The organism is Ruminococcus sp. MCC718 (assembly GCF_018783905.1).
Taxonomy (GTDB): domain Bacteria; phylum Bacillota; class Clostridia; order Lachnospirales; family Lachnospiraceae; genus Hominisplanchenecus; species Hominisplanchenecus faecis.
On record NZ_WQNP01000113.1, the window covers coordinates 1 to 57671 of the forward strand.

General features: G+C 43.0%; 53 protein-coding genes, 2 pseudogenes and 1 other annotated feature (1 of these 56 running past the window's edge). Of the genes and pseudogenes, 47 read left to right on the forward strand and 8 right to left on the reverse strand.

The genetic code is table 11. The features are described from left to right. Positions 1-111 precede the first annotated feature (111 nt). Together GPK60_RS10000 and GPK60_RS10005 are read right to left on the reverse strand one after the other, a co-directional pair. Complete coding sequence (locus tag GPK60_RS10000) at positions 112-1986, reverse strand: transglutaminase domain-containing protein (RefSeq protein ID WP_215659808.1); 1875 nt, start codon at positions 1984-1986, stop codon at positions 112-114. Between the two features lie 114 nt (positions 1987-2100). Continuing rightward, complete coding sequence (locus GPK60_RS10005) at positions 2101-2538, reverse strand: Rrf2 family transcriptional regulator (protein WP_022118502.1); 438 nt, start codon at positions 2536-2538, stop codon at positions 2101-2103. A 274-nt stretch (positions 2539-2812) separates the two neighbouring features. On the opposite strand from GPK60_RS10005, the gene cysK reads away from it, so the two are divergent. From cysK to GPK60_RS10095, 18 genes are all read left to right on the forward strand, one after another. Then, positions 2813-3745 carry a cysteine synthase A gene (gene cysK, locus GPK60_RS10010; RefSeq protein ID WP_215659811.1) on the forward strand — a complete coding sequence of 311 codons (933 nt, stop codon included), beginning with the start codon at positions 2813-2815 and terminating at the stop codon, positions 3743-3745. A gap of 50 nt (positions 3746-3795) precedes the next feature. Next, the gene (locus GPK60_RS10015; RefSeq protein ID WP_022118504.1) at positions 3796-5106 is read left to right on the forward strand and encodes an O-acetylhomoserine aminocarboxypropyltransferase/cysteine synthase family protein; all 1311 of its coding nucleotides are present in this window, start codon (positions 3796-3798) and stop codon (positions 5104-5106) included. A gap of 178 nt (positions 5107-5284) precedes the next feature. Beyond that, entirely contained in the window at positions 5285-8215 is a 2931-nt protein-coding gene (locus tag GPK60_RS10020; RefSeq protein ID WP_215659814.1) for a fibro-slime domain-containing protein, read from the forward strand. Continuing rightward, a complete protein-coding gene (locus GPK60_RS10025) occupies positions 8199-8444 on the forward strand; it encodes a hypothetical protein (protein WP_173865920.1) in 246 nt (81 codons plus the stop codon). The genes GPK60_RS10020 and GPK60_RS10025 overlap by 17 nt, the downstream gene beginning before the upstream one ends. 35 nt (positions 8445-8479) lie before the next feature. Next, positions 8480-9391, forward strand: coding sequence for a hypothetical protein (locus GPK60_RS10030; protein ID WP_173865919.1), 912 nt, complete (start codon positions 8480-8482; stop codon positions 9389-9391). A gap of 113 nt (positions 9392-9504) precedes the next feature. Continuing rightward, complete coding sequence (locus tag GPK60_RS10035) at positions 9505-10689, forward strand: radical SAM protein (protein ID WP_173865918.1); 1185 nt, start codon at positions 9505-9507, stop codon at positions 10687-10689. A 202-nt stretch (positions 10690-10891) separates the two neighbouring features. Then, positions 10892-11041: a 50S ribosomal protein L33 gene (gene rpmG, locus GPK60_RS10040; protein ID WP_147632104.1), complete on the forward strand. Its 150-nt coding sequence runs from the start codon at positions 10892-10894 to the stop codon at positions 11039-11041. 27 nt (positions 11042-11068) lie between these two features. Beyond that, complete coding sequence (secE, locus tag GPK60_RS10045; protein WP_022118509.1) at positions 11069-11275, forward strand: preprotein translocase subunit SecE; 207 nt, start codon at positions 11069-11071, stop codon at positions 11273-11275. Positions 11276-11290: 15 nt separating this feature from the next. Beyond that, a complete protein-coding gene (gene nusG / locus GPK60_RS10050) occupies positions 11291-11806 on the forward strand; it encodes a transcription termination/antitermination protein NusG (protein ID WP_173865917.1) in 516 nt (171 codons plus the stop codon). A 133-nt stretch (positions 11807-11939) separates the two neighbouring features. Next, on the forward strand, positions 11940-12365 hold the full coding sequence (rplK, locus tag GPK60_RS10055; protein ID WP_173898842.1) for a 50S ribosomal protein L11: 426 nt from the start codon (positions 11940-11942) through the stop codon (positions 12363-12365). Between the two features lie 102 nt (positions 12366-12467). Further along, positions 12468-13160, forward strand: coding sequence for a 50S ribosomal protein L1 (gene rplA, locus GPK60_RS10060; protein WP_022118512.1), 693 nt, complete (start codon positions 12468-12470; stop codon positions 13158-13160). A 322-nt stretch (positions 13161-13482) separates the two neighbouring features. Then, positions 13483-16593 (forward strand): LamG-like jellyroll fold domain-containing protein, encoded by a 3111-nt coding sequence (locus GPK60_RS10065; protein WP_215659817.1) that lies wholly within the window; start codon positions 13483-13485, stop codon positions 16591-16593. 47 nt (positions 16594-16640) lie between these two features. Next, positions 16641-16779, forward strand: a sequence feature (ribosomal protein L10 leader region). 72 nt (positions 16780-16851) lie between these two features. Next, positions 16852-17343: a 50S ribosomal protein L10 gene (gene rplJ, locus GPK60_RS10070; RefSeq protein WP_022118514.1), complete on the forward strand. Its 492-nt coding sequence runs from the start codon at positions 16852-16854 to the stop codon at positions 17341-17343. A gap of 80 nt (positions 17344-17423) precedes the next feature. Continuing rightward, positions 17424-17789 carry a 50S ribosomal protein L7/L12 gene (gene rplL, locus GPK60_RS10075; RefSeq protein ID WP_346727763.1) on the forward strand — a complete coding sequence of 122 codons (366 nt, stop codon included), beginning with the start codon at positions 17424-17426 and terminating at the stop codon, positions 17787-17789. Between the two features lie 216 nt (positions 17790-18005). Then, positions 18006-21851 carry a DNA-directed RNA polymerase subunit beta gene (locus tag GPK60_RS10080; protein WP_173865915.1) on the forward strand — a complete coding sequence of 1282 codons (3846 nt, stop codon included), beginning with the start codon at positions 18006-18008 and terminating at the stop codon, positions 21849-21851. Between the two features lie 26 nt (positions 21852-21877). Next, positions 21878-25621, forward strand: a complete 3744-nt coding sequence (gene rpoC / locus GPK60_RS10085; protein WP_215659820.1) for a DNA-directed RNA polymerase subunit beta' — start codon at positions 21878-21880, stop codon at positions 25619-25621. A 194-nt stretch (positions 25622-25815) separates the two neighbouring features. Then, positions 25816-27132, forward strand: a complete 1317-nt coding sequence (locus GPK60_RS10090; protein ID WP_215659822.1) for an MATE family efflux transporter — start codon at positions 25816-25818, stop codon at positions 27130-27132. A gap of 166 nt (positions 27133-27298) precedes the next feature. Beyond that, entirely contained in the window at positions 27299-27730 is a 432-nt protein-coding gene (locus GPK60_RS10095) for a BlaI/MecI/CopY family transcriptional regulator (RefSeq protein ID WP_147632108.1), read from the forward strand. A 174-nt stretch (positions 27731-27904) separates the two neighbouring features. Here the strand turns inward: GPK60_RS10095 and GPK60_RS10100 are convergent, their stop codons facing one another. Next, positions 27905-29362, reverse strand: coding sequence for a VanZ family protein (locus tag GPK60_RS10100; RefSeq protein WP_215659824.1), 1458 nt, complete (start codon positions 29360-29362; stop codon positions 27905-27907). A gap of 512 nt (positions 29363-29874) precedes the next feature. Here GPK60_RS10100 and rpsL point away from each other — a divergent pair. The 4 genes from rpsL to tuf all read left to right on the forward strand — a co-directional run bounded on the left by rpsL (position 29875) and on the right by tuf (position 34492). Next, positions 29875-30297 (forward strand): 30S ribosomal protein S12, encoded by a 423-nt coding sequence (rpsL, locus tag GPK60_RS10105; RefSeq protein WP_147632110.1) that lies wholly within the window; start codon positions 29875-29877, stop codon positions 30295-30297. A 192-nt stretch (positions 30298-30489) separates the two neighbouring features. Further along, positions 30490-30960, forward strand: coding sequence for a 30S ribosomal protein S7 (rpsG, locus tag GPK60_RS10110; protein WP_215659827.1), 471 nt, complete (start codon positions 30490-30492; stop codon positions 30958-30960). A gap of 14 nt (positions 30961-30974) precedes the next feature. Next, positions 30975-33092: an elongation factor G gene (gene fusA / locus GPK60_RS10115; RefSeq protein WP_147632111.1), complete on the forward strand. Its 2118-nt coding sequence runs from the start codon at positions 30975-30977 to the stop codon at positions 33090-33092. A gap of 206 nt (positions 33093-33298) precedes the next feature. Continuing rightward, positions 33299-34492: an elongation factor Tu gene (gene tuf, locus GPK60_RS10120; protein WP_173865911.1), complete on the forward strand. Its 1194-nt coding sequence runs from the start codon at positions 33299-33301 to the stop codon at positions 34490-34492. Between the two features lie 259 nt (positions 34493-34751). On the opposite strand, the gene GPK60_RS10125 is transcribed toward tuf, so the two are convergent. After that, positions 34752-35234: a helix-turn-helix transcriptional regulator gene (locus tag GPK60_RS10125; protein WP_015541737.1), complete on the reverse strand. Its 483-nt coding sequence runs from the start codon at positions 35232-35234 to the stop codon at positions 34752-34754. A 232-nt stretch (positions 35235-35466) separates the two neighbouring features. On the opposite strand from GPK60_RS10125, the gene GPK60_RS10130 reads away from it, so the two are divergent. The 13 genes from GPK60_RS10130 (at position 35467) to GPK60_RS10190 (ending at position 47003) form a co-directional block, all read left to right on the forward strand. Further along, complete coding sequence (locus GPK60_RS10130) at positions 35467-35661, forward strand: hypothetical protein (protein WP_004850599.1); 195 nt, start codon at positions 35467-35469, stop codon at positions 35659-35661. An 11-nt stretch (positions 35662-35672) separates the two neighbouring features. After that, a complete protein-coding gene (locus GPK60_RS10135; RefSeq protein ID WP_004850597.1) occupies positions 35673-36764 on the forward strand; it encodes a site-specific integrase in 1092 nt (363 codons plus the stop codon). Positions 36765-36939: 175 nt separating this feature from the next. Continuing rightward, complete coding sequence (locus GPK60_RS10140) at positions 36940-38016, forward strand: AAA family ATPase (RefSeq protein WP_082428273.1); 1077 nt, start codon at positions 36940-36942, stop codon at positions 38014-38016. A 67-nt stretch (positions 38017-38083) separates the two neighbouring features. After that, the gene (locus GPK60_RS10145) at positions 38084-38323 is read left to right on the forward strand and encodes a hypothetical protein (RefSeq protein WP_004850590.1); all 240 of its coding nucleotides are present in this window, start codon (positions 38084-38086) and stop codon (positions 38321-38323) included. 174 nt (positions 38324-38497) lie between these two features. Then, positions 38498-38725, forward strand: a complete 228-nt coding sequence (locus tag GPK60_RS10150) for a DUF5348 domain-containing protein (RefSeq protein WP_173699593.1) — start codon at positions 38498-38500, stop codon at positions 38723-38725. 201 nt (positions 38726-38926) lie between these two features. Next, on the forward strand, positions 38927-40342 hold the full coding sequence (locus tag GPK60_RS10155) for a plasmid recombination protein (protein ID WP_015541741.1): 1416 nt from the start codon (positions 38927-38929) through the stop codon (positions 40340-40342). Positions 40343-40346: 4 nt separating this feature from the next. Beyond that, positions 40347-40721, forward strand: coding sequence for a TnpV protein (locus GPK60_RS10160; protein ID WP_004850581.1), 375 nt, complete (start codon positions 40347-40349; stop codon positions 40719-40721). Positions 40722-40853: 132 nt separating this feature from the next. Then, on the forward strand, positions 40854-41177 hold the full coding sequence (locus GPK60_RS10165; protein ID WP_004850579.1) for a PadR family transcriptional regulator: 324 nt from the start codon (positions 40854-40856) through the stop codon (positions 41175-41177). After that, a complete protein-coding gene (locus GPK60_RS10170; protein ID WP_004850578.1) occupies positions 41174-41761 on the forward strand; it encodes a DUF2812 domain-containing protein in 588 nt (195 codons plus the stop codon). The genes GPK60_RS10165 and GPK60_RS10170 overlap by 4 nt, the downstream gene beginning before the upstream one ends. A gap of 220 nt (positions 41762-41981) precedes the next feature. Next, positions 41982-43037: a helix-turn-helix transcriptional regulator gene (locus tag GPK60_RS10175; RefSeq protein ID WP_004850576.1), complete on the forward strand. Its 1056-nt coding sequence runs from the start codon at positions 41982-41984 to the stop codon at positions 43035-43037. Positions 43038-44274: 1237 nt separating this feature from the next. Then, entirely contained in the window at positions 44275-45075 is an 801-nt protein-coding gene (locus GPK60_RS10180) for a hypothetical protein (RefSeq protein WP_215659830.1), read from the forward strand. An 85-nt stretch (positions 45076-45160) separates the two neighbouring features. Continuing rightward, positions 45161-45850, forward strand: coding sequence for a response regulator transcription factor (locus GPK60_RS10185; RefSeq protein ID WP_173865909.1), 690 nt, complete (start codon positions 45161-45163; stop codon positions 45848-45850). Further along, positions 45843-47003 carry a HAMP domain-containing sensor histidine kinase gene (locus GPK60_RS10190; RefSeq protein ID WP_173865908.1) on the forward strand — a complete coding sequence of 387 codons (1161 nt, stop codon included), beginning with the start codon at positions 45843-45845 and terminating at the stop codon, positions 47001-47003. Before GPK60_RS10185 ends, GPK60_RS10190 begins: the two co-directional genes overlap by 8 nt. Before the next feature lie 585 nt (positions 47004-47588). Here GPK60_RS10190 and GPK60_RS10200 read toward each other — a convergent pair. After that, positions 47589-47951, reverse strand: coding sequence for a hypothetical protein (locus GPK60_RS10200; RefSeq protein ID WP_346727760.1), 363 nt, complete (start codon positions 47949-47951; stop codon positions 47589-47591). A 181-nt stretch (positions 47952-48132) separates the two neighbouring features. Between GPK60_RS10200 and GPK60_RS10205 the strand changes: the two are divergent. From GPK60_RS10205 to GPK60_RS10220, 4 genes and pseudogenes are all read left to right on the forward strand, one after another. Next, a pseudogene (locus tag GPK60_RS10205) lies at positions 48133-48267 on the forward strand (Arm DNA-binding domain-containing protein); the annotation flags it as partial. Positions 48268-48563: 296 nt separating this feature from the next. Further along, on the forward strand, positions 48564-49253 hold the full coding sequence (locus GPK60_RS10210; RefSeq protein WP_008120506.1) for a response regulator transcription factor: 690 nt from the start codon (positions 48564-48566) through the stop codon (positions 49251-49253). After that, positions 49229-50494, forward strand: coding sequence for a HAMP domain-containing sensor histidine kinase (locus GPK60_RS10215; RefSeq protein ID WP_215659833.1), 1266 nt, complete (start codon positions 49229-49231; stop codon positions 50492-50494). The genes GPK60_RS10210 and GPK60_RS10215 overlap by 25 nt, the downstream gene beginning before the upstream one ends. 136 nt (positions 50495-50630) lie before the next feature. After that, positions 50631-51143, forward strand: a pseudogene (locus GPK60_RS10220) (ABC transporter ATP-binding protein); the annotation flags it as partial. 24 nt (positions 51144-51167) lie between these two features. Here the strand turns inward: GPK60_RS10220 and GPK60_RS10225 are convergent. Next, entirely contained in the window at positions 51168-52559 is a 1392-nt protein-coding gene (locus tag GPK60_RS10225; protein ID WP_215659836.1) for a recombinase family protein, read from the reverse strand. Between the two features lie 243 nt (positions 52560-52802). Between GPK60_RS10225 and GPK60_RS10230 the strand changes: the two genes are divergently transcribed. Next, entirely contained in the window at positions 52803-53000 is a 198-nt protein-coding gene (locus tag GPK60_RS10230) for a helix-turn-helix transcriptional regulator (protein WP_055296883.1), read from the forward strand. Between the two features lie 249 nt (positions 53001-53249). On the opposite strand, the gene GPK60_RS10235 is transcribed toward GPK60_RS10230, so the two are convergent. Further along, positions 53250-53633, reverse strand: coding sequence for a helix-turn-helix transcriptional regulator (locus GPK60_RS10235; RefSeq protein WP_215659839.1), 384 nt, complete (start codon positions 53631-53633; stop codon positions 53250-53252). Positions 53634-53782: 149 nt separating this feature from the next. Between GPK60_RS10235 and GPK60_RS10240 the strand changes: the two genes are divergently transcribed. Continuing rightward, entirely contained in the window at positions 53783-53992 is a 210-nt protein-coding gene (locus GPK60_RS10240; protein ID WP_173746553.1) for a hypothetical protein, read from the forward strand. A gap of 18 nt (positions 53993-54010) precedes the next feature. Here the strand turns inward: GPK60_RS10240 and GPK60_RS10245 are convergent, their stop codons facing one another. Continuing rightward, the gene (locus GPK60_RS10245; protein ID WP_173772109.1) at positions 54011-54190 is read right to left on the reverse strand and encodes a hypothetical protein; all 180 of its coding nucleotides are present in this window, start codon (positions 54188-54190) and stop codon (positions 54011-54013) included. 88 nt (positions 54191-54278) lie between these two features. On the opposite strand from GPK60_RS10245, the gene GPK60_RS15530 reads away from it, so the two are divergent. The 6 genes from GPK60_RS15530 to GPK60_RS10270 form a co-directional block, all read left to right on the forward strand. Further along, positions 54279-54413: a hypothetical protein gene (locus GPK60_RS15530; protein ID WP_256137231.1), complete on the forward strand. Its 135-nt coding sequence runs from the start codon at positions 54279-54281 to the stop codon at positions 54411-54413. A gap of 284 nt (positions 54414-54697) precedes the next feature. After that, positions 54698-54883 carry a hypothetical protein gene (locus tag GPK60_RS10250; protein WP_071144226.1) on the forward strand — a complete coding sequence of 62 codons (186 nt, stop codon included), beginning with the start codon at positions 54698-54700 and terminating at the stop codon, positions 54881-54883. Between the two features lie 382 nt (positions 54884-55265). After that, positions 55266-56222 carry a hypothetical protein gene (locus tag GPK60_RS10255; RefSeq protein ID WP_117800661.1) on the forward strand — a complete coding sequence of 319 codons (957 nt, stop codon included), beginning with the start codon at positions 55266-55268 and terminating at the stop codon, positions 56220-56222. Then, complete coding sequence (locus GPK60_RS10260) at positions 56179-56901, forward strand: lytic transglycosylase domain-containing protein (RefSeq protein WP_306776182.1); 723 nt, start codon at positions 56179-56181, stop codon at positions 56899-56901. Before GPK60_RS10255 ends, GPK60_RS10260 begins: the two co-directional genes overlap by 44 nt. Next, a complete protein-coding gene (locus tag GPK60_RS10265; protein WP_215659842.1) occupies positions 56898-57206 on the forward strand; it encodes a hypothetical protein in 309 nt (102 codons plus the stop codon). Before GPK60_RS10260 ends, GPK60_RS10265 begins: the two co-directional genes overlap by 4 nt. A gap of 111 nt (positions 57207-57317) precedes the next feature. Beyond that, on the forward strand, positions 57318-57671 hold the 5' portion of the coding sequence (locus GPK60_RS10270; RefSeq protein ID WP_173725839.1) for a VRR-NUC domain-containing protein. It continues 99 nt past the right edge of the window; 354 of the gene's 453 nt are visible here — the first part of the coding sequence; it begins with the start codon at positions 57318-57320; its stop codon lies off the right edge, out of view.

Below are 57671 nucleotides of genomic sequence, written 5' to 3' on the forward strand. Positions count from 1 at the left end.
AAACGCAGCGTGTCAGGAGATTGTTTTCGAATCATCATGGCGTTATATATTTTATAAAATCATTTCTATGGCGTTCATTTTCACATTTACACAAACCTCCGCCACAACTTTTTATTTGGCTTTCTGAAGAGCTTTACACTTCACTTTCCTGGAGTATTTTCCATAGCTCACATTTTTCCCTTTTTTTCGGAAAGCCCTCACGCGATAGTACACGGTTTTTCGGGAGCGTTTCTTTATTACAAAGCTTGTTTTTTTACCAACCTTTTTCACTTTTACCCATCTTTTATTCTGGTAACGGTAAATCTCATACCCGGAGGCATTTTTTACTTTTTTCCAGCCAAGGATTGCTTTGCCGGATTTTTTATAAGAAATCTTCACTCCGGTTACTTTTGCAGGTGCGGTCGGTTTCGCAGCCGGTTTTGGCGTTTCCGTATTGCCGGACTGATCTGGTACGTGTGTTTCCGGTGTTTCTGTATCCGGCTGTGGCTTTTCGGTTTCATTGGTATCCGGAACAGTCGGTCGAACTTCCAGTTTTTTGATTGCAGTTTCCAGATTTTTTGCCATTTCGTCAACGAGATTCTGCTGTGCGGCAGTGCAGTCACGGTTGATGGCCTGGATGGCTTCTTTTAAGCGGCTGACGCTGTCCGGTGTGTACCGGTAAAGATCAGAATCATCCGGAACGGTTTTCAGCAGTTCATCGATCTTGCTGTAATCTGCCGGGAAGAGTTCTTTTGGATCTTTGCAGGTCAGTCCTTTCTTTTTGGCATAAGCTTCTCCCGCACTTCCGGCAGATGCATATACGACAAAGTTATTCGGGCATCCGTTGAAAGCTTCGTAAACATTGCCATTGCTTTCTTCATATGCGATCGTTGTCACACTGTCCGGAATATAAACTTTTTCCAGGTGCTCACAGTTTTCAATGGCATCTTCTTCCAGTTCTTTTGTACCTTCTCCGATTTTCAGAATACGCAGGTTCGAAAGATTAGTGAGCGTATTTTTTTCCAGGATCTCCATCGGTTTCAGAGTAACTTCGGAAATACCTGCCGGGACAGAGTAGATTCTTGAGTAATCTTTGGAATAAAGTATTCCGTCATAGGACGCAAATACCGGATTGTTTTCATCTACGGAAATAGATTCCAGAGATTTTGAATAGAAAGAACGGATCTCATAGTCACTTAAGTAGATTCCGTATTTTACCGTTGCCGGAAGCACCAGTTCTTTTGCTGCTGTATTCTGAAAGGAATGTTCATAATAAATCTGGCTTTCTGCGGCGATACTGATCACAGGATAATCATTGCAGCTTTTCGGGATTTCCAGACGCTCCGCATTTCCGGTATAGCCGACAGCACCAATGCCGCCCAGATAGTAAGTAAATTCAAAGCCGTCCTTTTCATAAAGAACAGCTTCCAGGCTGTCTGTTTTATAATGAGAAGAGATGTCGGAAGGATCATCCAGCGAGATCTGCCACATGGATGCATCGACGATGCCCCATTTGCCGTCACACAGAACGAAATCCCATGCATGGCCTTCGGTTTCCCAGTAGCCGTGGGCGATGATACATGGAACATCGATGGCGGCGAGCATGGTCTTACAGAGATTGGCTTTTCCCTGACATACTCCGGTTTTCTCTTTGAATACTTTATAAGGATCATTTTCTTCCAGATCTGCAGGGGCAGATTCGCCGACAGAAGCTTTCAGGCTGGTGTCTCTGGCCCACTGATAGATGGCAGTGATCTTGTCTTTTGTGGAGCTGTATTTTTCTGTTAAATCTAAAGTAAATGTACGGATTGTCTGATACTGTGAATCCGTGATATTCAGATGCTGTGTTCCGATAAATTCTTGTGCGGAATTGCTGTTAAAATCAGAAGTGAGAATCTGAAGACAATCGTCGGTGGTGTTTGCCGCATTTGCGGTTGTATGCAAAGGTATGACCAGGCATACAAACAGAAAAAAATGAAGCAAAACAGAATACATATTTTTTTTCATGAAATAACCCTCTCTTTCTAAAAAGATATCGTGTTTTACGGATGAAGAATATGGTAATCTTTTCGTAACTGTGAAAGTACTGAACAGTTACATCTTTTCCTTGTAATTCGGATGTTATATTACATAATCATTTGCATAAGTTTCACGCTGCTGATCCAGAAGATCCTGCAAAGTGATCCCATCTACATAGTCATCAATGACTTTTTTCAATCCTTTCCATACGGAAAGTGTCGTGCACATGTCGGCTCTCTGACAGAGTACCGGCTCATTGTCCAGACAGGCAACCGGTGACAGACTTCCCTCCGTTGCACGTAAGATATCACCGACGGTGTATTTGTCCGGTGTTTTTGCCAGACGGTATCCGCCCTGAAATCCGCGGCTTGCGAGCAGGAAACCGGATTTGTTCAGGATCGGGATGATCTGTTCCAGATATTTTTTGGAAACATCCTGTCTTGCTGCGATGTCTTTTAAAGCGATGTAACCCTCGCTCTGATGTTCTGCAAGATCCAGAAGCATACGCAGAGCATATCTTCCTTTTGTAGAAATTTTCATTTTTTCTCACCTCGTTTCATATATTAGTAGTGTTGAAAGTGTTGTCCTCCGGCATGACGCCTGTGAATTGCTTCACTGCCGGGTGATTTCAGCAATGGAACGTTCAACCTTAGAATGATAGTATCATATTTCCTATCGTATTTCTAGAGATTTAAAAAGGGAAGTCTGAAAAAAATGAAAAAAGGTGTTGACAAATACTGGATGTTGGCATATAATTCGAGTAAATCATATAAAACATATCGAAAAGGTAGGAATAAATAAGGAGGAAAATAACATGTCCAACATTTATAAAGGAACTTTAGGATTGATCGGAAATACACCACTGGTAGAAGTTGTAAACATAGAAAAAGATCAGGAGCTTTCAGCAACTGTCCTGGCAAAACTTGAGTACTTTAACCCGGCAGGAAGCGTAAAAGACCGTATTGCAAAGAGCATGATCGAAGACGCTGAGAGCAAAGGACTTCTGAAAGAAGGTTCTGTTATCATCGAGCCGACATCCGGAAATACCGGTATCGGACTGGCATCCATTGCAGCAGCAAAAGGATACCGCATCATCCTGACCATGCCGGATACGATGAGTATTGAAAGAAGAAACATCCTGAAAGCATACGGTGCAGAACTGGTGCTGACAGAAGGTGCAAAGGGTATGAAAGGTGCCATCGCAAAAGCAGATGAGCTGGCAAAAGAAATCCAGAACAGCTACATTCCGGGACAGTTTGTAAACCCGGCAAACCCGGCAGCACACAGAGCAACCACAGGTCCGGAAATCTGGAAAGACACAGACGGCAAGGTAGATTTCTTCGTAGCCGGTGTTGGTACAGGCGGAACACTGACAGGTGTCGGTGAATATCTGAAAGAGCAGAATCCGGATATCAAGATCGTGGCAGTAGAGCCGGCAACTTCCCCGGTTCTTTCCGAAGGCAAGGGAGGTCCACATAAAATCCAGGGTATCGGTGCAGGATTTGTACCGGAAGTACTGGATACAAACATTTATGATGAAATCATCAAAGTAGAAAACGAAGATGCATTTGCAACAGGCAAACTGATTGCCAAGAAAGAAGGCGTACTGGTAGGTATTTCCTCAGGTGCAGCTCTTTACGCAGCAATTCAGCTGGCAAAACGTCCGGAAAACAAAGGAAAAACCATTGTAGCACTGCTTCCTGACACAGGAGATCGTTACTACTCCACAGCATTATTTACAGACTAATTCAAAGAAAGGTAAAATGCCACGCCAGATGGCAGTAAAAGGTGAATAACATGAGCGAAAAAATTACAAGAGAAAACAGAAAATTTAAATTTGAAACATTACAGCTTCACGTAGGTCAGGAAACTCCAGACCCGGTCACCGATGCAAGGGCAGTTCCGATTTATCAGACTTCTTCTTATGTATTCCGTAACTGCGATCATGCAGCTGCAAGATTTGGTCTGGCAGATGCCGGTAACATCTACGGAAGACTGACAAACCCGACAGAGGATGTATTCGAAAAGAGAATCGCAGCTCTGGAAGGCGGTGTTGCAGCACTGGCAGTAGCATCCGGAGCAGCAGCTATTTCATATACCATTGAAAACCTGGCACAGAACGGTGACCACATCGTATCTGCAAAAAATATTTACGGCGGTTCCTTCAACCTGTTGGAGCACACACTGCCACAGTACGGTATCACAACAACCTTTGTAGATATCTTTGATCTGGATGCAGTAGAAGCAGCTATCCAGGATAATACAAAAGCTGTTTATATCGAAACTCTGGGCAACCCGAATTCAGACGTAGTAGATATTGAAGCTATCGCAAAGATCGCTCATGCACATAAAATCCCGCTGGTTGTTGACAATACGTTTGCAACACCATACCTGGTAAGACCGATTGAGTACGGTGCCGATATCGTTGTACATTCTGCAACAAAATTCATCGGCGGCCATGGAACAACCATCGGCGGTGTTATCGTAGATGGCGGTAAATTCGACTGGGAGGCATCCGGTAAATTCGCTTCTCTGACAGAACCGAACCCAAGCTACCATGGCATCAGCTTTACAAAAGCAGTAGGACCTGCAGCATTTGTTACAAAAATCCGTGCAATCCTGCTGAGAGATACCGGTGCAACCATCTCTCCATTCCACTCATTCATTTTCCTGCAGGGACTGGAAACACTGTCTTTGAGAGTAGAGCGTCATGTAGAGAACGCACTGAAAGTCGTACAGTACCTGAAGAATCATCCGCAGGTAGAAGAAGTACATCATCCGTCTGTTTCGGATGATCCGAAACAGAAAGAGCTGTATGCAAAATATTTCCCGAACGGCGGCGGCTCTATCTTTACCTTTGAGATCAAAGGTGACGCACAGAAAGCAAAAGATTTCATCGACAATCTGGAGCTGTTCTCCCTGCTGGCAAACGTAGCAGACGTAAAATCTCTGGTTATCCATCCGGCAACCACTACACACAGCCAGTGCACAGAGGAAGAACTTCTGGATCAGGGAATCAAACCAAACACAATCCGTCTGTCCATCGGTACAGAGAACATTGATGACATCATCCAGGATCTGGACGAAGCATTCAAAGCAGTACAGTAAGAATAAAAGCGTGTGAAGTGCGGAACAATCCGTATGGCATCTTTATAAAATACAGGTGAGAAATATAAAAATAAAGCAACGATCGTGAAAACGAGAGCAGAGAAATGTGCGAAAGAGGCACGGATCTCTGCTCTTTTTTATGGGAAATAAAAATGTTTTGAGAAAAAGGAGGAAAATTATGAGAAAAAGAGTATCACGTATTCTGGCGGTAACGCTGGCAACCGTAGTTACGGTCACCGCCATGCCATCTGAGGCGGAGGCAGCATTTCGAAGTTTTGACAGTGTGCCAAAAGCGGTATCCCAGGCAGTTTCGCAGGCGGCATCACAAAAAGAGATCCGTTATTTTCCGGTAACGCTTTATGATTATGATCAGGAGACGATCAATCAGGCAGTTTATCAGGAAGACAAGGCAGAAAATCCGAACAGCAGAGTTCTTCGGGGTATCTATTTTTCGAATGGTGCTCCCGGCAGCAGCTATACCACCTGGAATACCTGGACCGGTCTGCTGACGACAAATAATACGATCTCATCCACGCAGACCAGTCAGAAGGGTTATGTTTACAGCGGCCTGGTGGGTTCTGACATGCAGAATGGAAACATTCATTTTACGGTTCCGGACGGCGGCATTTTTGATTCCGGTGACACAAAAACAAAAGAAGTTTACACGAATGTCGGACTGCCGTTTGTATATGAAAATGGATATTATACATTTGATGCAAGTCAGGATTCAGCGTATTTTTCTGGAACAGCAGCAAGTGAAACGAATCTGACCTGGAATGACACGGCACAGACGAATAAGACAGATAACAGAAAGGGCTTTTATCCGTTCAACAGCGGAACGAGTGTGAGGACGCCGGATTATCATTTTGGCATGATCGCAACGATTCCGTTTTCCATGACGGCAGATGGCAAAATTTCCAGCACTTCAGACGAAGATATCAAGTTTGAGTTTGCCGGTGATGATGATGTGTGGGTATTTATTGACGGAAAACTTGTTCTGGATATCGGCGGCATCCACGATTCAGTCAACGGAACGATTAATTTTGCACAGAACAAAACAGAAATTTCCGCGACCAGTTCCGGTCAGACAAGCGGAATGTTTATTAAAGGAGGAAGATCAACAGCCGGAAAGATTTCAAAAAAAGTGTTCCGGGATTCTGAAGGTGCGGGTATTTTTGATACTACGTTAAAAACATTTGCAGCGACCGATCAGCATACGCTGACCGTCTATTATCTGGAACGTGGAGAAGGAGCTTCCAACTGTAAAATCAAATTCAATCTGCCAATGAAAGATACCGTTTCGGTGCATAAAACAGTCAAAACAACAGACAGTAAAGGAATAAAACTGGATGACAGTATTTTAGCACAGATCAGCCAGCGAGATTTTTATTTTACGCTCTACCGTGACGGCGAAGTAGTGTCAGATGCAACTTACAATCTCTATGACATCAACAATCAGTATGTAGATACGAGAATGACCGGAACGGACGGAAGGTTTGCACTGAAAAATGGTCAGACTGCGAAATTCATCGGAACGATGGATGAAGATGACGGCAAAACCTATTATATTACCGAGGCGGACAACGGAGCGAGCTGGATCGTTCCGAAATGGAGTTATCAGGCGGAAGCAGCCGGTGGTTTCCATGTCGTGGATTCGAACAGTGCCGGAACGAGTATGAGCGTGACTGCAAAAGGTGAAGCAGACAAAGCAGATCAGGTATCGTTCACCTGTGAAAATGAAATGCTGCACAAAGAAACGGCATCTTTTGAGGCAAATGACGACTATATTGTTCTGGATTACGGACTTCCGGTTGAAATTGATCCTCTGGTAAATGATCTGGCAGTCGGAGGCAGCAAAGAACTGGTTGAAATCGACAGCAATTCTCTGAAATATGGAACGGCCGAAGTAAAAGACGGAAAAATCCATTACACGCTGACAAAACAGCTGACCGGCGTAGAAGTTTTAAATTATACTGCAAAAGTAAAGAGTACAAACGGTGTAGATGATCAGGAGGCACAGGCAAAGGTTTATATCATTCCGGCGACCGACATGTATTATGAAGAAGATTTCGGAATGGCAGAATATCCAAACGGAAGCTGGGAACAGGAGGGAACACCTCAGGAGGATTACCAGGAACCGGGCGTAGTCGGGGATGCCGGTGACAGTCCGTATGGTTCAGATGTTGCTTATTTAAGTGACAGCGAAGACAGCAACGGTTCCAGCTGTTATGTAAGCACAGAAAAAGGTGCAGCAAAATTTACTTACACCTTTACCGGAAAGGGAACTTCTTTCTTTGCAAGGACATCCAATAACAGCGGCTATCTGCGGATCGTGATCAGAGATGCAAAAGGCAGAGAAATCTATCATGGATACCGCAACACCATTTATCAGAGTGAAAACAAGATCACTTTATACAATATTCCGGTATTTACCTGGAATACTTCCGAATATGGCACATATAATGTAGAAGTGTCTGTTGCAAAGGCGGGAAATCGTTTTGGCTCAGATTTCTGGCTGGATGGGATCCGTGTGATGCAGCCGCTTGATGAGACGGATGAACATGCGGATATTGCAGCACAGGCCTACAACCAGGATGGTGAAGCAAATATGACGGCAGTTACACTGCGTCAGAAACTTCTCTCCGATTATACGGAGGTTGATGAGAACGGCGAGATCCAGTGGGATGGAAAAACATTTGTGGTATTTACCGATTCAAACGGTGAGATCAAAAAAGCTTCCGAATATAAGAGCAACGGGCCGAAAGAAGAGGTTTATCTTGATGAAGATCAGAGCGTAACCTTCTCTTTAAAAGACTGGGATCCAAATACGAACAAACTTTATCTTGGAGTAAAAGCTCCGTTCGGAAATGCAAAAGTCTCAGTTAACGGACAGATCCTGGAACTTAAAAATGCAGCAGACTGTTATTATGAAATTTCAAAATGTGCGGATATCAGTGAAAAAGACGGAAGCACGATAGCTACATTTGAGATCAAAGCCGAAGAGGGACTGGTTTCCGCAACCAATATCAAAGTAACCGGAAATGCCGAGTTTACGATCATAAAGAAACAGACATACGGGAAGGGGAATGGATATGAAGAAAACGTATGAAACTCCAAAAGCAGAAGTGGAACGCTATCAGCTGGATGCTTCGATCGCAAGCAACTGTGAAACGGTCGTCCACAACGGTCCGCAAATGAACGGATACAGCCAGTGCAGCGATTACATCGATCCGTTTGAGACATACAGTGCTGCAAGAAGTGTGCACAATGTACAGTTTTATTCGGAGGATACGTGCGACTGTTACACGACAGCAGGCGGCGGTTACTGGACATCCTGAACACAAAGAGAAACAGAAAAAGTGAGGTACCGGGGATGCACATCATGTTATGCCTTGGCGGCGTGAAAATCTGTCTGGACTGTGAAAAAGAAATTCAGATCGAAGATGTGTTCCTTCCATTTATAATCCGGGAAAGATCCGGTATATCCGGGCAGGATGAAAAATGGAAAGAGACAGATATTCTGGCGGCGGTTTCCTGGAAGTGGGTAAAGCCGCCGCTTCGTTCTGCGGTAAAGCTTGGAGAAGATCTGATCCAGACTTACTATCGCAGGGAAGAGAAAAATTACTGTATTGTGTGGGAGGGAGAAAAGGGAGCAATTTCCTGCGTGGAATACGACGATACTTTTTCACATGTTTCGTGCAGGATACAGGAACGGCTGCTTCCGGTTGCACCGAAAAGTCTTGGTGAAATCCTGCGTTATTTTCCGATGCGGGCCATCCTTCAACAGTTTCTTGTACTGTTTTTTCACGCGGCACAGATTACATATCAGAAAACCGGGATTTTATTTGCCGGACCATCCGGGGCGGGAAAGACCACGCAGGCAAAACTCTGGGAGAGGTTCAGAAACGCCAGGATCATCTGCAATGACCGGACACTTCTGCGAAAACAGGACGGAAACTGGCACAGCTACGGCTATCCGATGGATGGATCACAGCCGGTGCGAAGCGGGGAAGTGCATGTGGCGGGATGCATCGTTCTGGTAAAACAGTCGCAGAATGGAAAGAGCAGCATCGAAAGACTGCGGGCAGGGAAAGCGATGGCACAGCTGATGCCGCAGCTTGTAATCGACTGGTGGAGTGAAAATGCCAGAAACCAGGCGGCAGAGAATCTGTTTTTGTTGCTGAAAGAAATGCCAGTCTACCAGCTGACTGCAACGATGGATGAGCAGGCAGTTGCGTGCCTGGAAAAAATCCTGAAGATGGACGATATCTGTAGGAAAAGATAAAATGAAATTTATTCAGACATGCAAAATGTGAAGCGAGTACAGAAGTAAGGTATACGGAAGAGTGTCACAAGAAATACATAATGTATGCTTAAACAGGAAGGAGAAGAGAAAATATGCAGGGAACGATCAGCAGGCGTTTATGGGCAAAAGCGGGAGCGGAGAGAATCCCACTGACTGGGGCATTTGAACTGCTCCCGATCTGTAATTTTGCCTGCAAAATGTGTTATGTCCGTAAAAGCAGGGCAGAAGTGGAGAAAGCAGGCGGACTGATGGATGGAAAGAGGTGGCTTGAGATTGCAGAAGATGCCGCAAAATGTGGTTTGCTGTTTCCGCTTCTGACGGGCGGGGAGCCGTTTCTGTACGAAGATTTTCAGGAAGTCTTTGCCGGAATGCAGGATCTTGGAATGCAGGTCAGCATCAATTCCAATGCATCCCGGATCGATCAGAACATGGCCAGGTGGCTTGGCAGGCACACACCGACCAGGATCAACATCACACTTTACGGGGCGAGTGAAGAGACTTATCAGAAGCTCTGCGGAAACGGCGAATCCTTTCTGAAAGTGAAAAATGCCGTCCGATGGCTGAAACAGTATGGGGTACCGATCAAATTGAACGCCAGCATTACACCGCAGAATGTACAGGATCTGGAGAGTATGATTTCTTATGCAAAAGAGTGTCAGATACCGATCCAGGCGGCAACCTATATGTTTCCGCCGATCCGCCGAAACGCAGCAATGGTCGGACAAAATGAACGCCTCTCCCCGGAAGAGGCCGCACTTGCCAGAGTAAAGACCGATTTTCTGACCGGAGAAGGGGATTGGTTTTGGCGGCAGGCTGAGCGGTTTGACAGATTCCAAAAAGGCGAGGAACGGTTTCGGGAAAATGCTGACGAAGAAAAAAGATGTGAAGACAAAAAGATGACGGATGAAAATGTGATGACCATGCACTGCCGGGCCGGACACTGTTCTTTCTGGGTGGACTGGCAGGGCAATCTGGTCAACTGCGGCATGTACGCTTCGGCAAAAACATCTTTAAAAGAGCGTTCTTTTGCAGAAGCCTGGAAAGAACTGGTTGCACAGACAGAAAAAGTATGCTGTTCTCCGGCGTGTATACATTGTGCAAACAGAAAAATCTGTCATCCCTGCATTGCGATGATCGCTGCCGAATGTGGAGAAGAAAAAGGATGTCCGGAATATCTCTGCCGGATGCATGCGGCAGAGGCAGAAGTTTATCAGGCTGTGCTTGAAAAATGGAAGTCAGGCTGTGGGGATGCGGAAGTATTTTCCGTTCTTTTCTGATACTTGCCGTATGTCAGGTATTTGGCAAAAAAAGTGTCAGAAACACAAGAAAAAAAGTGTCAGAAACACAAGAAAGACTTGACTTCTTTTCGATGTCATGATAAACTGATTTGGCGAATGGAAGTAGGTCTTTTTTTTATGCCTAAAATTCATCAGCCCATAAAGGCTGTGAGCAAAAAACAAAGAGAGCGAGGTGGAAGTTTTGCGCACAAGAATTACATTGGCATGTACAGAATGCAAACAGCGTAATTACAACATGACAAAGGATAAGAAAACTCATCCTGAGAGAATGGAAACCAAGAAGTATTGCAGATTCTGCAAGAAACACACGAATCACAAGGAAACCAAATAAGCCGGGTGCGAAAGGATAAGTGATTATATGAGCGAAAAGGAAAAGAAAGAAAAAGCTCCTAAAAAAAGCTGGTTCGACGGTCTGAAAGCTGAGTTCCGCAAAATTATCTGGCCGGATCAGAAATCCATCGGCAAGCAGACGGCAGCAGTCCTTAGCGTTTCGGTAGTACTGGGCGTTCTGATCACCATCATTGATATGATCGTACAGTACGGTGTTGATTTCTTAGTAAAATAAGGACAGGGTGATAATATGTCAGATGCAAACTGGTATGTAGTTCATACTTATTCAGGGTATGAGAACAAGGTAAAGGCCAACATTGAAAAAACAATTGAAAACCGTCACCTGGAGGATCAGATCCTTGAGGTTCGAGTTCCGATGCAGGAAGTTGTGGAAGTGAAGAACGGTGCCAAGAAGCAGGTTCTGAAAAAGCTGTTTCCGGGCTATGTTCTGCTGAACATGATCATGAATGATGATACCTGGTATGTCGTAAGAAATACCAGAGGTGTTACCGGCTTTGTTGGACCTGGATCCAAGCCAGTTCCGCTTACAGAGGAGGAAATGGCACCGCTCGGAATCAAACCTGCAGAGCTTGAGATTGATTTCGCAGAAGGCGATACGGTTACCATCACCGCAGGTGTATGGAAAGATACCGTAGGCGTTATTCAGTCCATTAATCCAAGTAAACAGATCGTGACAATCAATGTCGAACTGTTCGGACGTGAGACTCCGGTAGAGATCGGTTTCACAGAAATCAAAAAAATGTAATATTTTTGGTATGCGTCACCGGCTGTGGCCGATGCCGCAATGTTGTAAGTAACAGAGAACCGCTTCGGAACAATCGGAAACCGAAGCAAGTGGGAGGGAAACCCCCGACAATACCACATAGGAGGTGCCTAAGATGGCAAAAAAAGTAACAGGTTATATTAAATTACAGATTCCTGCTGGAAAGGCAACACCGGCTCCACCAGTTGGTCCGGCACTTGGTCAGCATGGTGTTAACATCGTTCAGTTTACAAAGGAGTTCAACGCAAGAACAGCAGATAAAGGTGATCTGATCATCCCTGTTGTTATCACAGTATACGCAGACAGAAGCTTCAGCTTCGTAACAAAGACTCCGCCGGCAGCAGTACTGCTGAAAAAAGCATGCAACATCAAATCTGGTTCCGGTGTTCCGAACAAGACCAAAGTTGCTACAATCTCTAAAGATAAAGTAAGAGAGATCGCTGAAATGAAAATGCCGGATCTGAACGCAGCATCTGTAGAAGCAGCTATGAGCATGATCGCTGGTACAGCTCGCTCTATGGGTATCGTTGTAGAAGACTAAGACATTTTATCCAGGCTTCACAATGAGCCTGCAGTTCCGTAAACGAAAACGAAAAAACGTGGGAGGGATATTCCCGCAAACACCACCAGGAGGTTATTTAATATGAAACGAGGAAAGAAATACGTAGAGGCTGCGAAAGCAGTTGATCGTGCAACTCTCTATGATATTCCAGAAGCAATTTCTTTAGTAAAGAAAGTTGCTGTTGCAAAATTTGACGAAACAATCGAAGCTCATATCAAAACAGGATGTGACGGACGTCACGCAGATCAGCAGATCCGTGGTGCAGTAGTTCTGCCTCATGGAACTGGTAAAACAGTTCGTGTTCTGGTATTCGCTAAAAACGCAAAAGCAGACGAAGCTCAGGCAGCTGGTGCTGATTTCGTAGGCGGAGAAGAACTGATCCCGAAGATCCAGAATGAAGGATGGCTGGATTTCGACGTAGTAGTAGCAACTCCGGACATGATGGGTGTTGTAGGTCGTCTGGGTCGTGTACTTGGTCCTAAAGGACTGATGCCAAACCCGAAGGCTGGTACCGTTACTATGGACGTAACAAAAGCTATCGCTGATATCAAAGCTGGTAAGATTGAGTACAGATTGGACAAGAATAACATTATCCATGTGCCACTTGGAAAAGCTTCCTTTGAAGAGGATGCACTGCGCGAAAACTTCCAGACGCTTATTGATGCAATTAATAAAGCAAAACCAAGCACACTGAAAGGTCAGTACCTGAGAAGTGTTACAATCGCTCCTACTATGGGACCGGGCGTAAAACTGAATCCGGTAAAACTGGTTTAATTCAAGTTTGTAAGGCGAGCAGAGGCCGCTGTATCGAGAAATCGGTATGGCGGTCTTTTTTTGACATCATTATATAAAATAACTAAAATACACCTGTTTTTTTCTGATTCTTTATGGTAATATGATATTATATGTAAACAGATGCGAAAGAATGAGAGGGATTTTTCATCTGATCTTACAAAAAAGCAGATTTGATTCAGTAAATCTGCATACAGCCTCTGTCAGACTGCGGAAGCATATGGGAAAACAGACCATGCGATGTATGGCGTGCAGCTTGCAGCAGGAAGACGGGGATTCTTAAAATTAAAAACAGGAGGTTACTATGAAAAAGAAAAGAACATGGAGCAGCATGGCGAAACGAACAGCATGCATTCTGACGGCGTTATGTGTTACTGCAGCAGCAGTGCCGGGCACGGGTGGTTATAATTATAGCGAAGTGTTTGCGGCGGAAGAAGCGGATGACCTGAGAGAAGGTCTGTCTGTTTATCTGAATTTTGAGGATGCCCTGACCACGAACAGTGCATCACAGTCTGCCCAGAAAGTGGAAGTGCAGGGCAGCGGAGTTACCAGAAAAGAGAGCGAAGGTATTTCGGGAAGTGCGGCATATTTTGATGGAACATCTGCATCTTCGCTGAAACTGCCAGATGCAGTCAATGCAGCTCAGGATGATGTCACGCTGATGGCATGGATCAAATGCGATGACGATATGTTTGGCGGCAGCACGGACAAAAAATATCTGTTCCAGCAGACAGGGGCGGGACGGAGCATCCTCTATCTGGATTCTAATATGAAACTTGGGACTTATGTGACAGCCAGCGATGTGCTGAGCAAGAGCCCGGTAGCCGGAGGCAAATGGGTGCATGTGGCATTTACAAGTAGCCATACGGCGAAAAAAGCACAGTTTTATATCAATGGAAAACTGGTAAACGAAAACACGTTGGACGGTAGTTATGTAGATGCACTCACGGATCTCCTGATCGGAAATCATAAGAATGCTACTGAAAAAACGGGTTTCAAAGGATATATGGATGAAGTGCGTTATTATAAAAAAGTGATGACACCGGCACAGATCCAGAGTATTTACGAGGTTTATTCTGAAAATGCTGTCACGAACCTAGACATTACGGTGGATACTTCCAAAGAAGTGCGTGAAATCTCAAAAGCAATGTTTGGCATCAATCATCGTTATCATAATAATGCTTACAGCTCATGGAACGCATCAGAAAAGAAAGTGGAAGCTAAATTTAATGAATATGTAAAAGAAGCACATTTTGGTTCTGTACGTTATCCAGGTGGAACGGTATCCAATCTGTTTGACTGGAAACGCAGCATCGGACCTGCAGAGCAGCGAAAGAAAACAGTACATGGACTTCCGGAAACATCTGATCCGATCACACCGAATTTCGGGCTGGATGAGGCAATGAGCTGGATTTACGATGATATCAAAGCAGAGGCGGTCTGGGTTTATGGTATGGGTCAGGGAAGTGCAGCAGATGCGGCAGATTTGATCGAATACTTAAATGCACCGGCAGACGGTGATGTGACGAACCCAAACGGTGGCGTAGACTGGGCAGAAGTGCGTGCAGCCAATGGGCATCCGAAACCTTATGGTGTAACACGTTTTGAAATCGGAAATGAAATCGGTTATTACAGACAGACCTACTGGATGGATGGTAGAGGAAACACTGACTGGATGAATGCTTATATTGACGGCGGCAGAATGACTTTCGGTCAGAATACCAGGACGGTTAAGGAAGAGGACTGGAGAGATCAGGCCACAAACAGTGATGGAACAGCAAATCAGGTTCGCTATGTACGTTATACACCGGCAGTAGAAAATTCTGTGGCTGTCTATGTAGGCGGAACACAGTGGCAGATCGTGGATTCCCTGGAAGGAAAGGGGGCACAGAATGTCTGCACTGTAGACTGCAAAACAGGTAAAATTACATTTGGTGATGGAATAAATGGAAATATTCCACAGTCAGGAAAGGCAATCACCGCATCTTACCAGAGTGACCGTGATGGATTTGTGTCGTATTATCAGGCGATGAACAAGATTGCCGATGAACTGGGGATGGAGATCCAGGTATACTGCGGAAGCGGCAATCAGGTTTCTTTTGTGCAGAAAATGGCACAGAAAGGCTATAATAATTATTACGATGGTGTTGTTATCCATCCGTACAGTGATACAAGCGGTGGAGTCATTGCAGACAATGATCCGGAGTTCTATGAAAAAGTGCTCGGACGGTCATTGCAGTACAATATGCCCCGTGTAAAAGCACTGGTAGATGCGATGAATCAGTATGCACCTGGAATGGGGAAAGTGCCGGTTCTGTCTGAGTTTGGCGTATATAACCATAATACCCAGTTTGTCCGTGGAATCGGACATGCTGTTTACATTGCAAATGAAATGATTGATTACATTGGCTTTGGAACACCTTATATCAACAAACATTGTCTGGTTGATTATCCATATGGAGCAGATAACCTTGGATCGGGCTCTCAGTGTGTGATCCAGGCAATCAAACAAAACGATGGAACGACCGATTTTGTGTCGACCCCTTCTGCAAAAATGTTTTCCATTTTCAATAATATGACAGGAACAACGCAGATTGGCCAGAAAATTGAAGGAAATGTGACCTGTTATACCTATCAGGGGTACAATGTTCCGCTTGTAAAAGCAATTTCCTCAAAAGATGAACAGGGGAATATTTATCTTACGGTTGTGAATAACAGCAGAGATGAAAGAACAGATGTAAATCTGATCATAGACGGAAAAGACCTGACAGGAAAAGATCTTCAGATATGGTATCTGACATCGGATGATGTGCTGGATGAAAACACACAGGCAAATCCAAATAAAGTAGATGTACAGAAAACAAAGATTTCCGTAACAGAGAAAACAGCAAAATACAGCCTGGCTCCGCATTCTGTTACTGCATTCAAAATCCCGGCAGATGCACAGAAAGAAAGCGAAACAGAGAGTGAAACGCAGAAAGAGACAACAACGGAATCGGAAAAAGAATCAGAAAAAGAATCAGAAAAAGAATCGGAAAGTGAAACAGTAAACAAACCGTCGGATGATAAAAAACAGACGGAAACTCAAACGCCGGCAGCACCGGCAAAACCGACTGTGACCAGACCGAAAGCTGTCAGAAATGTAAAAGCAAAAGCAACGAAAAAAGGGATCCGGATCACCTGGAAAAAAGTATCCGGTGCAAATGGATATTATATTTATCGCTCCACAAAGAAAAAGAGCGGATATAAAAAGATCCATGTTGTGAAAAAGGGAAAGACCCAGAGTTATCTTGACAAGAAGGCACGCAAAGGAAAAACTTACTATTACAAGATCCGGACTTATAAAAAAGCGGGCGGTAAGAAAATGCAGAGCAACTGGTCAAAAGTGGTCAGAAAAAAATACAAAAATTCTTAATCAGAAAAATGTAAAAACTCCTTGACATAACAGTGGCAGATGTGCTATAGTTTTACAGAAAACTGCCAGAGACAGCAGGTGCCGTTAGGCATAAGGTTAAAACGCCTGCCGAGGAGTGAAGAATTCTTAAAAGAATGATTACAGAACCTCTCTGTTAGTTTGACAGAGAGGTTTTTCATTGTTATGAATTCCTCCCAGAATATTCAGTGGTGGGCTTTTATGGCACACCGGGCAGAATCTATAAGGAGGTAAAAGTTAATGGCAAAAGTAGAACAGAAACAGCCGATCGTGGCAGAGATCAGTGAGGCGATCAAAGATGCGGCTTCCATCGTACTGGTTACTTACAGCGGAATCACCGTAGAGCAGGATACTGCAATGCGTAAAGAGCTGAGAGAAGCCGGTGTTTCTTACAAAGTGTACAAAAACACAATGATGAAGTTTGCATTCAAAGGCACACCTTGTGAAGAACTTTGCAAACATCTGGAAGGACCGAACGCAATCGCTATCAGCAAAGATGATGCAACTGCTCCTGCAAGAATCCTGGCTAAATATGCAAAAGATGTGAAAGCACTGAAACTCGTTGCAGGTGTTGTAGAAGACGCTTACTACGATGAGGCAGGTATCACAGCACTGTCAAGCATCCCTTCAAGAGAAGAACTGCTGGGCAAACTGCTTGGAAGCATCCAGTCTCCGATCGCAAACTTTGCACGCGTTATCAGCCAGATTGCAGAGAAACAGGAAGAAGCATAAGAATAAGAATCATCACAGAGGCCGCATAGAAAATGCCGCCTGAAAAAATAAAAATAATGGAGGAAAATAAAATGGCAAAATTGACAACAGCTGAATTTATCGAAGCTATCAAAGAGTTATCTGTATTAGAGTTAAATGATTTAGTAAAAGCATGTGAGGAAGAATTTGGTGTATCTGCAGCAGCAGGTGTTGTAGTTGCAGCAGCAGGTGCTGGTGAAGCAGCAGCTGAAGAAAAAGATGAGTTTGACGTAGAACTGACAGAAGTTGGTGCTAACAAAGTTAAAGTTATCAAAGTTGTTCGTGAAGTAACTGGTCTGGGACTGAAAGAAGCGAAAGCAGTAGTTGACGGAGCTCCTAAGGTTCTGAAAGAAGCTGCATCTAAAGCAGAAGCTGAAGACATCAAAACAAAACTGGAAGCAGAAGGAGCAAAAGTTACTCTTAAATAATTGTAACTGCTTTTTTGTAAAACAGAACTTGCACCGGTCAGGAGTAATCCTGGCCGGTTTTTGCGTCAATAAAAAAGGTACTTGACATTGACAAACAGGCGTGGTAATATGGAAAGTGCACTATTGTGAAAGTGTATGCTTTTTGGTATAACTATGCCCAAAAGTGCCAAAAGTGACTTGAATTTTTTAGATAGAAAGAACAGGGGTGAAATGTCAATGGAGAAAAACAGAATACGTCCAATTAAAAGCGGCAAAAGCTTCCGTATGAGTTATTCCAGACAGAAAGAGGTTCTTGAGATGCCTAACCTGATCGAAATACAGGTGGACTCTTATAAATGGTTCCTGGAATCTGGACTCAAAGAGGTTTTTGATGATATCTCGCCAATTACAGACTACAGCGGCAAGCTGAGCCTGGAATTTGTGGATTTCACGCTGTGCGAAGATGACGTAAAATATTCAATCGAAGAATGTAAAGAACGTGACGCAACATATGCTGCACCTTTGAAAGTAAAAGTAAGACTTCATAATAAAGAGAACGATGAAATCAATGAGCATGAGATCTTTATGGGAGATCTGCCATTGATGACAGCAACCGGTACCTTCGTGATCAACGGTGCAGAGCGAGTAATCGTCAGCCAGCTGGTACGTTCTCCTGGCATCTATTATGCAATCGCACATGATAAACTGGGTAAAAAACTGTATTCTTCTACCGTTATTCCGAACCGTGGTGCATGGCTGGAATACGAGACAGACTCCAATGACATTTTCTATGTTCGTGTAGACAGAACCAGAAAGGTGCCGATCACCGTTCTGATCCGTGCACTTGGCTACGGAACCAATGCGGAGATCATCGATCTGTTCGGTGAAGAACCGAAAATCCTTGCCAGCCTGACAAAAGATACTTCCGAGAGCTATCAGGAAGGTCTGCTCGAGCTGTACAAAAAGATCCGTCCGGGCGAACCGCTGGCAGTTGACAGTGCAGAGAGCCTGATCACAAGCATGTTCTTCGATCCGAGAAGATATGACCTTGCAAAAGTCGGACGTTATAAGTTCAACAAAAAACTGCTGCTTCGCAACCGCATCTGCGGACAGGTTCTGGCTGAGGATGTTGTAGACGAGTCTACCGGTGAGATCCTGGCTGAGGCTGGTACAGAAGTAGATAAAGCACTTGCAAACAAGATCCAGAATGCAGGCGTTCCGTTTGTATGGATCCAGACAGAGCAGCGTAACGTAAAGGTTCTCTCCAATATGATGGTAGACCTTGGCGAATGGGTTGACTTTGATCCGGAATCTGCAGGTGTTACAGAATTAGTATATTATCCGGTACTGCAAAAAATACTGGAAGAAAACGCCAGCGAAGAAGATATTAAGGATGCGATCCACAAAAATATCCATGAGCTGATTCCGAAGCATATCACAAAAGAAGATATTTTTGCTTCTATTAACTATAACATGCATTTGGAGTACGGCATCGGCCATGATGACGATATCGACCACTTGGGCAACCGTCGTATCCGTGCAGTCGGAGAACTGCTGCAGAACCAGTACCGTATCGGTCTTTCCAGACTGGAGAGAGTCGTTCGTGAAAGAATGACAACACAGGATCTGGAAGGCATTTCTCCACAGTCTCTGATCAACATCAAACCGGTGACAGCAGCCGTGAAAGAATTCTTCGGATCTTCCCAGCTGTCCCAGTTCATGGATCAGAACAACCCACTGGGTGAGCTGACACACAAGAGACGTTTATCCGCCCTGGGTCCTGGCGGTCTGTCACGAGACAGAGCCGGATTCGAGGTTCGAGATGTACACTATTCCCACTACGGAAGAATGTGTCCTATCGAGACGCCTGAAGGACCGAACATCGGTCTGATCAACTCACTGGCATCTTATGCAAAGATCAACGAATATGGTTTCATCGAAGCACCATATCGTAAAATCGATAAAACAGATCCTAAGAACCCGCGTGTCACAGATGAAGTAGTATATATGACTGCGGACGAAGAGGATAATTACCATGTAGCACAGGCGAATGAGGCTCTGGACGAAGAAGGACACTTCATCAGCAAGAACGTTTCCGGTCGTTACCGTGAAGAGACACAGGCATACGAAAGACACATGTTTGATTACATGGACGTGTCTCCTAAGATGGTATTTTCCGTTGCTACTGCATTGATTCCGTTCCTGCAGAACGACGACGCAAACCGAGCTCTGATGGGATCTAACATGCAGCGTCAGGCTGTACCGCTTCTGACAACCGAAGCTCCTGTAGTAGGAACCGGTATGGAAGAAAAGACAGCGGTTGACTCCGGTGTATGTGTGGTTGCAAAGAAAAATGGTACGATCGAGTCTTCTGAATCCAAACGTATCGTGGTTCGCAACGATGATGGTACAAGAGATGAGTATCGTTTGACTAAGTTTTCACGAAGCAACCAGAGTAACTGCTACAATCAGCGTCCGATCGTTTTCAAGGGCGACAGAGTTGCTGCCGGACAGGTTATCGCAGACGGTCCTTCCACATCCAACGGCGAAATCGCTCTTGGTAAGAACCCTCTGATCGGATTCATGACCTGGGAAGGTTACAACTACGAGGATGCCGTTCTGCTGAGTGAGAGACTGGTTATGAACGATGTATACACATCTGTCCATATCGAGGAATACGAAGCAGAAGCACGTGATACCAAACTGGGACCGGAAGAGATCACACGTGACGTTCCTGGTGTCGGTGATGAAGCACTGAAAGATCTGGATGAGCGTGGTATCATCCGTGTCGGTGCAGAAGTGCGTGCCGGTGATATTCTGGTCGGAAAAGTAACACCGAAGGGCGAGACAGAGCTGACAGCAGAAGAGCGTCTGCTGCGTGCAATCTTCGGAGAAAAAGCACGTGAAGTACGTGATACTTCCCTGAAAGTACCGCATGGTGAATATGGTATTGTCGTAGATGCAAAAGTCTTCACAAGAGAAAATGGTGACGAGCTGGCACCGGGTGTAAATCAGTCCGTAAGAATTTACATTGCACAGAAGAGAAAGATCTCTGTAGGTGACAAGATGGCCGGTCGTCATGGTAACAAGGGTGTGGTTTCCCGTGTCCTTCCTGTTGAAGATATGCCGTTCCTGCCAAATGGCCGTCCGCTGGATATCGTACTGAATCCGCTGGGTGTGCCGTCTCGTATGAACATCGGTCAGGTCCTGGAGATCCATCTGAGCCTGGCTGCAAAAGCACTTGGATTCAATATCTCAACACCAGTATTTGACGGTGCAAACGAGGTAGACATTATGGACACACTGGATCTGGCAAACGATTATGTCAATCTGGAGTGGGAAGAATTCGAAAAGAAACATGGCGAAGAGCTTCTGCCGGAAGTTCTGCAGTATCTGTATGACAACCGTGACCATAGAGCACTCTGGAAAGGCGTACCGCTGTCAAGAGACGGTAAAGTAAGACTGCGTGACGGACGTACCGGAGAATATTTCGACAGCCCGGTAACCATCGGACACATGCATTATCTGAAACTGCATCACCTGGTAGACGATAAGATCCATGCACGTTCCACAGGCCCGTACTCCCTGGTAACACAGCAGCCTCTGGGTGGTAAAGCTCAGTTCGGCGGACAGCGTTTCGGAGAGATGGAGGTTTGGGCTCTGGAAGCATATGGTGCTTCTTATACACTGCAGGAGATCCTGACTGTTAAATCGGATGATGTTGTCGGACGTGTTAAGACTTATGAAGCGATCATCAAGGGTGAAAACATCCCTGAACCTGGTATTCCGGAGTCCTTCAAAGTTCTGATCAAAGAGCTTCAGTCTCTTGGTCTGGATGTCAAAGTGCTCAAGGAGGACCAGACAGAAGTAGAACTTATGGAAACTGTTGACTATGGAGACACAGACTTACGTTCTGTCATCGAGGGCGACAACAAAGATTACAACAGAAAAGAGGAGTCCTCTTTCGGCGAGTACGGCTATACCAAACAGGAGTTTGAAGGCGACGAGCTGGTTGATGTACAGGAAGAGTCCGCACCGGATGAAGCAATCTTCAGCCCGGATGAAGTTTTCGAGGAAGAGTAAGCCGGAAGTGAAAGGAGAAACCATACATGCCAGAAACAACAAATAATGAAACGTATCAGCCAATTACGTTTGATGCCATTAAAATCGGTTTAGCATCTCCTGATAAGATCAGAGAATGGTCACATGGTGAAGTCCTGAAACCGGAAACCATCAACTACCGTACGCTGAAACCGGAAAAAGATGGTCTGTTCTGCGAAAGAATCTTCGGACCAAGCAAAGACTGGGAATGTCACTGTGGTAAATATAAAAAAATCCGCTACAAAGGTGTTATCTGTGACCGATGCGGAGTTGAAGTAACAAAATCAAGTGTACGCCGTGAGCGTATGGGACATATCGAGCTGGCAGCTCCGGTATCTCATATCTGGTACTTTAAGGGTATCCCTTCCAGAATGGGACTGATGCTGGATCTGTCACCGAGAGTACTGGAAAAAGTACTGTATTTTGCCAACTACATCGTTCTGGATAAAGGAACCAGCGAACTGCAGTACAAACAGGTACTGACTGAGAGAGAGTTCCAGGAAGCCAGAGAAAAATACGGTATGACATTCCGTGTCGGCATGGGTGCAGAAGCTGTCAAAGAGCTTCTGGAAGCCATCGACATGGAAAAAGAATCCGAAGAGCTGAAAAGAGGCTTAAAAGAAGCTACCGGACAGAAACGTGCAAGAATCATCAAGAGACTGGAAGTTGTAGAAGCATTCCGTGAGTCCGGCAACCGTCCGGAGTGGATGATCATGACTGTTATCCCGGTTATTCCGCCGGATCTGCGTCCTATGGTACAGCTGGACGGAGGAAGATTTGCAACTTCTGACCTGAACGACCTGTACAGAAGAATCATCAATCGTAACAACCGTCTGAAGAGACTGCTGGAGCTTGGAGCACCGGATATTATCGTCAGAAACGAAAAACGTATGCTTCAGGAAGCAGTAGATGCTCTGATCGATAACGGTCGAAGAGGAAGACCGGTAACCGGACCTGGTAACCGTGCTCTGAAATCTCTGTCCGATATGCTGAAAGGTAAATCCGGACGTTTCCGTCAGAACCTGCTCGGAAAACGAGTTGACTATTCCGGACGTTCCGTTATCGTCGTAGGACCGGAACTGAAAATTTATCAGTGCGGTCTGCCGAAAGAAATGGCAATCGAGCTGTTTAAACCTTTCGTTATGAAAGAGCTGGTAGCAAACGGAACATCACATAATATTAAAAACGCAAAGAAAATGGTAGAGAGACTTCAGCCGGAAGTATGGGACGTTCTGGAAGAAGTAATCAAAGAGCATCCGGTTATGCTGAACCGTGCTCCTACACTGCATCGTCTGGGTATTCAGGCATTTGAGCCGATCCTGGTAGAAGGTAAAGCAATCAAACTGCATCCGCTGGTTTGTACCGCATTCAACGCCGACTTCGACGGAGACCAGATGGCTGTACATCTGCCGCTGTCCGTAGAGGCTCAGGCAGAGTGCCGTTTCCTGCTTCTCTCACCGAACAACCTGCTGAAACCGTCCGACGGCGGTCCTGTAGCCGTTCCTTCACAGGATATGGTCCTTGGTATTTACTACCTGACACAGGAAAGACCGGGTTCGATCGGAGAAGGCAAGTACTTCAAGAGCGTGAACGAAGCAATCCTTGCTTATGAAAACAAAGCACTGACTCTGCAGACCAGAATCAAAGTGCGTATGACAAAGACCATGCCGGACGGTACAACAAAGACCGGTACGGTAGAGTCTACACTGGGACGTTTCCTGTTCAACGAGATCCTGCCTCAGGATCTGGGCTTTGTAAACAGAAGCATTCCGGAAAACGAAATGAAGCTGGAAGTAGATTTCCATGTAGGAAAGAAACAGCTGAAACAGATCCTGGAAAAAGTTATCAATACACACGGAGCTACCAAGACAGCAGAAGTGCTGGATGATATCAAAGCAACAGGATATAAATTCTCCACAAGAGCAGCTATGACCGTATCCATTTCCGATATGACCGTTCCGCCTGAAAAACCGGAACTGATCAAGCAGGCTCAGGAGACTGTAGACCACATCACAAAGAACTACAAACGTGGTCTGATCACAGAAGAAGAACGTTACAAAGAAGTTGTAGAGACCTGGAAAGAAACCGATGATGTTCTGACCAGAAAGCTGCTGGACGGACTGGATAAGTACAACAACATCTTCATGATGGCTGACTCCGGTGCCCGTGGTTCTGATAAACAGATCAAACAGCTGGCAGGTATGCGAGGACTGATGGCAGATACAACCGGTCATACGATCGAGTTGCCTATCAAGTCAAACTTCCGTGAAGGTCTTGACGTACTGGAATATTTCATGTCTGCACATGGAGCTCGAAAAGGTATGTCCGATACCGCTCTTCGTACAGCCGATTCCGGTTACCTGACAAGACGACTGGTTGATGTATCACAGGATCTGATCATCCGTGAGATGGACTGCTGCGAAGGCAAAGAAATTCCGGGTATGTATGTAAAAGCATTTACAGACGGCAAGGAAGAGATCGAAAGCCTGCAGGAGCGTATCACAGGAAGATTCTCCTGCGAGACCATTAAGAATAAAGACGGCGAAATCCTTGTAAAAGCAAACCATATGATCACTCCGAAACGTGCAGCACGTATCATGAGTGAAGGTGTGGACGCAAACGGCAAACCATTTGAACAGATCAAGATCCGTACGATCCTGAACTGTAAATCACATGTTGGTGTTTGTGCGAAATGTTACGGTTCCAACATGGCAACCGGTGAGCCGGTACAGGTTGGTGAATCCGTAGGTATCATCGCAGCACAGTCTATCGGTGAGCCGGGTACACAGCTGACCATGCGTACCTTCCATAACGGTGGTGTTGCCGGCGGCGATATCACACAGGGTCTTCCTCGTGTCGAGGAGCTTTTCGAGGCACGTAAGCCTAAGGGACTTGCTATCATCACTGAGATTTCCGGTGTGGCAACCCTCAAAGATACCAAGAAAAAACGTGAGATTATTGTGACAAACAGTGAGACAGGTGAGTCCAAGACTTATCTGATCCCTTACGGATCACGTATCAAAGTACAGGATGGAGTTTATCTGGATGCTGGTGATGAACTGACAGAAGGTAGTGTAAATCCGCATGACATTCTGCGAATCAAGGGCGTAAACGCTGTTCAGGATTACATGCTGCGTGAAGTACAGCGTGTATACCGTCTGCAGGGTGTAGAGATCAACGATAAACATATCGAAGTAATCGTTCGTCAGATGATGAAGAAGATCCGTATCGAGGATAACGGAGACACGGAACTTCTGCCTGGAACCATGGTAGACATCCTTGATTTCGAGGATATCAATGAAGAGATGATCGCTCAGGGCAAAGAGCCTGCAGAAGGAAAACAGGTAATGCTTGGTATTACAAAAGCATCCCTGGCAACCAACTCCTTCCTGTCAGCAGCATCCTTCCAGGAAACTACAAAAGTTCTGACAGAAGCAGCTATCAAAGGTAAAGTCGATCCGCTGATCGGTCTGAAAGAGAACGTTATCATCGGTAAACTGATCCCGGCCGGAACCGGTATGAAACGTTACCGCAACGTAAAACTGGATACCGGTGAGGATGAATATGAAATGGAAGATGACGATCTGATGCTGGATGAAACAGAAATGTCGGAAGAGCAGACAGAGATCACTTCGAAGGAAACAACAGCAGATGCAGAAACTGCCGCAGCAGAGAATGCAGATGAGAATGTTGCAGACGATTTCGATGAAGTCGATTTGACAGCGGAAGATTCGGATTCTACCGAAGAATAAAGAGAATAACAAAACCCGTACAGGGTGTGGATTTTTTAAGAAAGTTCTTTTTTCGCCACATAGCTATCGAAAGGTAGTTATGTGGCGTTTTTTTGTTGCCATGTTGAGAAAAATACAGCATGCTGGTATTTGGCGATTGCTAATCAGCTGATAAAGTCTGTAAAGCACGTTGTATTATTAGATGGAGGAAATATATGGATCAAAGTTTTATGAAAGAGCGAAAAATACTGCCGCTGGTGTTATCCATGTCGCTGCCGATGGTCATCTCCATGGCAGTGAATGCACTGTATAACATCGTAGACAGCTATTTTGTTGCAAAATTAAGTGAAGAAGCGATGACGGCACTGGCACTTGTATATCCGATACAGAATCTGATTACAGCCATCGGTGTTGGTATTGGAATCGGGATCAATGCCGGGATCGCTTATTATCTGGGAGCAAAAAAACAGACCACAGCAAATCAGATAGCAACGCAGGGCATTGCCTTAAGTGTTTTGCATGGAATATTGCTGACAGTCCTGTGTACAGCAGGTCTGTGGAAGTTTCTGAAAGGATTTTCCGCTGATTTGGAAGTCAACCTGATGGCAATCACATACGGAAATCGTGTGCTGCTCTTCTCCGTTGTGATCACACTGGGGATAACCTTTGAAAAAATCTTTCAGTCGGTGGGTAAAATGAAAGTTTCCATGTTCAGCATGATCTGTGGGTGTCTGATCAACATTCTGCTCGATCCGCTGATGATCTTTGGAATCGGCCCATTTCCGGCTATGGGGATTGCCGGTGCCGCCTATGCGACCGGAATCGGACAGACGGCGACACTGCTGATCTATCTCATCTTTTATTTTGCAGACCCGATCCCGGTCAAGATCCAGTTAAAATATTTAAAACCGGAGAAACAGGTAATTTCCCGTATTTATACTGTCGGCATTCCGGCGACTTTAAATATGGCACTTCCGTCTCTGCTGATTTCATCTTTAAATGGTATCCTGTCAGGATTCTCGGAGAAATATGTGCTGGTGCTTGGCGTATATTATAAACTTCAGACCTTTATTTATCTGAGTGCAAACGGGATCATCCAGGGCATCCGTCCGCTGATCGGCTACAATTATGGAGCGGGAGAGAAAAAACGGGTAGAAAAAATATTCCGGACGGCACTGGGACTGGTGCTTGGTGTGATGGCAGCCGGAATGCTGATATCCTGGCTCATCCCGGAAAAATTGATCGGGCTGTTCACCGTGAATGAAGAGACCATCCGGATCGGAATCACTGCACTTCATATCATCAGCTTTGGCTTTATCGTGTCCGGCGTGTCTGTGACCTGCTCCGGAGCACTGGAAGGACTCGGAAAGGGTACACCATCTTTTTGTATTGCGTTGCTGCGATATGTCATTGTCATTATTCCGGCAGCATTTCTGTTTGGAAAAATACTGGGAGCAAACGGCGTATGGCTGGCATTTCCGGTGGCAGAGGCATTGACAGCGGTGTTTGCAATCATACTATATCAGAGGTGAGATGATTCTCGACTGTAGGCCTCTTCTGTTTCATGCATTATTTTCTGTAAATGATCACAAAACGGAACAAAATTTCTCGAATTTTTGATTTGACCATCTGGCGATTTTTTGATAAGATATGTAATATAGCATTGTATTATATTACAAACGATTAGGAGGAAAAAGTATGGCTTTTTACAGTTTATCAGAAGCGGAACAGCACATTATGGACTACATGTGGGCACATGCAGATCAGGAGGAGATTCATCTGAATGAAATCATGGAGTACATGGAGACAAAAGGATATGTATGGAAACAGCAGACGGCCTATAGTTTTGTGATACGTCTGAAGAATAAGAAAATCCTGTCTTCTACCAAAAGAGGTAAACGTCGCTATTATTCTGTGAACATGTCAAGAAAAGAATTTATAGCAAAAGGTGTTCAGGAATACCTGAATCTTGCCTATGATGGTTCTCTGCTGGTGTTTTTACGTTCTCTTGAGGGCGATCATGGTCTCAGCGAAGAGCACAAACAGGAATTACAGCAATTTGTGAAAGAACAGCAGGAGAAGGAAGAAGAGAGACAGAAGCAGGAAGAAAGCAGCGAAAAAACAGAGTAACAGGGAACAGAATAATAAGCAAAAAACGAAAAATGATAAAACAAAAAATGCAAGTATTTTTGTCGGATGACGAAAGTACATGCATTTTTTCGTTTAGTTTTAATCGAAACTCAATTTCCGATTTTATCTCAGTCGAGAAGACTCCCACTTCTGCAAGTGGTGAGCAACAAACCTTTACAGATCAAAGAACCAGTCTTTTTCATGTTTCTTTTTTCTTCGGTGCTGTACCGGAGGAGTCTGTCTTGGATCTTCCGCAGGTTCGTCTGGAACGGTACTTTCCGGATTCTCATATGGAGCCTGTTCTTTTTCTGGTGAATAAGATGGCTGTTGGGAAACATTTTCGGAACGGTCAAATCCCCAGTCATGATCATATGGATCATTTGTTTCCTGATAATTTCGCTCGGCATATTCCGGTTTGGCATTGAAGTCGATTTCCTGTTCCGGAGACCAGAAAGGATCGTTTGGATTAGTAGCCTTTTTGTCGGAAGTACGTGATGTATGCTCCGGATGAAGTCCAGCTTCTACTTCTTCCCTTGACCAGGTTCTGGTACTCTGCTGTGACTGCGACTCCCTGACGGGCTGCTCATAGTAATCACAGTTACTGCGGTCAGGAGTCTGTGATTCGCAGTAATTCTGCTCGCAGTTGTCGTATCCGTAACCGGTTTCCGGATTTTTGCCGCTCTGTTCATAATAATCACGATGTCCATGATTATCATAACCATAATTCGGATTGCCGCTGCGGTTATCATAACCATAATTCGGATTGCCGCTGCGGTTATCATAGCCATAATTCGGATTGCTGCTGCGACCGTCATAACCATAATTCGGATTACCGCCGCGGTTGTCATAGCCGTAATTTGGGTTACCTTCCGGCTGACCATAATAATCGCGGCCGCCGCGGTTATCGTAACCATAATTCGGATTGCCGCCCGGCTGTTCGTAATAATTACGCCCGCTGCGGCTGTCATAGCGACTATCATAACCATAATCCTGCCCACGGTTGTCATAACCATATCCAGATCCTGGATTCTGGTAATAGCGGTCATCCGGCTGTGGTGGCTGGTAATTGCCGTATTTATCATAGTAAGTTGTTTTTGACTTACCGCCAAAGAGCTTTTTCTTTGGCTTTTTCTGTTTTACTTTGACTTTTTCTTTAAAGACCGTCTTCCGTCCGGTCCAGCCGATGATGCGGACGACGATGATCCCAAAAAACACGCCGACACTGTCGATACAGACATCTCTTGACGAAGGACTTCGTCCGGCGATAAACGATTGGTGGAATTCATCTCCGCAGGCGAACCCGACGCAGATCAGCCCCGCCAGAAACATCAGAAGGATGCCGTGCAGTCCATATACATATAATGGAAAGGATACTGCGATGGCAAGAGCGAAATATTCGGTCATATGTGCCAGTTTGCGGGTGATAAAATCGATTTTATTTGCCCACTCATCGATTTGATCGTAACTGAGATTGGCGTTAAAAACATAGTCAGCTGTTTCGATGATCTTCACACTTGCCTGGTAGCTGAGCTGACCGGACATATCTCCGTCCTGAGCGGAGAAGGAGAAGATAATATACATCATAATGAGGGCAGGTACGAAAGAAAGTGGTTTCAATATTGTCCTCAACATAGCGATTCACCTCCATAATTATAAATAGCGAAAATGCCAGCATAAAGAGCATGCCGGTAAGCTAATTGCTTACGCGATATAATATCACTTTTAAAAGAAAAAGTCCAGCAAAGCCAGCCAGGTTTTCATGGATTTTAGGCGTATAATAGGGTAAAATAGAAGCAGTGAAAACAAACAGAAGTTGTGGAATGCAACGTTTGTAATGGAAAATGGAGATGATGTATATGGGTGAAAAAAATTTGATCGTGGATGATGAAGAGTCGATGCCAGATCTTATCTGCAACTACTCTGAGAAAGATACAAAACATCAGGATATTCTCTTTGAAAAATATGTATAAAAAAAGTGCATAAAATTCCTGTAAATACTGCATAAAAAGCCTTGACAGACGCTGTTTCTGCCGATATAATGTGAATTGTGCGTGCCGATACACTATATCTATGTATCCACACACCTGAAAATGATTTTAAGCAACCACTACCGCAAATGCGGAATATTACAGGAGGTGAAAAGAATGCCAACATTTAACCAGTTAGTTAGAAAAGGTCGTCAGACTTCAGAAAAGAAATCTACAGCACCTGCTCTGCAGAAGGGCTTCAACTCTCTGAAAAAGAAGAGCACAAACGTTTCTGCACCACAGAAGAGAGGTGTCTGCACAGCAGTTAAAACTGCTACACCTAAAAAACCTAACTCAGCTCTGAGAAAGATCGCCAGAGTTCGTCTGTCAAACGGAATCGAAGTAACAAGCTACATCCCAGGTGAGGGACATAACCTTCAGGAGCATAGCGTTGTTCTGATTCGTGGAGGACGTGTAAAGGACCTTCCAGGTACAAGATACCACATCGTTCGTGGTACTCTGGATACAGCAGGCGTTGCTAAGAGAAGACAGGCTCGTTCCAAATACGGAGCAAAGAGACCAAAAGACGCTAAGAAATAATAAAAGTTACAGACTTTTAAGCGAAACAGTAATAGAACAATAAAGTCGTATCACAAACAGAACTAACTGTTGTGCCGTATTCTTATTTACCAGTGGTTGCGGGTTAATATAGAAGTTGCGAGCACGATACACAGTAGAACGACACATGTGAGTACCGATGAATTAATTTCAATGATTAAGGAGGGAAGTACCGTGCCACGTAAAGGACATACTCAGAAAAGAGATGTATTAGCGGATCCGCTGTACAATAATAAAGTGGTTACCAAACTTATCAATAACATTATGTTAGATGGTAAGAAAGGTGTAGCTCAGAAAATCGTATACGGAGCATTCGAAAGAGTTGCTGCGAAAACTGACAAGCCGGCTATCGAAGTATTTGAAGAGGCTATGAATAACATCATGCCAGTTCTGGAAGTAAAAGCTAGACGTATTGGTGGAGCAACATACCAGGTACCTATCGAGGTAAGAGCTGATCGTCGTCAGGCATTAGCACTTCGCTGGATCACTCTGTATTCCCGCAAGAGAGGCGAGAAGACAATGGAAGAGAGACTGGCAAATGAAATTCTGGATGCTGCAAACAACACAGGAGCATCTGTGAAGAAGAAAGAAGACATGCATAAGATGGCAGAGGCTAATAAGGCATTTGCTCATTACAGATTCTAAGGAGGAGAAAAACCTTGGCTGGAAGAGAATATCCATTGGAGAGAACCAGAAATATTGGTATCATGGCTCATATCGATGCTGGTAAAACAACACTGACAGAGCGTATCCTGTATTATACTGGTGTAAACTATAAAATCGGTGATACTCACGAAGGTACTGCTACCATGGACTGGATGGAGCAGGAACAGGAAAGAGGTATCACAATTACTTCAGCCGCAACTACCTGTCATTGGACTCCGCAGGAACAGTGCAAACCGAAAAAAGGTGCACAGGAATATCGTATCAATATCATTGATACCCCGGGTCACGTTGACTTTACAGTAGAGGTTGAACGTTCCCTTCGTGTACTGGACGGCGCTGTCGGCGTGTTCTGTGCAAAGGGTGGTGTAGAACCTCAGTCTGAAAACGTATGGCGTCAGGCTGACACTTACAATGTACCGCGTATGGCATTCATCAACAAGATGGATATCTTAGGTGCAGATTTCTACAACGCTGTTGATCAGATTCGTACAAGACTTGGTAAAAACGCAATCTGCCTGCAGCTGCCAATCGGCAAAGAAGATGAATTTAAGGGAATCATCGATCTGTTTGAGATGAAAGCTTACATCTATAACGATGAAAAGGGTGAAGATATCTCAATCACAGATATCCCGGAAGATATGAAAGACGACGCAGAACTGTATCATACAGAACTGATCGAGAAAATCTGCGAGCTGGATGATGACCTGATGATGGAATATCTGGAAGGTGAAGAACCATCCATCGACGCACTGAAAGCTGCACTGCGTAAAGGAACCTGCGAATGTCAGGCAATTCCTGTATGCTGTGGTACTGCTTACAGAAACAAAGGTGTTCAGAAACTTCTGGATGCTATCATTGATTTCATGCCTGCACCAACCGATATCCCGGCTATTACAGGTGTTGACGAAGATGGCAACGAAGTAGTAAGACATTCTTCAGACGAAGAACCGTTCTCCGCTCTGGCATTCAAGATCATGGCTGACCCGTTCGTAGGTAAGCTGGCATTCTTCCGTGTGTACTCAGGTACTATGAACTCCGGTTCTTACGTACTGAATGCAACAAAGAATAAAAAAGAGCGTGTAGGACGTATCCTGCAGATGCATGCAAACAAGAGAGCAGAGCTTGATAAAGTTTACTCTGGTGATATTGCAGCAGCAGTAGGTTTCAAATTTACAACAACAGGTGATACTATCTGTGACGAACAGCATCCGGTTATTCTGGAGTCTATGGAATTCCCAGAGCCAGTTATCGAGCTGGCAATCGAGCCGAAGACCAAAGCAGGTCAGGGCAAGATGGGTGAGGCTCTTGCAAAACTGGCTGAAGAGGACCCGACATTCCGTGCTCATACAAATCAGGAGACTGGTCAGACAATCATCGCTGGTATGGGTGAGCTGCATCTGGAAATCATCGTAGACCGTCTGCTTCGTGAGTTTAAAGTAGAAGCAAACGTAGGTGCTCCTCAGGTTGCTTACAAAGAGACATTTACAAAACCTGTAGATGTAGACAGCAAGTATGCAAAACAGTCTGGTGGTCGTGGACAGTACGGTCACTGTAAAGTTAAATTCGAGCCGATGGATCCGAACGGCGAAGAGACATTCAAGTTCGAATCTACCGTTGTTGGTGGTGCTATTCCGAAGGAATACATCCCGGCAGTAGGAGAAGGTATCGAAGAAGCAGCAAAAGCTGGTATCCTGGGCGGATTCCCGGTACTGGGTGTACATGCAAATGTATACGACGGATCTTACCACGAAGTCGATTCCAGTGAAATGGCATTCCATATCGCTGGTTCCATGGCATTCAAGGATGCTATGAAGAAAGGTAATCCGGTACTGCTTGAGCCGATCATGAAAGTTGAAGTTACCATGCCTGAAGAATACATGGGCGATGTAATCGGTGATATCAACTCCAGACGTGGTCGTATCGAAGGTATGGAAGATATCGGTGGCGGTAAGATGGTTAAAGGTTATGTACCGCTGGCTGAGATGTTCGGATACTCTACAGACCTTCGTTCCAAGACACAGGGACGTGGTAACTACTCTATGTTCTTCGAAAAATATGAGCAGGTACCGAAGTCTGTACAGGAAAAAGTACTGAGTGCAAAAGCAAAATAAGATAAAATAGGACAAAGGTTTGGCAAAGATTCTTCTTTTGGAAAAATCCCGGAGAAGAATCTGGTCAAACTGCCATAAAAGTCATAAAAACAGGTAAATTAGGCTTGAAAATATCCTGGATTTGAAATATAATCGTAAATAGCCTATGTATATAAAGAAAATAAAGGTAAGCCAATACGGCTATTATTTCAAGGAGGACATTCAAAATGGCAAAAGCTAAATTTGAGAGAACCAAACCGCATTGTAATATTGGTACCATTGGACACGTTGACCATGGTAAAACAACTCTGACAGCAGCTATCACAAAAACACTGGCAGCTAGAGTTGCAGGTAACGCAGCAGTAGATTTCGAAAACATCGATAAAGCTCCGGAAGAAAGAGAACGTGGTATCACAATCTCTACAGCTCACGTTGAGTATGAAACAGAGAAGAGACATTACGCACACGTTGACTGCCCGGGACATGCTGACTACGTTAAAAACATGATCACTGGTGCAGCTCAGATGGATGGTGCTATCCTGGTTGTTGCTGCTACTGATGGTGTTATGGCTCAGACAAAAGAGCACATCCTGCTGTCTCGTCAGGTAGGTGTACCTTACATCGTAGTATTCATGAACAAATGCGATATGGTAGACGACGAAGAACTGCTTGAACTGGTAGACATGGAAATCCGTGAGCTGCTGAACGAGTATGAGTTCCCAGGCGATGATACACCAATCATCCAGGGTTCTGCTCTGAAAGCTCTGGAAGATCCGAACGGCCCATGGGGCGACAAGATCATGGAACTGATGGATGCTGTTGACAGCTGGATCCCAGATCCTCAGCGTGCTACAGATCAGCCGTTCCTGATGCCAGTAGAGGACGTATTCACAATCACAGGTCGTGGTACTGTTGCAACTGGTAGAGTAGAGCGTGGTGTTCTGCATCTGAACGAAGAAGTAGAAATCATCGGTATCAAAGAAGAAGTTCAGAAAACAACTGTAACTGGTATCGAAATGTTCCGTAAACTCCTGGACGAAGCTCAGGCTGGTGATAACATCGGTGCTCTGCTGCGTGGTATCAAAAGAGAAGACATCGAAAGAGGTCAGGTTCTTACAAAACCAGGTACAGTAACATGCCATACAAAATTCACAGCTCAGGTTTACGTTCTGACAAAAGATGAAGGTGGCCGTCATACACCATTCTTCAACAACTATCGTCCGCAGTTCTACTTCAGAACAACTGACGTAACAGGTGTTATCAACCTGCCAGAAGGTACAGAAATGTGCATGCCTGGTGATAACGTAGAAATGACAATCGAACTGATCCACCCAATCGCTATGGAGCAGGGTCTTACATTCGCTATCCGTGAAGGTGGACGTACTGTAGGATCAGGACGTGTTGCTACAATCATCGAGTAATACAATCTGAATATAGATTTGTTATCGTAAGATAACGTTGTGTCCAAACGTAAGATACCCCGGAACCGCAAGGTTTCCGGGGTTTTTCTGTACTCTAAGAAAAGAATTGTTCGTAAATTTATCAGATTAGAAACAGTGAAATATTTATCAGCAAGATGAAATACGGATAAATTTAAAATTGAAAAATAAGGCTAGCGGTGCCAAAACGGTGCCAAAAAGAAACTCCTGCGAATGTTTGCTATTCACAGGAGTAATTTTTTTACCAGCCTTTGATCTGTTTGATCTGTTCAGCACGTTCCGGATCACGATGATATTGCAGCTTCAGACGTATTGTTTCCACAACCTCTTGTCTGGCTTCATCATCAAGCTGATAGAATGATGTAAGCAGATTATCTACATCAGGCATACTGTTCTTACCGAAAAGGTACATCAGCGGATACATGGAATTTTTTAAGTAAGTCTTTACACGACTTGCATCTAATGCTCCGTTCAAACCGTCTGGAAGTGTAGGATAAATCTCTTCTTCCTTAATTGTGCCAGAAAATGGACTGGCAGAACATATCTCATTCACATCAATTTGCAATTCATTCGCAAGTCTTAATGCAAAATCAAATCGAATATTGGAATCTTTTTGAATAATTGAATATAAGGTTGTAGCACTGATTCCGGTTGCCTTTGCAATTTTGCGGACATTTGTGCCTTTTTCATCAAGATATTTCTTTAAATTTTTACCGTCACCCATAGAATCCTCCTTTTTCATATATTAGAAAATTACGAAAAACATAAATCTATAAAATATCATAACACAGACGTGGAATAAAATAAAGAAAAAATAGTGTACGAAGTTCGTAAAAATGTGTTTACGAAATATTGACAACGATAGAAATACATGATATTATCAATTTACGAAAATCGTACAGATATAGAAATACAGTAAACGTATTCTATATCTGGAGAGGAAAGGAGGAGGCAATATGGCAAGTTACAATTATATGATGAGTGCTGATGAAGTGGCACAGGAATTAAACTGCTCAAAATCTCATGCCTATAAACTGGTGAAAGCTATGAATAAAGAATTATCTGCACAGGGATATATTACGATGGCTGGCAGAATACCAAAGGCGTTTTGGGCAAAAAAGATGTATGGCTATGAAATAGCAGGAAATTAGGGAGGATCAATATGGCTTACAGAGAAAAAGACACAAAAAAATGGACAGCCCAGTGGTTTGAGACAAATGTCATGGGTGAGAAGAAAAAACGCAGAAAGCGTGGATTTGAAACAAAGCGAGAAGCATTGGAGTTTGAACGAAGCAAAAAGTTGAGCAATGAGCGAAGTATGGATATGAAGCTGAGCGATTTTATTGAGATTTATTTTTCAGACAAACAAAATGATCTGAAAGATCGAACAATCAAAAATAAAAGATATATGATGCAACAGCATATCGTTCCATACTTCGGAAATCAGATGATGAGTGAAATCAAGGCTTCACAGATTATTCAGTGGCAGAATGAAATTCAGAAAAAAGGCTATTCAGATTCTTATCTGAGAATGATTCAGAATCAGTTGACCAGTCTGTTTACACATGCAGCTAAAATCTATGACTTGCCGGTTAATCCATGCAAGAAAGTGAAACGAATGGGAAATTCAGATTCAAGAAGTTTGAACTTCTGGACACTGGACGAGTACAAACAGTTTATACAGACAATGGAGCCGGGAACAAGATATTATCTTATGTTTGAGATGCTGTTCTGGACTGGATGCAGGATCGGGGAGCTGCTTGCGATTACAAAAGCTGATATCAATTTTGAAAAGAATCAGCTTAGTATCAATAAGACTTATTACCGGACAGGAATGCAGGATATTATCACAGAACCGAAAACAAAACAGTCCTTTCGGACAATCGAAATTCCGGAATTTCTGAAAGAGGAAATTAAGGAATTTGTAGATGGTCATTACGGAATGCCGGATACAGAAAGATTATTTCCGGTTGTTCAGGAAGCGGTACAGCATAAGATGAAACGGCAGATTGAGCTGGCAGGAGTGAAGAAAATTCGAGTGCATGATATCAGGCACAGCCATGTGGCTTATCTTATTGAGAAAGGTGTGGAACCGTTATTGATTCGGGACAGATTAGGTCATAAAGATATTCGTATCACATTGAACACTTATGGACATCTTTATCCAAATCAGCAGAGAAAGATTGCAAATCTTCTGGATAATGAAAATGGAAATGCTGTTACCGGATTGGGAGAAGAAAGAGATGAATGTTGAAAAGGCAAAAGAAAAAGCCCAGATAAATAATCTGAGCAAGTTCTCTGATAATCAGATTCACTGATATACCATCTTGGCAGATTCAGTATATCACGAATCGGGAAATACGACAATTCCCGAATATCTGTTCATCAGAGACTTGCCCGGAAGGGCAGGAGGAGATGATGGAATGAATATGAATGAAAAAAATAAAATTGAGAATTGTAGAATAGAACCAAAACTGAAACTGATCAATATGGATTCAGTAGAGGTGGAACAGGTAGAATGGCTGCTTTATCCGTTTATTCCTTATGGAAAAGTGACCATTATACAGGGAGATCCAGGAGAAGGCAAGACAACGATGGTACTTCAGATTATTGCAAAACTGACCAGAGGAGAGCCGATTCTTCCTGTTACTGATACAACGAAAACAAAAGAAAAACGAAGTGATGAAGTCGATAGTGAGAATGAAGATTTAGATGCTGAAGATAATATGCAGGAACAGTCTTCTGTGTCACCTGTAAATGTAATCTATCAGACAGCAGAAGATGGACTTGGAGATACTATCAAACCCAGATTACTTGCTGCAGGTGCAGATTGTTCAAAGGTGCTGGTGATTGATGACAGTGACCAGCCACTGACAATGGCAGATGTCAGATTGGAAGAAGCAATCGTGCAGACAAAAGCAAAAATGGTTGTTCTTGATCCGATACAGGGCTTTCTGGGAGCGGACGTAGATATGCACAGGGCAAATGAGATCAGACCACTGATGAAGCGTATCGCAGTGCTGTCAGAAAAATATCACTGTGCAGTCATTTTAATCGGTCATATGAACAAAAACAGCAACGGCAAATCTTCTTATCGAGGACTTGGCTCCATTGATTTTCAGGCTGCTGCAAGAAGTGTTTTGATTGTCGGGCGAGTGAAAGATGAACCGGAAGTAAGAGTGGTATGTCATACGAAGAGTTCTCTTGCACCGGAAGGAACGTCCATTGCATTCAGACTGGATAAGAATAATGGGTTTGAATGGATTGGAGAATATGATATCAGTGCCGATGAACTTCTTAATGGAGACGGAAGAGGACAGAAAAGTCGGAAAGCAAAAGAATTTCTCCTTGAGATACTGGCAAATGGAGGAATGACTCAGAAGAAAATTGCAGAAGAAGCAGAAGCCAGAGGAATCAAAAGTAAAACGCTATGGAACGCCAAACGGGAACTTGAAATTGATTCCGTAAAACGTGGAAAGCAATGGTATTGGATGTTGCCAGAATAAAAATGGAAGATGGCAAGATTACCATTTCTTAAGAAGAGGGAATCTTGCTACCTTGAAAGGAGAACAGATGCAAAATAAAAGTGTACAGATTCCATACGAGTTATTCTTTCAGCTCTTGCAATATTTTTTGATGGATAACTACGATGGTGAAGAAATAATCCGGTTGGGATTGGAGAAAAAACTGGATGCAATGGTGAATCGTGAAGTATACAGCAAATCCAAAACAGCACCAACGGAAGAAGAAAGAGAAAAGTTCCGGCAGGAATATCTGGACAGACGGGGAATACCGGAGAACTTTCGATGGTAAAGGTTCTTTCTGAACACTTTATTACAGGAGCGTGTCACGCACCTGTAGATAGCAGATAAGGAGAATGTTGGTAAGGTGTAGTCGGGAGTTGACTGGCGTAGAAGAGAATTTTCAAAAGGGAGCCCTGATTCAGGGCGCCCCTGCGGAAACGGTAGATGAAAGGAGATTGGCACAATGAGAGAAGGAAGATTAGGATATAACAGTTATAACAAAAGATATGGATTATTATCATCAGATCTATGGATTGATACAGGATTTCACTGTGGAGAATACCTGGAAGTGTTGCTTGATGATGAATGGTTTCAGACCAGAATGGAAATGAATCCTGCAAGAGAATGGTATCTTGTAGGGACACCGTATTGTGGTGATTTGGAATATATTCGGGCAAGGATACCGGAGTAAAGGTCTCTGTACCCCCGGAGGGCGCAAGGGTACTTTTGATGGACGGTACGGCTGTCGAAAGTGCTTTTGCGTTACTTTTGACAAAAGTAACAAAACCGCCGTATCCGGCGAATATTTCTTTTTATACTATAGCTGGCAAAGATACAAATTTATGTGCCATGTCTGGCACTGGTTTTAGAAAGCGGGGTGAGGAATATGACGATGAAACGAACAATCAGTGGTATGATCGGGACAGGGTCTCTGGCTCATAACAGACGAGATTTTATAGCAGAAAATGTTGATCCAGACAGAGTGCAATTAAATATTTGTTACCGGAATGAGAATCTGAAAGAAGTCTATAAAGAGCTGTTTGATGAAGCTGTAGAACGGTATAATGTCGGGAAAAGAAAAGATCGGCAGATTACAAATTATTATGAAAAGATTCGCCAAGGAAAACAGGAAAAGTTGTTCCATGAAGTGATTTTCCAGATTGGAAACCGAGAAGATATGGCTGTTGGAACAGAAGCAGGAGATCTGGCTGTAAACGTACTGGATGAGTATGTAAAAGATTTCCAGAAACGGAATCCGACACTTCGGGTATTTAGTTGCTATCTGCATCAGGATGAGGCTACTCCACATCTCCATATTGACTTTATTCCTTATGTGACGGACTGGAAAGGAAAAGGAATGGATACCAGAGTTTCACTGAAACAGGCATTAAAAAGTCTTGGATTTCAAGGTGGAAATAAGCATGATACGGAACTGAATCAGTGGATAAATCATGAAAAAGAAGTTCTGGCAGAGACTGCAAAGCAGTATGGAATTGAATGGGAACAGAAAGGTACTCATGAGGAACATCTGGATGTCTATAACTTCAAGAAAAAAGAACGGAAAAAGGAAGTACAGGAATTGGAGCAGGAGAAAGAGCATCTAACTGCTGAAAAAGAAGAATTAACAGCACAAATTGCAGAATCCAGAGCAGATATCCAGAATTTAAAAGACGATAAGGAACAGGCAATCAAGGCGAAGCAAGAAGCAGAACAAAAGGCAGGGAGCGCAGAAAAAGAACTAAAAAGCCTGGAAGATCGCAGAGAACAGCTACAACCGATTATGGATAGTGTGAGCAAAGAAATCAAAGAATATGGAACGGTTAAAATGTTACTGCCGGAGGCGGGCACGCTAGAACGGGCAGTAACCTATCGAGATAAAAAAATTAAACCACTGTTTCTTCAAATAAAGAATAAGGTTGCTGTAATGGCGGCTCAGGTTAAAGAACTCACGAAAGAGGTGGAAGGTTGGAAGAGAAAATATCAAAAGGTGAAACAAAAATATAATGCTATTCAGAGAGAACTGGATGATATACGTAAAGATAATCAGAAATTGTCAGAAGAAAAAGATATATTACAAGGTGTTTCTGATAGGTATGATCGTGTTGTGCGTGTTCTTGGAATAGAAACTGTAGATACAGCAGTACAGCAGGATATTCAAAACGAGAAAGTCCTGGAAGAAAAGCGACGGATGGAACAAATGCCGAAGGGAAATATTCATGAAAGATTGGCATGGGGAATGAAAAAAAGCGAGATGGAGAATCAGCAGCGTAAGAAAACTAAATCAAAAAACAGAGAAATGGAGAGATAAGATTATGGAAACACACATTTATGATGAAAAGAACGGATTAAGCTATACTTTGCATGGAGATTATTATTTGCCGGATTTGGTATTGAATGAAGAAGAACCGATATATGGGAAATATGGAATGCTGAGGAAACAGTTTCTGAAGGAACACAGATTAGCAAAATATCAATATTTGTTGTTGACTGGAAAGCTGACGGAACACCTGAATCAAATTGATCAGGAGAGCAGAGAGCAGGTGGAAATGCTTATGGAACAGATGGCAGAAAAACAGGGCGTAACTGAAGAATTAAAGGTACAGAATCGGACGAAGTGGGTTAGACTGATGAATAATATAAAAGCTAGTGCAGAAGAAATGGTGTTGAGAGAAATACTTTATATATAAGTATTGTTTGTAAAGGACTGAACAGGAAAAGCATAATACTATCCGGCTTATTAAGATTTATTTCACATCTCTTGATTTTTATTACGGTTACTGATATAGTTATTACAGTAACCGTAATAAGGAGGGAATGCCATGAGGGATAATGTGAAAAGTGGTGCACTCACAGAAGTGACATTCTATATTTTGCTTTCACTCTATTCACCTAAACACGGATATGCTGTCATGCAGTTCATTGAAGAAAAAACAGGTGGGCGGCTTTCATTGGGAGCAGGCACTTTATATGGTGCATTAAATTCAATGCTGGAAAAGGGATGGATTGAGCTTTTCGGAGATAGTGAAGGTAGAAAAAAAGAGTATCTTATCACTGTAAAAGGAAAGGAGATAGCTGAAAAAGAACTTATCAGACTTCGTGAACTTGTAGGTATTGCAAGCGGAATTGTAGGAGGTACACTATGAGCAAAAAGTGTTATCGTTTTTTTGGTGGGCTATTAACGGTACAGAAAAACTGGCTGAATAAGATGGCTGAAAAAGGTTATCGCCTTATTCGAACGGGAAAATTACTCTATGAATTTGAAAAATGTAAGCCAGGTCAAGTTCAATATTGCGTGGAGTTTATAGGACAAAAATCAAAAGCTAATGCTGAAGATTACCATGATTTCTTGGAAGAAATGGGATATTCCGTATTCTATAAAAATATCAATCTTAATTATTCTGTTGGTAAAGTTCGCTGGCGTCCGTGGGCTGAAATTGGCGGTCGTGTTGCAACAAACACTACAACATTTAACAGGGAATTGCTGATTGTAGAAAAAGAAAATGATGGAAAACCTTTTGACCTTCATACGTCCTATGAAGATAGGGCAAATTATTACAGTAATTTGCGAAATCCCTGGCTTTTATTAATGCTTATGCTCGCGGTATTTGCTACTGTAAATCGGTCTGTTATTTTAGGCATAGTTGCTGTGATTTTTCTAATCCCTGTCATTATATACCAGTTGCAAATTATGAAAAATAGGCATGAAGCGAAGATGAAGGAGTGGTGATTCAGGATAACAAGGTTGGTTTAGTTGATGCAATGTAATACACTGTCGTTTGAGGGTTAGTAGCCCGTTCTTAAACTTGTGGGCAGTTTGTTGCTGATGATATAAATATTAGAGAAAATTAATTGAAAGTTAAAAAAAGAAAGTAATAAGTAAACAAAGGCTCAATTGTAAACATGTATTGGGAACGCTATAATGGAAATAAGGACAGGAGGTGTGAACAATGCGTATTGGTGAGCAGATAAAAAACTATCGAAAAACTGCGGGATTAACACAAGAACAGGTGGCAAATTATCTGGGTGTTTCTACTCCAGCGGTAAATAAATGGGAAAAGGGAAATACATATCCCGATATCTCATTACTTCCAGCTTTGGCACGACTATTGAAAATTGATATGAATGAATTGTTTTCGTTTCATGAAGAATTGACAGAAAAAGAGATTGGACAATTTGTGAATGAACTTTCGGAAGTTTCATTGGACAGCTTTACAGAGGCTTTCGAGATGGCATCTCGTAAAATACAGGAGTATCCTCATTGCGACTTATTAATATATACGATCGCAACCGTTCTGAACGGATCTTTGACTTTGTCAGATCTTAATGACGAAGAACGAATGGAATATAATACAGCTATTATTGAGTGGCTGGAACGAACAGCAGATAGTCAGGATGAAAGAGTGAGAAATTCAAGCGTTTTTATACTTGCAACAAAATATGTCCAAATGGAGAAATATGAAGAAGCAAATGCCCTTTTGAAAAAAATTCCTGATACTGTAATTGATGCAACGATTATGAAAACAAGTGTATTAGCACATCAGGAAGGAACAGATACTGCTGCATTATTCTTAGAAGGGAAATTGCTACAGGCAGTTATCAATATCCAAAGCTACTTGTATAAGTTAATAGAAATGGAAGAAGAGACAGGAAATCATGATAAAGCAGAGAAAATTGCTGAGATTACAGATCACATGATATCATTGTTTGGACTATGGAATTATGGCAACACAGTTCCATATCTGCTGATTGCTGGATATCGAAAAGATGTAGAAAAATGTATCCAGTTAATTAAGCGATTATTAAGTGAATCACAGAAGCCTTGGAATATGACACAATCCCCTTTGTATTACAGGTATGAAGATACTGCACAGGGAAAAGCTTTTTCGGGACTTGGAAAAAATTTTGTTCGTGAATTGTATTCGGAAATTGAAAATAAGAAAGAGTATGAATTCTTGAGGGGGAATAAGAAACTCGAATCAATTTTTGAGGAACACTTGAAATAGGTTGTAAAAATGTATGGAAATAGATGTAGTTGAGAAAGAAGAAAATTTTTGACATTTCCACAGATGCGTGCTAATATGATTATAGAAAAAGAGTGCTACCGATAGACGGTTAGTCCACATACTTATTGATTACAAAAATAACCGTTCAGTTTGCAGGCTGGGGCGGTTATTTTTGTGGTTTATGATTATCTTTGCCTAATGTATATCCGATACTAAAGCAGGTTAAGCCGAAGCTCACTACTGCTATGAAGTCCACAATACTCATTGGCTTAGCCCTCCTTTCCACTGGATTCCTTTACAGGTTTCTATGTAATCAGAGGGTCACAGTCCCTCTGGAGAAGGACTAACCGCCTACCGTTATGGTAGCACCCATGTTCTGATTATAACAGTCTGAAACTGTCGGTGCAATATAAAATTGGCAGAGCAGAATCCAGCAACTGTAGAAGAAAATTTTTTGAGTATTTTCCGGTGCCAAAACGGTGCCAAGAAATCAGGCGAATAAAAATACATGGTGTAAATCAGCCGTTTTTCACTATATTTTGGAGAGAAAACCATAAAAAATATGAGATAAAACGGGATTAAAGTATCGTGAAGGTGGACGTACTGTAGGATCAGGACGTGTTGCTACAATCATCGAGTAATCACTGATTAATATATATTGAGTACCGTAAGGTACATTGTGTCCAAGCGTAAGATACCCCGGAACCGTAAGGTTTCCGGGGTTTTTCTGTTGAGTAAAAGACTAAAATAAGGTTGTAAAGAATAGCGAATAAATTAAAAACAGGCAGGTATGGGAAGAAAATGAAAACCTTCGCATATCTGCCTGTGATACTGTTATGATACTATTTCTGTTCGTTATTGGAAAATTTCTGTGTTAAAAGTTCATCTCGTTTACGGATTCGTGTCTCAAAATCCAGTGCTTCAATTCCTTTATGTGTGAGTGTGAGAGAAGAGATCGCTCTTTTACACTTTTGTATATATTAGAATAGCATTTTAGAAAGCACTATGGTAAAATAAGGTGAAGGTAAATCGGAATTGCAGATTTAGAAAAATTGTTGGTATTTGAAAAAAGATTGTAACCCTTAAGAGGCGAGAGTAAATATGGTTTATGGAAAATCTTGTGCTGTTACACTTTCTTGACATTTTCATGACTGTTCTAAGGATATTTTTACATTTGCCTGAGCTATACTTTAGCCATACCGAACAACCGGTAAATAAAAAATCAGGAGGAACTAAAATGATGAACAGATTATTCAAAAGAGGAATGGTAATAGCACTTGCAGCAGCAATGACTACATCCGCAGGTATTCCTGCCATGGCTGCCCAGAAGGAGACACTGGATGAGACACTGGAGGAGACAGTGACTACATCAGAGGTAACACAAACAAATGTAGATTATGGTTCTCTCACTCAGAAGGAGATTGAAGAGTTTAACTCCATTTATGACCGACTTGACGCTATCGACAAAGAGGTAATGAAAGATGCAGATGGTCTTTCTGATGAAGATATCTATGCCAGATACGATCAGTATCAGGATGAAACCGATACCCTCATGGATCGCCTTGAGGAGCTTGATAAAAAAGCCGGGGGGATCGACAACGAGGAATATGAATATTCCGAGGATGAGTGTAATGCTCTGTACGATACAGGCAAGCTCACCGCAGAGGAAGCAGAACAGCTTCAGAAAGCATATGAAAGAATCGAAGAAATTGATGCGGAAGTGTGGACGGACGATGATCTTTCAGACGATGAGATCGAAGCCCGCTATGCAAAGTATGATGACGAGATTACATCACTGAACGCACAGATTGAAACGCTTGAAAAGAAAGCGGGATACTATGGAAATTTGAGCGAAGATGAAGTCAATCAGCTTAACAGTATTTACGATAAAATTAATGCAATCTATGACAATATTTATAACGGCTCTGATAACCTCTCGGAAGAGGAATTTGCTTCTCGCTATGCGAAGTATTCAGATGAGATTGATGCTTTGGAGGCACAGGCAATCGCTCTTGAAGCGAAAGCAGAGTGGAACTAAAATACAGATATACTGATTTTGAAAGATATAATATGGGGAATCTCACAGAATTTCTGAGGGACTCCCCTCATGTGGGATTAAAGATATGGCAAAAAAAATTTATTTGGCAGATGATGAACAGGATATACGAGAAATACTCACAGAATTTTTATCCAATGCCGGATATGAGGTAATAGCATACAAGAATGGTGATACACTCTTTTCTGCTTTTCAGGAGAAGCCCTGTGATCTTGTTATTCTTGATATTATGATGCCGGGTTCAGACGGTCTTTCCATATGTAAAAAGCTAAGGACAATATCATCAGTTCCTATTATTATTTTGACGGCAAAGGATTCAGAGTCTGACCATATGAAGGGATTTATGTATGGAGGGGATGACTATCTGATTAAGCCATTTTCGCCGTCACTTCTTGTTGTCCGGGTAAATGCGTTGTTCCGAAGAGTTGAAATGAATATACCGGTAAAGGCAGATATTTCCTTTGGTGATGTGTGTTTTTCATGGGAGAAGCATAATGCCATTGTGAAAGAGCATGATATTGGTCTGACTATGACAGAATTTTCGCTTCTGGGATGTCTTATGGAACATGGTGGAACGGCAATCCCCCGGAATGAAATTCTCGACAAAGTATGGGGAATAGATTCTACGGAGATAGAAACCAGAGTTGTCGATGAGACAGTAAGAAGAGTCAGGCAGAAAATGAAGACCGCAGGCAGCAAAGTTCGCATTAGTGCTGTCTGGGGCTATGGCTATAAACTGGAGGATTGTAATGAATAAGACACGTTATAAAATTGCCACACTTACAGGTTCCGCCGTTATGGCAGCCATGCTTTTGAGCCTGCTGATTCTGAACATAGTTTTTAATAAAAAAATAGAGCTGAGAGCTGAGAATGCAATTAAAAACGTTTTTACTTTGGATTCAGACGAATATTTGAATTACGAATCTGAAAATGATACGGGCTCTTTATATTATGCCTCACTTGTATATATGGGGGCAGATTCAGAAAACAGGGATGACATATATCAGATTCTGACACCCAAAGAGAAGAAACTTATTGACTGGTATGAAACACACCCGTCTGATGAAATGCAAAGGGCAAAAATTAACGAAGCAACTTATTATATGAAAGCCAGAACAGAGTATTACGAAGACGGCAATGAGAGATTACTTGCTTATGTGGATGTTACCGGCGAACCAGAACTCGTAAAAGAAATCAGTTTTGGTGTTTTGCTGGATGCTTTTGTCATTGCCGCTCTCGGTGCTGCCATTGGATATTTTCTCGGGAAAAAACTTGAACAAAATGACAAAGCTCAGAAGACCTTTTTTGAAAATACATCTCACGAATTAAAAACCCCGCTTATGGCAATTTGCGGATATGCGGAGGAGATTGAAATGGGAGTCATTACCGATTATTCTCAAGCGGGCAGAATGATAGTGTCTCAGACGGAGCGTATGAGTAAACTTATTGAGGATATCCTGTATTTATCAAAAATGGAAAGCGGTACGGAACCATTAAAGTGTGAACCAATAGAAATGGCATCACTGGTTCAAGATATTTTGATGCCGCTTGAAGGAATTGTGAACAGGCGAAACCTTTCAGTATCGTTAGAACTGGACGAAGGATATGTCAACGGAGACCCGGAGAAGCTGGAACATGCTGTTGCTAACCTGATAACTAATTCCGTAAAATATGCGTGTAGTCAAATCGAAATATCGTGGAAAAATCAAGTTCTTTCCATCTGGAACGATGGAGGAGAACTTAGCACAGAGGATTTTTCCCATATGTTTGAACGTTTTTATACGGGACAAAACGGAAACAGCGGAATAGGGCTTGCCCTCTCAAAAGAAATCGTTGAAATGCACGGATGGAAACTTAGTGCGAAAAATGACAGGCATGGCATATGTTTATCAATGGTATGCCACAGTTAATTTAGGAACAATCAGGTTTACAGCTTCCAGTTTGTTGAGATGTTGCAAAATTTGGAATCAGGAGAGAATAAGAATGATTAACAATTTAATGTACATAGAATTAAAAATGGGATATTCTGATGATGATCCGGCATGGATTGGATATGTCAAAACTTCAAAAAGTAGAATAAAAATTTTTTGACGTTTCTGCACATGCGTGCTAATATGATTATAGAAAAAGAGTGCTATCGATAGACGGTTAGTCCGATATATGTTTTGACAAAAATTGCCGCTTAGTTTACCAGACCAGGGCGGCTATTTTTGTGGTTTAGTATTATTCTTGCCAAAGGTATATCCAAGACCAAAGCAGGTTAAGCCGAAGCTCACTACTGCTATAAAATCAACAATACTCATGGCTTACCCCTCCTTTCCAGTGGATTCTCTTTCGAGTTTCTATGTAATCAGAGGGTCACAGGTCTCCGTTTCACTTCGGTCGTTGCAAAACGAGTGCCACTGGCACTCTGCAACCCTCTGTTGAAGGACTAACCGCCTACCGTTATGATAGCACCCATGTTTTGATTATAACAGTCAGGAAAGGAATTGATATTATGAAAAAAGAAATCTTATTAGTAGGTCTGGGTATTTGCGGCGATATGGTGTAATGGTAGCATGGAATGATAAGCAATTCCCCTCAGTGCCCTTTTTAACAATAGTATGACAATCTATCGTAGTTCCCATAGCACGCAGTTTCCATTCTTCCTGAGTAGCGTTCAACTTATCCAGTTCTGCTTGTCTTTTATCTTCATCTTCAATAGTTAATATTTCAGCTTTTTCCTTTTCATAGACGTTTTTAAATTGACACCATTTCCTGAAAAAGTCCTGCATTGTAGGATTATCAAACGTCAGTGAAACCTTCTGATCAGGTGTTTCTGCAAGTGAGAGGTTCACTGAATTATCAATAGAAAACAACAGGGAGAGTACATCTCCGACTGTTTCAATATTAAAATCTAGAAAAACACTTACATTTAATCCCAGTGCAGTTGCTATCTTTTCTAACTGATCCGGTTTTGGATTTCGGATTCCACGTCCCTACTGGGAAACAAAATTTTATGGATATTCCCAGATTGCAATGTAAAGGGGGCGAGAAAGTATGGTAGCATACAAAGATGAAGAAAGAGGAACCTGGTATGTTTCATTTTATTATGAGGACTGGACAGGAGCCAAAAAGCGAAAAGTAAAAAGGGGATTTCGCACTAAGAAAGAAGCATTAAATTTTGAAGCGGAGCGTAGAAAGGATTGTGGGAGTGCAACGCACGGAACAATCCGTAGGCATCATAGTTGGGGACTTTTGACACCCACATCATAAAATTCAGTGCAGAAGAAATTGTATTGAAAAATATGGTATGTGCGTAAGTATGAAAGGGCGATAAGATCGTTCATTTACACTTTTGTATATATTGGAATAGCACTTTAGAAAACACTATGGTAAAATAAAGTGAAGAAAAAATCGGAATTGACAGAGGTAATGAACTAGGTCTTAACGAAGAGGAGAAATAGTTAATAAAGAGAGGTGCATATGCTATGCCAGGTATACTCGTGGTTGAAGATGATGAAAATTTAAATCGTGGAATTACATTCTCACTGAAAAAATCCGGATATGAGGTTTTTTCAGCAGAATCAGTGAAAAAAGCGAAAAGAATTGCAAGTGATAATAATGTGGATGTTACCATTTGTGATGTGAATCTTCCGGATGGGAATGGACTGGAATTTGTAAGGTGGATGAGATGCAATTATAATACATACATTATTTGTCTTACAGCACTAGATCAGGAGATGGATCAGGTCATGGGATATGAAGCAGGGGCAGATGATTATATTACAAAGCCGTTTAGTCTTTCGGTACTTCTTTTGAAAATAGAAGCACATTTCCGCCGTAGACAGGAGAAAACGGAAGCCGGAAAGATGATTTCGGGAGATATCGTATTTATCGCAGGAGAAATGAAAGTCCTGATAAAGAGTCGTGAAATCAGTCTGACAAAAACGGAGTTGAAAATGCTGACTTTTTTTCTTCAGAATCCGAAACAGATTCTTTCAAAAACACAAATATTGGAAAATGTGTTTGATCTGGAAGGGGATTTTGTGGATGAAAATACAATCGCTGTCAATATCAGAAGACTCCGTGAGAAAATCGAAGACAATCCGGCTGCACCGGTCTATATAAAGAATATCAGAGGTCTTGGGTATATATGGAATCAGGAGGTAAGGCAGTGACAAAGAGATATCGCAAGAAGATTACAGTAGTGCTCTCCTTGGTATTACCTGTCATATTATTGTTTGCAATATTAAATTGCTTTACCACGTATGTGTTTTATGAAGATTATAAATATAAAATGAATCTTATGACAGAGATTGCTGCAAAGGAAGAATTTTCCGGGCTGGATGCTGTTTCGGAATTGCTTAAGGATAAGGATATTGAAACTAACGAACAGGGAAGGCGATTATTGAAGCAATATGGATACTGGGGGAATAAAGGGAATGCATTTTATTCGCAATTCCGGCATCAGGTTATGGTGACCGGTGCTGTAAGCACTGTGATATGCGTGCTTCTTTTGACTTTTTTACTTTATTGGAAGAAAAAAGAAGATGCGTGTCATCAGAAAATTTTAGACCAGTTGGAAGAAATTCTGATCAGATTCCGTGAAAATAAATTTGATGCTTTACTGAAAACGGAAAATCCAGCAGAACTGGAAAAATTGAATGACCAGCTTGAAGCAATCGGACATCATATTCAGTTGCTAAAGGAAGAAGCACGGGAAGAAAAAGAGAGCACGAAAGAAATGGTTTCTGATATCTCTCACCAGTTAAAGACACCGGTTGCAGCTTTGGATACATGTTTTAGTGTGCTGATGCAGAATGACTTAAGTGCCACAGAACAGGAGGAGTTTCGTATCCGTTGTCGGAGTGCTCTGGATGGACTGGAGACATTATTGCAGTCGCTTCTTGAAATATCCAAGATGGAAACTGGACTGATTCAGATTAATAAGAAAAAACTTCCGCTTATGGATACTGTCATATCTGCTGTGAACTGTACTTATCCAAAAGCGGATGAGAAAGAAATTGAATTCGTTTTTGACTATGCAAAAGAGCTGGAAACATGCATGGTTATGCAGGATAAAAGATGGCTTGGTGAAGCTGTGATCAATGTTCTGGATAATGCAATCAAGTACAGCCCGGATGGTTCAAAAATATTTATCCGGTTACAAAAAAGAAACGATCTTGTAAGAATGGAAATTGAGGATCAGGGAATTGGTATTCCGCAGAATGAGTATCACAAAATTTTTCAACGATTTTACAGAGGAAGTTCCAGGAAGGTCATGGAAAAGAGTGGTACAGGAATCGGACTTTTTCTATCGAGAGAAATTATCGAAAAACACGGAGGTACAATCATGGTAACCTCCGGCAAAAAGAAAAAAGGAAGCACGTTTGTGATTCAATTACCATATGTTGGTTAAATTTTAAGTGGGCAGAAATCTTACAATTCTGTAAGACTTCTGCTCGTTTTTTGAAAGTGAAATGAAAGATTATCCTGATACAATTTGGATGTAGGTTGAAAAGGTACACTTTACAGAATGAAAAAGGAGGCAACACATGAGTGTGATATTAGAAACCAAGCAGCTTTGTAAATTTTATGGCGCGGGTGAGAATCAGGTCAAAGCGGTCAATCAGGTGGACATTCAGATTGAGCAGGGAGAATTTGTCGCAATTGTCGGAAAGTCAGGTTCCGGTAAAAGTACATTACTTCATATGCTTGGAGGGCTTGACACCCCTACAAAAGGCAGTGTTACTTTAGCCGGGAAAGATTTATACAGGATGAAGGAAGATGCCCTTGCTGTTTTCCGCAGAAGAAAAATCGGATTTGTTTTTCAGGCATTTAATCTGGTTTCATCTGTTAATGTCTGGGAAAATATTGTACTGCCACTGGGGCTGGATGGAAGAAAAGTGGATGAAGCGTATGTAAATGATATCATTGCAACTCTGGGGATTGAAAACCGGATTTATAATCTGCCAAATCAGTTATCCGGAGGACAGCAGCAGAGAGTAGCAATTGCAAGAGCGCTGGTGAATCGTCCGGAAATTATATTTGCAGATGAGCCGACCGGAGGGGTTCAGTTAGTAGTATAACAATCATAAAAAAATAATATGAATGTTTTTGTCATGGTCAACACGGATTTCCTTGACAATGGAACGCCACAATTCACGCCTCTCCGGTATAGACAAAGAATCATACACACTTTCAAAATCCATTTTCAAAAAGTTTTTCAAATACGATAAATCCTTGACGGGTCGGGAATCCTCTGCATTTATTTTCTCAAGCTGCATCAGCAATTTTTCTCTATCAAGTTTGAACTCGTCCATTGTTATGAGGTCGTTCAAATATAGGTCTTTCAATTTCTGCATTTTTCCCTCAATACTCCGGCGTTTGGCATCGGTACGCAATGCCGGAAGATTTGCAACCTCGTATTCTGCAATATAGTTTTCCAGTTCCGGACGGATGCGTTCGAGGAGCATCTTTTCAAGGGTTGTCTCAAATACAAGTTTTCGGTTCGGGCAGCGGTGCAGGTTCACACCCTGTCGGCAGCGGTACACACTGTATTTATATACGATTCGTGTTCCGTCGGCACGGACACGACCTCCTGCACGTTGCTGACATCCGCTCATGATATGGTCGCAGTCATCGCAGACAACGAGACCACTGAAAATATAATCGTGCTTTTTCCCGCTCTTGATGTTGATTTTGAGAAGTCTCTGCACATCAAAGAAAAGGTCACGGTCGATGATAGCAGGACAATAATTTTTATTGTCACGAAACTCACCGATGTATTTCGTATTTGTGAGCATATTTTTGAGACTGGCAGCAGAACGGACAAGTCCGAACTCGCTCTCCATGTACCGGAGTGTCATGCTCAAGTTTCCAGTCTTGCGGTAGTATTGGAAGATAGCAACGGCGGTCGGAGCGTCGTCATCCGGTACAAGGTGTTTATTTACAATCTTATATCCGAGAGGGGTTGAGCCGGAAAGAACCTCCCCGTTGTCAACCTTGTCATCGAACACGCCGAGGATTCGGTCGGAATCATTTTGAGCCTCAAGTTCTGCCCATATCATTGAATTATTAACGAAAGCACGACCGTGAGGGGTTGAGGTGTCAAAATAAGGCTGCTCAATGGCAGTCCATGAAACACCGTGCTTGTCAAGAATGTCCTGCGTGTTCAGATAATGACGGAGGTTTCTGAACCAACGGTCAAGACGGGTGAAAATAATGAGGTCAATTCTACCTGCACGGACATCATCAATGAGGCGTTGAAAGTCGTCTCGTTTCAATTTCTGTCCGGAGATTCCGTCATCAATGTATGTGTCAACGAGAATCATATTCTCATGACTGTCTATGTATTTTTGCCCTGTTGCTAATTGGTCACGCATAGAATCTCCGTCCTTGACCTGTTTGTCGGTCGAAACACGGATATAAATTGCCACACGGAGCAGGATTTTCTCAACAGGAGCGGTTGTTTTACGTCGCATTTTATCAACTCCATTCAAAAAAAGGTATAAAAATAAAACCTATGCACAAGCACGGTTTTATGATAAAATGAGACTTGCGGGTGACATTTTATCGCCGTGCTTATACGGAGGTATATGTTGTCAAAGAGCGGTTTCCATTGGCGTGGAGGCTGCTCTTTTTTTATTGCAAAAATTCGATAACGACATCAAATCAGTGCGGGAATTTCGTTCTGTACACTTTCCTTGAGAAAGGAGGTGAGCAGGATGAAAATTCTCGTTTGGGAAATGAGAACCTCAAAGGGGTTCACATTGATGGAGTTATCGAAGAAATCCGGAATCGGAAAATCTACGATAAACAACATCGAAAACGGTAAGGTGTCGCCGACATTATTTCAGCTTGAAATGATAGCGATTGCATTAGGCGTGAAAATCACCGACCTGTTTGAATCCGAATACAAATAATTGTATCACATTGCAGCGGGATTCCGGCAGCAGGAGGAACGATTTCCACGATTATGGAAATCAACCTCGATATTTCCACAATGATGGAAATATATGATACACTGTAATCGGAAAGGGGGTGTTCCCCTTGAATTACAAAGAGGCTATTGTTGAAATAGTCGGGAAGATACAAAACGAACGCATCCTAAAGAGGATATATAAATTCGTGGCGTATCTGTACACCCATGAGGCTGACAGTTGAAAAGGCTGTCAGTCTTTTTCTTTATTATTTTGTGTGAACTCAATCGCCTTTTTCATTAAGCGGTCGAGTGCAGCGATGTCCTCGTCACTCAACTCAAGCATGAATTTGAAAAGGCTTTTTCGTGCCTCATCCTCACCCGCCATGATGCGGTCAATGCGTTCGATGAAATCATCGTCCGTGTCAATGAACATCTCACCGTCTCCGGTGGTCAACCACATATAATCAACATTATACTCACGACAAATCGCCTTGACGACCTGTTCAGTCACGGAGTTTTTTCCATTCTCAAGCTGACTGACAGAGTTCTTTTTCATTCCTATTTTCTCACCGAATTTCTCAAGAGTGAGACCGAGAGCTTTTCGGACTTCTCTGATTCGTTCGCCTTGCGTCATACTGAATCACCTCCTCTGTTTTCTAAAGCATAACACCCAACGAGACAAAAATCAATAAAAAAGTTCTTTGAAAGAACAAAAAAGTGTTGACAATGTTCTTTGAGGGAATTATACTGTTCTTACAAAGAACAACAGGGAGGTGAAAAGAAATGCCAAAACATGAAATTTCAAACGTAAGAACACGGGGAACTGGGGCGATTGAAAAACTCATTTTCTACAAAACGGAGGTTTCCGAACACCAAGAGATTAGAGTGAGAGCGGAATTCGAGGGAGACCCCGAACCGGAGCAAATCAAGCAGATTTCAGAGGTTGTCAAAAAGGCAGCGGAAGAAATAGGAAAGATTGTGGAGGAGTGGTGAAACACTCCTCCGAGAAAATCATTTCAAAGTGCGAATGTGTTGTGCAAAATCTTGTGTTTCAACACATGCCTTGATAGCTGATGCGAGAAGACGTTCAAATTCTTCTTTTGATAAATCAGAAACTTTTGAAAATTTGATGTCGCTATTTTCAAACGCACTTGCAATCGCACTTTTGAAAGTGTCATGATGAACCGCCATGTTGTCACCTCCTGTCATTTTGGAATGGTCGCACATTTATTATATGGCAGGAGATGCAACAGGACAAGCAAGAACAGGAGGAACGGAAATGAGCAGAGTAGAGGAGTTGAATCAGTACATACAAGAGTTATTTGATTATTGGGATGGAAAAAACGATGATTTTGAACCTATTCCGATACCGAAAGAAGTCGACGACGAAATGCAGAGAGATTCATTTTATTAAAGCCGAAACGGGGCAACAGTCGCCCCGTCAGCGTCCGGATGGCGACCGACGCTCTGACGATGGCAAGCCGAGAGACAGCGTCAGCGATACCGTGGGAAACATGGCAGCGGGTGGACTTGCTAAAAGGTTCACGGTTGGTCAACAGGTTTTCAATGATTTTTTAAGGTGAAAAGTCATAACACGGTAGACATAGCCGGAAAGCAGGTGGACGGGATGCAGAGACCGAGAGAACCACCAGTGCAGGAAATCACATAAAACACTATCAACAGAGGAGGTGTTGAATCATGACGAGAAACGAGAAAAAGACGGCAATCGAGAACATGGCAGAAAGATTCATGAATATTTCCGACCTTGAGGGAAAATCAATGGCAATCATGGTCATGTCTGCATACGCAGAGGGCAAGGCAGCAGGAAAAGTCGAGGAGCGTCGCAGATGGGAACAGAAAGAGGCGGTTGCAACGACCGCCTAACCGAACACGAAAACAACAGGCAAGAGCCTTTTTAATAGATTGGAGGTGCAGCAGGTGAGTGAACAGAACATCAAGAAATTTTATGAGACATTAGCGAGAATCATTTCTGAACGTGAGCAGGTGAAAATCACCGTGAGCGTCTCAAAGAAAGAAAAAGCAGCATAAAGACAAAAAAACGGATGACCGCTGCGAACGGTCATCCGTGTGTCAATCGGTGTCGATTGATATGTTTCAAACTAAGAATATTATATCAAATCTGACACGAAAAAGCAACTCAAAAACGACCGGAAAGGTCGGGAAAACAAAGGGTTTTCGGAGGTTTTGTCGTCCTTGTAATAGATACTAACAAGTCTACGAAAACATAACAGGAGGATTGTGTCAGATGGCAAGAAAAAGAGGGATGCAGTTTATCCCGTATGATTATGAGGCAGCATATAACAAAGCGATGGAGGACATGCACGAATGGTTCATTGAGAACCTGTTCCAACATCGAAAGAAAGTGATATATGCACTCAAAGAGATAACAGCAGGAGACCAGTTTGAAATTGAGATATATCCGCAGTTCCGGAGTATGGATGAAGTACCTCCGGAGGGGAGGACAATCAAGAAAGACAACAACAAGGCTCAAAAGAATCTGAATGACAAGAACGCAAGGAAATACGTTGAGAGGTTAATCAACGAGAATTTCAGCGACCGTGATATTTGGATGACATTGACCTATGATGACGCACACCTCCCGCCGGATGGGGATGTTGATGCAGCAATCAAGAATGTGCAAAAGTACATCCGACGCATCAACTATCAGAGGAAAAAGAGAGGTCTCCCGAACGCAAAATATGTCTATGTGACCGCATACAATCCGGATGCGGAAATCAGATGGCATCATCACATCGTCATGGATGGTGCTTTAGACATGGAGACGGTTGAATCCTGTTGGAAACAGTCAAGCAGGAATGAGGTTCGCAGGTTGCAGACAGACGAAAACGGTTTGTCCGGTATGGCGAATTACATCGTTGAAGAAAAGAACCGTGTTCCGTCGGAAAAGAGATGGAACAGTTCGCAGGGATTGAGAGACCCACGAATCAAGGTCGTACACTCCAAACGTCCGGCAGCAGGAGGCAGCTATAAAAAAATAGGGTCATTTGTTGACGGTATGGTCAAAGATAGGGATTCAATACCGGAGATATTAAAAAAGTGGTATCCGGACATGGATTTCACGAACGCAAATGTGTACTATAACGATTTTAACTGCATGTTTTACATACATGCACGAATGAGGAAAAGGAGGCTACAAAGTGAAAAGACGGAAAAGACGGGCAAGACATGCAGGACGACGTGATGCGTTCCATTTGACAATGATTGCGGTATTGATGACGGTGTTGTGCTTGATGATAGTGAATATCAAAGAGCCGGAGCAGACCGAGGAGGAGCAGCCGGAGACGACACATGCGGAAGTGGTACAGAATCCGGAAACAATCGTGCAGACAGCAGAGGAGACCGAAAGCAAATACAAGGTTTTCGATGGTATGTCCGAGGACTGGGGGAGCGATGACCTTGAGGGATTCGTGCTTTATAAGTTACCGGAACAGTATGCGGATAAAGGCTATTTTCCGGAGAAAATGCAGATATACACAAGATGTCTATGCAAGCAAAATGACGTTCCCTATGCCCTTGTACTGGCAATCATTGAGCATGAATCCGGATATGAATTTGACAAGGTCGGAGACGGCGGGCAGTCAAAGGGATATATGCAGATATATGAGAAATGGCACACTGACCGGATGAAACGGTTGAACTGCACCGACCTCATGAACCCATATCAAAATGTGAGGGTCGGGATTGATTTCCTCTCATACCTGCTCAAGAAATACGGCACGGTGCAGGATGCACTTGCAGCGTATAACTACGGTGAAAAGGGTGCGAGGGAACATTTGTGGAGCAATGGCGTGTATGTCTATTCATACAACAGTGCAATCATGCAGAGGACGAAAGAGATTGAGGAGGTGGTCGGGAAATGAGTTTTGACTGGCAACCGGAATCAAAAGACAGATATTTCAGAAAAGCCGAGGCAGCAGTCAAGGCAGCGGGATTCGATGACATCCTGCAAATCAGCAGAGAACAGTTTGCAATCACGAAAAGCACGGTCAAGGTGTATTTTAAGCCGATTCCGAGAGAGGGAAAGACCCGCCGATGGTGGGAGGCAAAGAAAAGCATCGCAGGGATGCAGGAGCAGTCCGGAGGGCGTGACGAGTTCGGCAGGAAAAAGAAAACCATTTTTATTCATGCCTATATGATTTTAGAAATGGAGGAGCAGGACAGGTGAGGGCGGGAGAAATCATTGAAAGAATCAGACACATGCTCAAGGTCAAGGACTGCAAACATGTATGTCTGTTCTGCGAATATTATGACATGTGCAAAGAGGAGGCGAAAGCGAATGAACATGAGATATGCAAAGAGAAGTGAGGACACGGAGCAAATCAACGTCGTGTCATGGGCGGGATGGAACATGAACCGTTATCCGGAATTAAAGTGGTTGTTCCATGTACCAAACGGAGGAAGTCGAAACAAGCAGGAGGCAGTCAAATTCAAACAGATGGGTGTCAAAGCGGGTGTTTCTGATTTGTGCCTCCCATATCCGAAAGGCTCATACTGCGGGTTATTCGTTGAAATGAAATTCGGGAACAACAGACAGCAGGACACGCAAAAAGAGTTCCTTGCGGATATGGCAGCAGCCGGACATTTTGTTGCAACCTGCTATTCAGCAGAGGAGGCAATCAAGGTCATTGAG

Excerpts from the sequence above, each read along its gene's own strand:
- GPK60_RS10255 (WP_117800661.1), top strand. The coding sequence starts at position 55,266 with ATGGCAAGAAAAAGAGGGATGCAGTTTATCCCGTATGATTATGAGGCA.
- GPK60_RS10130 (WP_004850599.1), top strand. The coding sequence starts at position 35,467 with ATGGCAAGTTACAATTATATGATGAGTGCTGATGAAGTGGCACAGGAA.
- GPK60_RS10150 (WP_173699593.1), top strand. The coding sequence starts at position 38,498 with ATGAGAGAAGGAAGATTAGGATATAACAGTTATAACAAAAGATATGGA.
- GPK60_RS10245 (WP_173772109.1), bottom strand. The coding sequence starts at position 54,190 with ATGGCGGTTCATCATGACACTTTCAAAAGTGCGATTGCAAGTGCGTTT.
- GPK60_RS10020 (WP_215659814.1), top strand. The coding sequence starts at position 5,285 with ATGAGAAAAAGAGTATCACGTATTCTGGCGGTAACGCTGGCAACCGTA.
- GPK60_RS10015 (WP_022118504.1), top strand. The coding sequence starts at position 3,796 with ATGAGCGAAAAAATTACAAGAGAAAACAGAAAATTTAAATTTGAAACA.
- GPK60_RS10145 (WP_004850590.1), top strand. The coding sequence starts at position 38,084 with ATGCAAAATAAAAGTGTACAGATTCCATACGAGTTATTCTTTCAGCTC.
- GPK60_RS10165 (WP_004850579.1), top strand. The coding sequence starts at position 40,854 with ATGAGGGATAATGTGAAAAGTGGTGCACTCACAGAAGTGACATTCTAT.
- rpoC (WP_215659820.1), top strand. The coding sequence starts at position 21,878 with ATGCCAGAAACAACAAATAATGAAACGTATCAGCCAATTACGTTTGAT.
- nusG (WP_173865917.1), top strand. The coding sequence starts at position 11,291 with ATGTCAGATGCAAACTGGTATGTAGTTCATACTTATTCAGGGTATGAG.
- GPK60_RS10095 (WP_147632108.1), top strand. The coding sequence starts at position 27,299 with ATGGCTTTTTACAGTTTATCAGAAGCGGAACAGCACATTATGGACTAC.
- GPK60_RS10025 (WP_173865920.1), top strand. The coding sequence starts at position 8,199 with ATGAAGAAAACGTATGAAACTCCAAAAGCAGAAGTGGAACGCTATCAG.
- GPK60_RS10230 (WP_055296883.1), top strand. The coding sequence starts at position 52,803 with ATGAAAATTCTCGTTTGGGAAATGAGAACCTCAAAGGGGTTCACATTG.
- tuf (WP_173865911.1), top strand. The coding sequence starts at position 33,299 with ATGGCAAAAGCTAAATTTGAGAGAACCAAACCGCATTGTAATATTGGT.
- rpsL (WP_147632110.1), top strand. The coding sequence starts at position 29,875 with ATGCCAACATTTAACCAGTTAGTTAGAAAAGGTCGTCAGACTTCAGAA.
- GPK60_RS10235 (WP_215659839.1), bottom strand. The coding sequence starts at position 53,633 with ATGACGCAAGGCGAACGAATCAGAGAAGTCCGAAAAGCTCTCGGTCTC.
- secE (WP_022118509.1), top strand. The coding sequence starts at position 11,069 with ATGAGCGAAAAGGAAAAGAAAGAAAAAGCTCCTAAAAAAAGCTGGTTC.
- GPK60_RS10140 (WP_082428273.1), top strand. The coding sequence starts at position 36,940 with ATGAATGAAAAAAATAAAATTGAGAATTGTAGAATAGAACCAAAACTG.
- GPK60_RS10125 (WP_015541737.1), bottom strand. The coding sequence starts at position 35,234 with ATGGGTGACGGTAAAAATTTAAAGAAATATCTTGATGAAAAAGGCACA.
- GPK60_RS10135 (WP_004850597.1), top strand. The coding sequence starts at position 35,673 with ATGGCTTACAGAGAAAAAGACACAAAAAAATGGACAGCCCAGTGGTTT.
- GPK60_RS10190 (WP_173865908.1), top strand. The coding sequence starts at position 45,843 with ATGAATAAGACACGTTATAAAATTGCCACACTTACAGGTTCCGCCGTT.
- rplA (WP_022118512.1), top strand. The coding sequence starts at position 12,468 with ATGAAACGAGGAAAGAAATACGTAGAGGCTGCGAAAGCAGTTGATCGT.
- GPK60_RS10000 (WP_215659808.1), bottom strand. The coding sequence starts at position 1,986 with ATGAAAAAAAATATGTATTCTGTTTTGCTTCATTTTTTTCTGTTTGTA.
- GPK60_RS10185 (WP_173865909.1), top strand. The coding sequence starts at position 45,161 with ATGGCAAAAAAAATTTATTTGGCAGATGATGAACAGGATATACGAGAA.
- rplJ (WP_022118514.1), top strand. The coding sequence starts at position 16,852 with ATGGCAAAAGTAGAACAGAAACAGCCGATCGTGGCAGAGATCAGTGAG.
- GPK60_RS10030 (WP_173865919.1), top strand. The coding sequence starts at position 8,480 with ATGCACATCATGTTATGCCTTGGCGGCGTGAAAATCTGTCTGGACTGT.
- cysK (WP_215659811.1), top strand. The coding sequence starts at position 2,813 with ATGTCCAACATTTATAAAGGAACTTTAGGATTGATCGGAAATACACCA.
- GPK60_RS10100 (WP_215659824.1), bottom strand. The coding sequence starts at position 29,362 with ATGTTGAGGACAATATTGAAACCACTTTCTTTCGTACCTGCCCTCATT.
- GPK60_RS10240 (WP_173746553.1), top strand. The coding sequence starts at position 53,783 with ATGCCAAAACATGAAATTTCAAACGTAAGAACACGGGGAACTGGGGCG.
- GPK60_RS10160 (WP_004850581.1), top strand. The coding sequence starts at position 40,347 with ATGGAAACACACATTTATGATGAAAAGAACGGATTAAGCTATACTTTG.
- GPK60_RS10210 (WP_008120506.1), top strand. The coding sequence starts at position 48,564 with ATGCCAGGTATACTCGTGGTTGAAGATGATGAAAATTTAAATCGTGGA.
- GPK60_RS10170 (WP_004850578.1), top strand. The coding sequence starts at position 41,174 with ATGAGCAAAAAGTGTTATCGTTTTTTTGGTGGGCTATTAACGGTACAG.
- GPK60_RS10005 (WP_022118502.1), bottom strand. The coding sequence starts at position 2,538 with ATGAAAATTTCTACAAAAGGAAGATATGCTCTGCGTATGCTTCTGGAT.
- GPK60_RS10080 (WP_173865915.1), top strand. The coding sequence starts at position 18,006 with ATGGAGAAAAACAGAATACGTCCAATTAAAAGCGGCAAAAGCTTCCGT.
- GPK60_RS10250 (WP_071144226.1), top strand. The coding sequence starts at position 54,698 with ATGACGAGAAACGAGAAAAAGACGGCAATCGAGAACATGGCAGAAAGA.
- GPK60_RS10175 (WP_004850576.1), top strand. The coding sequence starts at position 41,982 with ATGCGTATTGGTGAGCAGATAAAAAACTATCGAAAAACTGCGGGATTA.
- GPK60_RS10180 (WP_215659830.1), top strand. The coding sequence starts at position 44,275 with ATGATGAACAGATTATTCAAAAGAGGAATGGTAATAGCACTTGCAGCA.
- rplK (WP_173898842.1), top strand. The coding sequence starts at position 11,940 with ATGGCAAAAAAAGTAACAGGTTATATTAAATTACAGATTCCTGCTGGA.
- GPK60_RS10215 (WP_215659833.1), top strand. The coding sequence starts at position 49,229 with ATGGAATCAGGAGGTAAGGCAGTGACAAAGAGATATCGCAAGAAGATT.
- GPK60_RS10035 (WP_173865918.1), top strand. The coding sequence starts at position 9,505 with ATGCAGGGAACGATCAGCAGGCGTTTATGGGCAAAAGCGGGAGCGGAG.
- GPK60_RS10225 (WP_215659836.1), bottom strand. The coding sequence starts at position 52,559 with ATGCGACGTAAAACAACCGCTCCTGTTGAGAAAATCCTGCTCCGTGTG.
- GPK60_RS10155 (WP_015541741.1), top strand. The coding sequence starts at position 38,927 with ATGAAACGAACAATCAGTGGTATGATCGGGACAGGGTCTCTGGCTCAT.
- GPK60_RS10065 (WP_215659817.1), top strand. The coding sequence starts at position 13,483 with ATGAAAAAGAAAAGAACATGGAGCAGCATGGCGAAACGAACAGCATGC.
- GPK60_RS15530 (WP_256137231.1), top strand. The coding sequence starts at position 54,279 with ATGAGCAGAGTAGAGGAGTTGAATCAGTACATACAAGAGTTATTTGAT.
- GPK60_RS10090 (WP_215659822.1), top strand. The coding sequence starts at position 25,816 with ATGGATCAAAGTTTTATGAAAGAGCGAAAAATACTGCCGCTGGTGTTA.
- GPK60_RS10265 (WP_215659842.1), top strand. The coding sequence starts at position 56,898 with ATGAGTTTTGACTGGCAACCGGAATCAAAAGACAGATATTTCAGAAAA.